Here is a 57,671-nt window from a genome sequence, read left to right as displayed (position 1 = left end):
CTTGTAGGATATGTTGCATAATTAACGCGCCCTGCACAATTTCCTGTGCATACGCTTGCATTAAACTGGCATCACAGCTTATATAGGGCTCACACTCTGCGCCGTTAATAATAAGCGTATGAATAGGCTTATTGGACTTTAGCTTTACGGCGGTAGGAAACGCCGCGCCGCCTAGTCCGACGATACCGGCTTGTGCGGCTTTATTGCGTAACGCCTCGGGAGTTTCGAGTTTATAGTCAAGACATGGAAAGACAGGATTAGCTTCGTCCAATCCATCAGTTTCGATAATAATACAATTATCTGCCAGACCTGAGGGATGCGCGATGATGCGCGGCTCAATTTCTTTGACTATGCCCGAACTTGCAGCATGAATCGGAGTAGCCAAAGGGCTTTGAGGGGTGGCAATGATTTGTCCTTTAAGTACCCGACTTCCTGGCTCGACTATAGGTTGGGCATAGTTGTCCGAGCGTTGTAATAAAGGATAAATTAATTCCGACGGTAGCGTAGATTCACTAATTCCAGTGACCTGTTTGTGGCCTTCCATAACGACACCCCCAGGGAATTGCCACTGCTTAATCATCGGCTGATTTCCATTGCCATAACCCCGGGCTGTTTTCCAGCGGCTGCATAATAATGCAATCAACAGGGCAAGGTGCGATACACAGCTCACAGCCTGTACATTCAGCAGTGATGACTGTGTGCATCTGTTTGGAAGCCCCTAAAATAGCATCAACCGGACAGGGGGGAATACACTTAACGCAGCCGATACAGTCTTGTTCAATAATAAAGGCCACTGCTGGCGCGGCAGGCTTACCAAAGTCAGCGTTTAATGGCTTTGCTACGACACCTAATAGATTGGCTAGAGCGGCGACACCTTCTTCACCTCCAGGTGGGCATTGATTGATATCTGCAACACCACTGGCTACCGCCTCAGCATAGGGCCGGCAACCAGGATATTTGCACTGCCCGCATTGCGTTTGCGGCAATAAGGCATCAATTTGTTCGACCAGTGGGTCGCCTTGCACTTTTAAATATCTAGCTGCAAAGCCTAAGCCTAAACCCAGCAGGGCAAATAAAACACTCAGAACTAACATCAGGCTAATCCAATAAAGCCCATAAAAGCCATCGACATCAAGCCTGCAGTAATTAAACCAATTGATGCCCCCTGAAAAGGAATGGGCACATCAGCGACATCAATACGTTCGCGTAGTGCTGCGAATAGTACTAACACGAGGGTAAAGCCTATCGCCGTTCCTATGCCAAAAAGGATAGATTCTATAAAAGAGTGTTGGGCCTGAATATTTAATAGAGCGACACCTAAAACAGCGCAATTGGTCGTGATTAAAGGTAAATACAGGCCCAATACGCGATGTAAAACCGGACTGAGTTTATGTAAAAGAATTTCTGTGAATTGCACTACCACGGCGATAACAACAATAAAGCTAATGGTGCGTAGATATTGCAGGTCAAGGGGTAATAATAGGTATGTATACAATAAATAACTACTGACCGAGGCAAGCGTTAAGACAAATGTGGTTGCTAGGCCCATACCTATGGCAGACTCTAGCCTTCTGGATACGCCCAGGAAGGGACAAAGCCCCAGGAATTTTACCAGGACAAAATTATTTACCAGAATGGTGCTGAGCAGCAGTAGGAGGTAGTGTTTCATACTGCTGGTGTAGGGCGTGGCTTTAGCCCGCTTTCGTCATATTTTGTTGCTTTTTGCGGGCTAAAGCCGCGCCCTACTAGTGCTGTTAGCAGGGGGGCTAATAAAAGGTTCATAATGTTAACGACAATATTCCAGTAATAATTGGTTGATTTCTCTTCTGCGTAGATAAGCAGGATCAAATTCATCCCCTAGCCATTCAATCATATCTTCATATTCCACATGTTCCGGGTTTTCCATAATTGCTAATAAATCTGTATAACCCCAGATCCCACCACAATCTTCGGGTGGGCAGGCGCGTTTACCAGTGGCGCAATATGGAAGTTTCTTGTCTGGATCAAAAGCTAGTATTTTTTCCAGAATAATTTTATGTGTCCAGCCATCGCCAAAGTCATATTCATAGATTAAGTCGTCTTTTTCGACTTTAAGTAGCTGTGATAGTCGTGTTGCCGTTTCATCCTGTATTTCTAGGTTATCGAATTCAAAGTCATCATCTTTTATGCCATAAAGTTTCCGATCTCTGGAAATAAACTGATGTAAATGCGAATTTGTCCAGCCCATTGTTATTTGCAGGGCTAGGTGAAATACATCTAATTTTATATCACTAGCGACCAATAATCGTCTCCATATAGGTGGCTTGGAACCTTCTAAGGAGATTTTTAACTGATAGGTGGAGCGTAGAGTTATAGCCATAAGTTAACGAGTTGGTAATTCTAGAAACCGTAGTTGAGCAGGGATTTTGTGGAAAATCTGAGTGCGCAAGACAAGGCACCGCTAGCAGGCAATGGCCGTAGCCCTTGGCAATAGATTTCGCGCTCAGATTTATTCACAAAACCGTGAAGCGGAGTCTGTTCACCCTGCAGGTGATAAGTTGTTACGGTCATTATGTTTTATATGCAAATGCTTAGAGTGTTTTTTAGCGTTCAACTGCTGTTTTTAGGTTAATGCAAATGCGAAGCTAACCAGCGTTCTGTCTCTTCTATTGAAAGACCTTTGCGTTGCGCGTAATCTTCCAATTGTTCGGCGGTAATTTTTCCGACGTTAAAATACTGCGCATTAGGATGAGAAAAATACCAGCCACTCACTGCAGCCGTGGGGTACATGGCAAAGCTATCGGTTAATTCAATCGTGGTATTAGCCTGAACGTTTAATAGCTCAAATAATTTTGCTTTTTCAGTGTGGTCCGGGCAGGCAGGGTAACCTGGCGCGGGGCGAATACCTTGGTACATTTCTTTAACGAGTTCTTCATTACTCATTTCTTCATCATCAATATAGCCCCAGTGATTTTTACGCACATCAAGGTGCATATATTCTGCAAAAGCTTCTGCCAGACGATCAGCAAGTGCTTTGAGCATAATAGCGTTGTAATCATCATGCTGACTTTCAAACTCGGCAAGTTTCTTTTCTATACCTATGCCTGCTGTTACGGCAAAGCCACCGATATAATCCGCTAGTCCGCTGCTTTTGGGAGCAACAAAATCAGAAAGGCAATAATTTGGCCGCCCAGGTGCCTTAATATTTTGCTGGCGTAGATGGTGCAGCACGTCAAGCTGTTCGCTGCGTGACTCATCTGTATACACAATAATATCATCGCCTTCGCTATTGGCAGGGAAGAAGCCTATAACGGCTTTAGCCTCAAGCCATTTTTCGCTGATAATTTGCTTTAGCATTACTTGCGCATCTTCGAATAAATCATGCGCGTGTTTGCCGACAACTTCATCTTTAAGAATATCAGGGTAGCGCCCTGCCAGTTCCCAGGTCTGGAAAAAAGGAGTCCAGTCTATATACCAGACCAGCGTTTCTAGCGGGAAGTGATCGATCACTTCGATACCTAATTTCTTAGGCGGCACAGGGCTGTGGTTTCCCCAGATAAACCTATTTGCTCGTGCAGCTTCTAGATTATGTTGCTTGGTTTTAGCTTTACGGCCTTTATGGCGCTCACGGACAGTACTATATTCATCACGAATACCTTGCATATAATCAGGTCCGGCTTCAGGGCTGAGTAATTTTCCGGCAACGCCTACCGCTCGTGAAGCATCCGGAACATAGACCGTAGCACCGCTATAATTTTCTTCGATTTTTACGGCCGTATGCGCACGTGAAGTGGTTGCGCCGCCAATCAGCAGGGGAACGCTGAAGTTCTGACGTTGCATTTCTTTTGCGACATGTACCATTTCTTCCAGAGAGGGGGTAATTAATCCACTTAGGCCAATAATGTCGACCTTTTTTTCTTTAGCAACTTGCAATATTTTAGCAGTAGGTACCATGACACCTAAGTCGATGATTTCGTAATTATTGCATTGTAAAACCACGCCGACGATATTCTTACCAATATCGTGCACGTCGCCTTTAACCGTGGCCATAAGGATCGTGCCATTAGTTTTTATTTTGCCCGACTTTTCTGCTTCCATAAAAGGCAGTAAATGAGCGACCGATTGCTTCATTACCCGGGCTGATTTGACAACCTGGGGTAAAAACATTTTACCGGCACCAAATAGGTCACCCACCACATTCATACCGTCCATTAAGGGCCCTTCAATCACATGCAAAGTCTTTTCAGCTTGCAGGCGCGCTTCTTCGGTATCATCTATAATAAAGTCGGTAATGCCTTTGACTAAAGCATATTCCAGACGCTTATTAACAGGCAGGTTACGCCATTCTAAATCTTCTTTTTTGTTTACTACGGCATCGCCACGATACTTTTCGGCAACTTCCAGAAGTCTGTCGGTTCCGTCTGCATCGCGATTAAGCACGACATCTTCTACAGTATTGCGTAATTCATCTGGAACATCCGCATAAATCGCAAGCTGTCCCGCATTGACAATCCCCATGTCCATGCCCGCTTGTACCGCATGATACAGGAATACAGCATGAATGGCTTCACGTACCAGACTATTGCCGCGAAAGGAAAAAGATACATTCGAAACCCCACCAGAAATCAGCGCATGTGGACAGGTGCGCTTAATTTCGCGAGTGGCCTGAATAAAGTCAACGCCGTAATTGTTATGTTCTTCAATCCCGGTGGCGATAGCAAAGATATTAGGGTCAAAAATAATGTCTTGAGGGGGGAAACCTACTTGCTCGACTAATATTTTATAAGCACGCTGGCAAATTTCTACTTTTCTGGCAAAAGTATCCGCCTGCCCTTGTTCATCAAAGGCCATGACAATGACTGCCGCACCATAGCGGCGCACTAGCCGTGCATGATGAATAAAGGCTTCTTCACCTTCCTTCATGGAAATCGAGTTGACGATTCCTTTACCTTGAATACATTTTAAACCGGCTTCGATTATTTCCCATTTAGACGAATCTATCATAATGGGAACTTTGGATATATCTGGCTCAGAAGCGATCAGGTTTAGAAAATGCACCATCGCTTCTTTGGACTCCAGCATACCTTCATCCATATTGATATCGATGATTTGTGCGCCATTGATGACTTGTTCGCGTGCTACATCTAGTGCGGTGTCATAATCTTCGTCAACAATCAGCCGCTTAAACCGGGCTGAACCTGTGACATTAGTACGCTCGCCAACATTAACAAATAACGAATCAGTGCCGATATAAAAAGGTTCCAGTCCAGCCAGCTGGCAGCGTATTTCTAGTTCAGGTATTTGTCGTGGTGGGTAGGGGCTGACCGCATCAATAATTGCTTTGATATATTCGGGCGAAGTGCCGCAACAGCCGCCTATGATATTTAAATAACCACTTTTCGCCCAGTCAGCAATTTCTGTGGCCATTTCTGCAGGTGTTTCGTCGTATTCACCGAATTCATTGGGTAGGCCTGCATTCGGATGTGCTGAAACGTAAGTGTCAACATGGCTCGCTAGCTCATCAACATATTGACGCATTTCTTGCGCGCCCAAGGCACAGTTAAAGCCTATGGAAATAGGTTGTATATGGCTTAGTGAATTCCAGAAAGCGAGCGCTGTTTGTCCGGATAATGTCCGCCCAGAAGCGTCAGTAATGGTGCCCGAAATCATCACCGGCAACTCTATGTTGTGCTGCTCAAAGTATTGATCTATGGCATAAATGGCTGCTTTAGCATTGAGGGTGTCAAACACTGTTTCGATCAACAGAATATCGGTACCGCCATCTACCAGGCCTTTGACTGCTTCGCTATAAGCTTCTACCAGAGCATCAAAACTGATATTACGAAACGCAGGGGCATTAACATCGGGTGACATCGATGCTGTTCTATTGGTTGGCCCAAGCGTTCCAGCGACAAAGCGAGGTTTTTCGGGTGTCTGTAATGTGGCTTCTTCAGCCGCCTGTTTAGCTAATTTTGCAGATTCAAAATTAATCTCATAAGCCAGCGATTCCATATTGTAATCTGCCATGGCAATCGTGGTAGCATTGAAAGTATTAGTTTCAATAATATCGCAGCCTACATCCAGGTAGGCTTTATGAATGGCTTTAATAATATCCGGCTGAGTCAATGATAATAAATCATTATTGCCCTTTAAGTCAGAATCCCAGTCACTAAAACGCGTGCCTCTATAATCCTGTTCTTCAAGGTGGTAGCCTTGAATCATCGTACCCATTGCACCATCTAAAAATAAAATGCGTTGTGAAAGTTGCTGGATTAAAAGTTCTTTTTTGTTCATGAGGGTCACTTGAGGTTGTCGCTATCGGGTTTGCTTAGTCAGGCCAAAGATGGTTTACTTGATGAGCTTATTGTATTTACTCTAAGATACGGAGGGTTTATGTCCAAGCCAGCACTTAAACAGGTCATTCAAAGCGTGTTAGCAGCAGCTATTGGAGTGCAAAGTAACGCAAATCGCGAAAGAGACTTTGAGCAGGGCTCATTATCTAGCTATCTGATTGTTGGGGCAATTGCGACGGTATTATTCATTTTAACACTGGTCGCTATTGTATCGTTCATAATTTAGCGCTAGTGCTTTAAAAAATCATTATTTTTCTATGTTACAAAGCAAAAAGCCCAGTTAAAAACCGGGCTTTTATTGCGTACCTTGTGGGCGGAAAACTATTCAGATGTTTTGAAGCTATTTTTAATAGCTATAAACACATCAGTAATGCCACTAGTCAGGTTTGAAATTTTAAGGTCCTGTTTCAATATATATTTAGTTCTAACAAAGGCAACACTCAACCAACCCATAAATAGAGGCATAATTTCAAACAGGATACCGAGTACGGTACCAAAAAACCCCTCTTGAATACCGCCACTACCACCACTACTTGTTATTCTATCGCCAATATCGGTTAGATCACGGTCATAGTCACCGCCTACATCATTGCCGAAACCATCAATGATAAATATGTTTATATTGTAAAACAGTACCTGCACTACAATAAACAAAACTGCTGCCCCTGCTGTCCAAAGTAATACGTTTCCAGTTTTTGCCTGGACTGCCGTTCTGAAGGTCCAGATTGCAATCAAAATTGTTAATACACCGCCAAACATTGTTATCCCCTTAATTATTGTTGTTTTTAAAAATTTTATGCCTAGAATTTATTTATACTATGTAATATGCCTACATAGTAATTAAGCAGTAGGCATTATAAACATCTCGGCTTTAATATGGCAATGTATCAGTAAAAAAAGTGAGTATTAAAGCAACTAAAGTGCCATTTAAACTTAAATAGTAGAAAATAAATCAGCTCATGGTTAGTAAGAAGAAGCAAGAAACTCTTGACTTCAATAGGCGATCAAGTATTATATTAAGTTCATTTACTGTCAATATTTTTGACGTAATAACTATAATAAATTACAAGAAGGTAGGACACTCATGGGTGCAATATTAGACGTAGCTGAAATGTTAAAAGAGCCAGCAGGCATGGCCGTTGCTGCAGTAGTTATCGCAGCAGGATATTTCTTCGTGAAATGGGTTACTTCAGAGCCTAGCGACGAAGAATAAGCTTTTAGCTTTATTGGTATTACTTAAAAAACCTGTGATTACCATAAATCACGGGTTTTTTTATGTCTAATTGTTCTTAAAAATCGATATACGACACAGACACAGTATGTTTGCATGCAACATGTAACATAGGCTTATTGAATCACAATCTGTTTTAAATCCATCCCTTGTACTTAGGAACGCGCACGAAATAACTTAAGCAACTGGCTTGTTTTTTTATCCGTCTTCTGCGTTGTAGAAACTGTTACGTAGCTGGCTATGCGCCTGTTTCTACGTCTTGAATACGAATAAAAATCCTGCGCAAGATGCTCAATTTATTCCGTGCGCGTTCCTTAGAGCTTTTTTTGTATTGATATAGTCAGCCTGCAAAATCTAATCTTACTGTTTTAGGAATTTGTACATTCCTGAAAGCCATATTCCATTATAATTTGTAGTATTTTATAATACCCACGAGTATAAAATGCTAAAAATTCTTGCTCAAGTTATTACGCGCTACCATCAACGCACAGCGCCTGCCTTTATTATCGGCCTGTTGCGTATACTTTATGGCTTAGTTGCCTTACAGGAAATTATATTCCTGCTTTATTTTAATCATCTTATTTTCGATCCTGTTCCCTATATAGATGTGGAGTTTCCAATGATTCCGCTTTTCCTGGGCTTGTGGGGAATCGTAGCAGGGTGCATTATCGTTGGCTATCGTAGCCAGAACGCGATTATTGCAAACTATATTTTCTGGATAGTTTTTGTCAATTTCACCCCCATGCAACGAGATTTTGATGGAGGGTTTGATCTATTTATGATCAGTGTAGGGTTTTTTCTAATCTTTATGCCTATAGGGCGATCCCTGTCACTGGATAATTTACGCTATAAGTTGCAATTCAAATACCAGAGCCTACCTTCTTTACCAAAAACTTGTAGTGCCTTGAGCCTGCTATTTCCAGTGTTGGTTTGCCTGGGTTTTTTGTACTTTGATTCTGCCTTGCATAAACTGTTTGCGCCACATTGGATGAATGGACTGGGTGGTTGGCTGCCCTCTTCAATGCCTTATTATATGTCGGCATTAGATTTGTCCTGGATGCTAAATCAGGAAGTTTTACAAAAATGTATTGGATATTTGATCCTGGTATTTCAATTTAGCTTTATCTTTTTATTTTATCGGCGCTGCTTCCGTCCCATTTTTTTATTTGTAGGGGCAGGTTTGCATATAGGGATTACGATTAGTTTAAATATTTATCCCTTTGGTTTGGGAATGTTAGCAGTGTATATCTTAATGGTACCCTTTTCCTGGTGGAGAGGCTTAGCTGACAAGTTTGTATACCAGACACCGCAGTTGGCAGTTTTTTATGATGGTGACTGTCCTTTATGTAATCGTACGGCAACGATTATTAATCATTTTGATTTACTGCAAGGGGTTGCCTTTAAAGATCTGCAAACGCAGGCTGACGCAGCGCCACAGTTACACAAATATGATCAGCAGGTGTTATTGGCTGATCTATATGCAGTTGACCTGCAAGGCCGGGTTTTTTCGGGAGTTGATACATATATTCAGGTGTTCACTAAAATGCGTTATCTGGCAGTCATAGCATGGCTAATGCGTGCCCCCGGAATCTATCACATAGCAAAAGCAATATATCGGCGTATTGCTGATAATCGTGTGCGTAATGTCTGTGATGAAACTTGTATGCCGGAAGTTATAGAAAAGGCTTATCCTGTCGATTTGTATACGCGTATTTTTGAAAATTATGCGCAGCAAAAGCCCAGGCAATTTAGCTTTAAAATGGCTAAGATTTTTATGATATTGGTAATATTGCAGCTGAATAGTACCGTTCATTATGGATTTTTGTATCGCTTTTATGACTTATCCAATGTTACCAACCCGATTGCTAATCAGGCGCGTTTACTGAGTAATTCCTTGTTAATGTTATCTACGAGCTTTTTAGGGATTACCCCGCATGCGCTATATTTGCATGATCATTTTGAGGGGTATGAAGACTTGTTGGCAATTAGCTATATTGATTCAGAAGGGAATGAGCAGTGGTTACCCTTTGTCAATGAACAGGGGCGAATGTTAGCGCCTAACTGGGGAAGAGTGCACTCTATGTGGGCTAATATAGCGGTAACACCTAATATTGATGTGCATAGGCTGAGCAAATTTATTATGAAGGTTACAGCGTTCTGGGGGCATAAAGTGGGGTTAGACTTGAATCACACGCAGTTTATTATCAAGCATAAAAAAATAAACTCTCCTGAGCAGTGGAGTGTAAATTTGCGTAAGCAGAACCTATCGGGTGCCTGGACAGATATCGGTACAGCGACTTGGGAAAATAAGCGCTATAACTTAGAGTTGCAGTCTATTAAGTAGATATAAGTTGTTTTATTTCAGGTTCTTATGGGCTTTAAGGCCGAGATTAATATGGATGGTGTGAAATCTAAAAGGCGATTTTTTCAGCTTAAGAATTTAGTTTTAAAAAAAATGGTGTTGCATCAAAACTATTCCCATGATATAAATTGTCCCGTGCTTTTTAATAGTACGAAACAACAATAATAATTTTTATCCTGAGGAGGATGACATGAAAAAAGTATTATCACTATTAGCTATCTCATTAATGTTAATCGGCGGAACTGGTTGCATGGATGATCCAGATGGTAGCCAGCAAAAAGTTTCTAGTTCTATCTCTTTATAAGAAATTTTTAGAAGAAAGCCCAGATTCCCTTCTGGGCTTTTTTTTAATATATAGCCTTTAGGGCAACAGCTAATTGAATTCTCGATTAGTTTTCTCAGTAGTAACAGCCATTAAACTTCCTTTTCAACTGCAAGAAAAGTCTTTTTAAAATTTGACAATATACTAAATCTGATCACAAGCTATGGCATTTTTGTGCCTGGATTATTCATCTCTGAAAGAATTCAATCATAAAATTCAGATAACCTGATCTGTCTGAAAACAATATGATACTTATTACGGTTCGTAGGATGCTGCTGAGGAACGAAGCGCATCATTCGCGATAGATGCGCTTCGTTCCTCAGCAGCATCCTACCTATTTTAGTCCCACCATATTATCTTTGATGAATTGCTATGCTTTTGATTTTATTAGGTTGGGGTCGGGTGTTCTGAAATTACGCGGTAGTTTAGATCAGCCTATAGAAACATGAGTGGCGAAAAGAAGCTCCTTAGGAACGCACACGAAGTATAGCCAACTTGGAAGCGGGATCTTTAGTCCCGCATGGAAAAGGTGGGACTAACGATCCCGCTTGCATTATTTGTTTCCAGGTGCCTAAGGTGGACTTTGATAGGTAAGGCAGAGTGTAAACGCTTTTGCGTTTGCTGTTTCAGTGTGCTCTAGCAGGCAGCTAACTGTTGATGTAGAGGATGATCCTTGGATCCATTCTTTATAAAATGCATGCATCGTATAAAGAATGGATCCAAGGATTTGTGTTTAGCTTTGCGCTGGTATTTGCTTTTATCTTTGAAAATAATTGCCTTGTTAAAATAATGCGCATGTTTTGCGACTAGGTTATGGGCCGCAGATACGTTGTTTTTCTGCTGCTTTTTTCGTTTTTTCATAGCAGTAACTCCTTAAGGATAGATAAATAAAAAATTTCTTTTGTGCAAAACTCCTGCGAACAAATTAAAATACTTGTTTGAACAATTTTAAGATAAGTCTGTGCAATTTACAAAAGAATTTGATGTTATCGTAATCGGGGGCGGTCATGCGGGTACTGAAGCCGCATTAGCTGCAGCGCGCACAGGTGCGCAAACTTTATTATTAACGCAAAGTATTGAAACACTGGGGCAAATGAGTTGTAACCCAGCGGTAGGCGGTATTGGTAAAGGGCACTTGGTCAAGGAAGTGGATGCGCTGGGTGGTGTGATGGCGCGCGCAATCGATCATGCGGGTATTCATTTTCGTATTTTAAACGCGAGTAAAGGTCCCGCAGTCAGGGCGACCCGAGGCCAGGCTGATCGAGCGCTTTACAAACAATATATTAGAAATGTTCTGGAAAACCAGCCTAATCTGATGCTGTTTCAGCAGGTAGTATCAGATCTGATAGTCGAGGCTGAGACGGTTGTCGGTGTAGAAACTCAAATGGGTTTACAGTTTAAGGCAAAATCTGTCGTGTTGACCGCAGGTACGTTTCTGGGTGGTAGAATTCATATAGGTTTGCAGAATTTCACGGGTGGGCGTGCGGGAGATGCTGCGTCGATTGCTTTGGCTGAGCGCTTGCGTGAACTGCCTTTTAGGGTCGATCGCCTCAAAACGGGTACACCTCCACGGATTGATGGACGTACTATTGATTTTTCACAATTAGAGCAGCAGCATGGTGATACCCCGGTACCGGTTTTTTCCTTTATGGGTAATGCTAGTCAGCATCCGCAACAAGTGCCCTGTTATATCACCCGAACGAATGCATTGACGCATGATATTATTCGTGGCGGGCTGGATCGTTCGCCTATGTATGCGGGCGAGATCGAAGGTGTAGGGCCGCGCTACTGTCCTTCTATAGAAGATAAAGTGGTGCGCTTTGCCGAGCGTGATTCACATCAAATTTTTATCGAGCCAGAAGGTCTGAATACTAATGAATATTACCCAAATGGTATTTCAACCAGTTTACCGTTTGATGTGCAATATCAGTTTGTACGGACGATGCCCGGTTTTGAGCAGGCAGAAATTGTCCGCCCAGGGTATGCGATAGAATATGACTTTTTCGATCCCAGGGATTTGAAAACCTCGCTAGAAACGAAATACATGCCCGGCCTATTTTTTGCCGGACAGATCAATGGTACGACGGGCTATGAAGAAGCAGCAGCACAGGGTTTGATAGCCGGGTTAAATGCCGCGCGCAAGGCACAGGATAAAGATAGCTGGTGTCCTGCAAGAGATGAAGCATATATAGGGGTGATGATAGATGATTTGATCGCCAACGGCACCACTGAGCCTTATCGTATGTTTACTAGCCGTGCCGAGTATCGCTTATTATTACGCGAAGATAACGCAGATTTACGTCTCACGGAAAAAGGGCGGGAATTACAGCTGGTTAATGAACAGCAGTGGCAGTTCTTTAACGCAAAACAGCAAAGCATTGTACGCACTCAGCAAGCATTACAAGCAAAATGGATCAGAAAAGATAGCCCGGAAGCAGCGCGAGTTGCTGAGATATGGGGCAAGCCGTTGACTAAGGAAGCAAATTTAATGGATTTATTACGTCGCCCTGAAGTTGATGTTCAGCAGTTGCTGAGTTTCTCCGATGAGACGGACGTTTCTGAGCAAGTTGCACAACAAGTTGAGGTCCAGGCTAAATATGCGGGTTATATAGAACGGCAGAAGTTGGATATAGATAGGGCAAAGCGCTATGACCATTTAAAAATTCCGCCAGATATGGATTTCAATTTGGTTAAGGGGTTATCCAATGAGGCACGTGAAAAATTTATTAAACAGCGTCCTGAAACACTTGGCTTAGCTTCTAGAATACCCGGCATAACACCGGCCGCTATTTCCTTATTACTTATCTATATGAAAAAGCACAATGGATAGCAGTCGTGAGTTACTGACAACGGGAATTAAACAGCTAGGCGTAGATTCGACAGCAGAGCAAATTGATTCCTTACTGACGTTTGTAGGATTGATTGAGAAGTGGAATAAGGCCTTTAATCTTACTGCGATTCGGGGCCGAGATGAAATGCTGCGCCTGCATATTTTAGATAGCCTGGCGATTTTACCTTTTGTAAACGGTGATAAAATCATTGATGTGGGAACTGGCGCTGGTTTGCCCGGAATTCCTTTGGCTATTTTTATGCCTAGTGTGCAATTTACATTAGTGGATAGTAATTCAAAGAAAACACGATTTGTGCAACAGGCAGTTTTAGAATTAAAATTAAACAACGTCGAAGTAGTGCATGGCCGAGTTGAGAAGCTGGGGCGTGATGCCGAATATGATGCAGTTTTGAGCCGGGCTTTTGCCAGTTTGAGTGATATTATGAGCCTGACAGAATACTTGTTACAGCCTGAAGGTGTTTTAATTGCAATGAAAGGGCAAATCCCGGAACAGGAGCTAGAAAAGATAGCCAGGCCTTACTCGGTTAAATCAATAGTCGTGCCTGGTGTTGAAGCTGAGCGCTGTGTGCTGCGGATAAATAAAATATGACAAAAATAATAGCTGTAACCAATCAAAAAGGCGGGGTAGGTAAAACGACTACCAGTGTCAATTTATCAGCATCCTTAGCGGCAGCTAAGCGTAAAGTGCTATTGATTGATCTTGACCCCCAGGGAAATGCTGCGATGGGTTGTGGAATTGATAAGTCGAATGTTACATATTCCAGTTGTGACTTATTGTTAGAAGATGTGCCGGTTTCCGAAATGGTCATTGCAGAGCCTGAGTTTGGTTTTGATGTGATTGCCGGAAACTCCGATTTGACCATAGCTGAAGTCCAGTTAATGAAAATGACGCAACGCGAACGGCGTCTGGCAAATGCACTGGAGCAAGTGAAGGCTAACTATGATTATATCTTGATAGACTGCCCACCTTCCCTGAATATGCTGACCTTGAATGCGATGGTGGCAGCCAATAGTGTGCTGGTACCTATGCAGTGCGAATATTATGCATTGGAAGGGTTATCTGCCTTAATGGATACTCTGCGCAATATTCAGGAAAAAGCCAACCCATCGTTATATCTGGAAGGCATTTTACGCACAATGTATGACAACCGTAGTCGTTTGACCAGGGATGTTTCAGAGCAATTGCTGGAATATTTTGCCGATAAAGTGTTTCGCACCTGTGTGCCGCGTAATATCAGGCTGGCGGAAGCACCAAGTCATGGTATGCCAGTGTTGCAATATGATAAAAGTTCGCGCGGTGCAGTTGCGTATATTGCCTTAGCAGGCGAACTCATCAGAAAGGAAAATAAATAAGCTTATGGCAGAAAAGAAAAGAGGCTTAGGGAAAGGGCTAGGCGCATTAATGGGAGATATGGGAGCTAAGGAGCAGGTCAAAAACAGTCCTCAAACCTTGCCGGTTGAATATCTACAACGCGGAAAATATCAGCCTAGAAAAGATATAAACCCCGAGCGCTTGCAAGAGCTGGCTGAATCTATAACAGCTCAGGGTATCGTGCAACCGATTGTAGTCAGAGAAGTTGGCTATAATCGTTATGAAATTGTCGCCGGAGAACGTCGCTGGAGAGCCGGACAAATGGCAGGTTTAGCAGATGTGCCGGTGTTAATTAAGGAAATTGATGATCGTACTGCGATGGCGATCTCCTTAATTGAAAATATTCAACGAGAAGATTTAAATCCTCTGGAGGAGTCAGGAGCTTTTCTAAGATTGATAGAAGAGTTTGAACTTACGCATCAACAAGTCGCCGAGGCAGTCGGTAAATCAAGAGTGGCAGTAACAAACCTGTTGCGCCTCAATGACCTGGAAAATGAGGTTAAAACCTTGCTAGCAAAAGGAGCGCTGGGCATGGGGCATGCGCGTGCCTTGCTGAGTCTGGAAGCAGAAAAACAGCTAATGCTCGCAAACAAGGTAGCTGAAGAGGGTTTATCCGTTCGTGTTACAGAAAAACTAGTACAAGATGCACAACAAGAAAAAACGGCAGACAAAACCCATGTTTCCGTGCAGGCGCATGACAGAGTTATAGATAGGGATACTCAGCGCTTGCAAGAAGCGATGACCAGTTTTATTGGGGCTAAAACGACTATTAAGCATAAGCAAAATGGTCAGGGTTCAGTGGTGATAAACTATAACAGCCTGGATGAATTAGACGGTATAGCCTCGCGCTTTGATATTAAAAATGATTTTACTGAGTAATCACTTCAAATAAGCATTTTGCTGATTTTCTAAGAAATTTTGTAACGATTCGGCGTATCTGATAGTTACGAAATTTGATTGTATATTTCCAGCCAGGCACCAGAAAAGCAGGTATTTGATAAAAAATATCATGAAGAACAAGCGTTTTGTAGGATGGGCAAAGGAGGTACGACGTGCCCATCATATTTTCGTTGATGGGCACGGATGAAGCCCTTTGCCCATCCTATTTTAGTTTGACCTTGTTATCTGTGGTGAAATGCTATGCTCCTATTACTACAACACGGATGACGTTTGTGAAATGCGTGCAATGGACACGATGAATGTTCCGTAGTAAGCAGGCAACTGCCTAGTTTTAATGGCTGCGTATGTAGTCCCTTCTTTTTTTCTCTTCCTCCCACCCTATATTTCCTGCTTCACTTTGTTCACTTAATAGCTCGTTCTTTGTGCGGCGTGGAAATGCTCATAAACTAATTTAACCTAGAAAAATCAGTTGCTCAGGTTTTCTAGCACAAGCTCTTGATTCCACCGCACTTGCAAAAAAATGCCCGCTTAACCTATGGGTGAAGCGGACGTTTTTTGAAAGTATTATATTAATTCAATATCTTGCACTATAAATTCGCGCTCAACTGATTTTTCTAGGTTTAAGGGACATAAGGTCATTTGACCTAAGCTTGAGAGGCATGCGAATAATACAAGCAGTTGTTTATTTACAACAAAACACTACAACAACTCCCAATGTTTTATGTTAATTATTAGCAGTTATTCATTAGTTGCTGAAAAGCATGGAAAATAAATAATAAATAATTGTTGTTAAAACTTGTAAGGATTAAAGTTTACTGCTATTATTTTTACCGTGTTACAAAATGTTGTTTAAAAGATACAAATTGTTGTGATAATTATACAAATCTAATAATTACCCTTGGGGGGGACTATGTTTAAAAATACTAAAATAGCTCTAAGCGCTGCAACTGCGCTTTTAGCGTTAACCGGTCTGGCAGTAGCGCCACAAGCTAGTGCTGATGATATGGCTCAACTGCAGGCACGAATTGCCAATTTAGAAAAGCAGGAATCTGAAAGACAAACGATGGGTGGCGGCAATATGGTCTCTTTCCGTGGGGGTTATGCGAGAAATAATAATCCTCGTCAAGGTGATATTTTAACGGATACAGCAGGTATCGCTGGTCAGGTTAATGGTGAGCAAGATGGCTGGTATGTCGGTGCGGGCTTAGATCTGGTTTTAAGCGATGATTTATTCGGCTTCGAAGACAGTATCGAAGTGCTGGGTGAGATCATGTTTGAATATAAAGAATTTGATCAGGCATTTTTAGCTGTTGGGCCATTACCAACTTTGCTTAATAACGTAGCTCCAGGTGCTGTTCCTGCAGGTACTACTGTTAAAGTCAACCAGTTTACTCTAACAGCATCACCAAAAGTTAAATTTATGAAAGGTAGCAAATTCAGACCTTGGATTATTCCAGTAGGTCTGGCTATACACGTTATCAGTCCGCCATCTGATGGTGTAACCGTATTAGAACCAGGTATGCATTTTGCTGCCGGTGCTGATTATAATGTCTGGAAAAACATCTTTGTGGGTGCCGATGTTCGTTATAACCTGACTTTTGGTGATTTAGACGGTGTTGATCTTAATGGGTTCACAACAGGTGCATATGTAGGTTTTGGTTTCTAAGTAATAAGTTAAGCGGTACCTCGTTATATGGGAAGGTTTCACGACCTTCCCTTTTTTTTGCCTAAAAGAAATGCATCAATGAATCTTGTGGTAATATATCATCCCAAAATCCGATGTAGGGCGTGGCTTTAGCCCGCCTGTTTCCGGCACATAAAGGCGGGCTAAAGCCACGCCCTACAGCCTAAATATACGAATACATACACATATGGCCAAAGTCTGGTTTGTTGGTGCAGGGCCAGGTGACCCTGAACTGATCACACTCAAAGCACAAAAACTGATTGCTCAAGCCGATGCCATTTTATATGCCGGTTCTTTAGTCTCGAAAGCCGCCACACAATGGGCAAAACCTGGCTGTAATATTGCAGACTCTAAGGGTATGACCTTAGAGGAAATTACTGGCTGGCTGATCAAGCAATCAACGGCAGATGCCACCGTTATTCGTCTGCAAACAGGTGACCCTAGTTTATATGGTGCATTAATAGAAATGGTGCAGCCTTTAGATAAAGCAGGGATCGGTATTGGTGTTGTGCCCGGTGTGACTTCAGCAATGGCCTCAGCGGCGGCAGCTGTGGAAACTCTAACCTTACCCGAAGTCACACAAACCGTTATTTTCACTCGGGTCGAAGGCAGAACTCCGATGCCACCCGGTGAATCTTTAGTCGAATTAGGGCAGCATCACTGCACTTTATGTTTATATTTATCGATTACCTTACTAAAAAAAGTGCGCGAAGACTTACTTACCGCAGGCTGGCAAGATGACTCTCCTATAGTCGTAGTGCATAAAGCCAGCTGGCCTGATGAACAGAAAATTATTCATGGCACGCTGGCGAATATAAAAGAGCTATGTAAGCAGGCTGGCATAAATTCTCAGTCGATGATTATTGCCAGTCCAACTTTGGGCTCCAGGCAGTGGAGCGAGATTAAAAAATCCAAATTATATGATGCGCAGTTTAGTCATCGTTTTCGTAAAGCAAGCAATACACAGGAATAAGCATGGAATTCAGTATTTTATTAGTCGGGCATGGCTCCAGAGCGGAGCAAGGGAATGTGGAAATTGATGCTTTTGCGAATGAATGGCGGACTCAGCACCCGGAATGGCATATTGATGTTTGCTTTATAGAATTCGCTGATGTCTTACTGGATGCAGGATTTGACTTAGCTGCTAAAAAATCAAAAAAAGTAATAGTTGTACCTTTAATTTTAAATGCTGCGGGCCATGTCAAAATGGAAATTCCGGAGCATTTAGCGCAGGCAAGAATGCGTCACCCCAATGTCGAGTTTATTTATGCCAGGCATCTTGGAGCAAGTGAAGGCATTTTAAGTATTCTCAAGCGCAGCTTGCAAAAGACCCTGGCGACCATAGATATGCCTGATCCAAAAACTACTGGCGTGATTGTACTAGGGAGAGGGTCTTCGGATAAAGTCGCCAATGGCGAAGTTGCAAAAATGGCGCGCTGGCTATGGGAAGAAACCCAGCATGAGCTAGTCGATATCGCCTTTACAGGGATTACCTTTCCACGTCTAGAGTCGGCCGTGCAAAGACAAGTTAAACTGGGTATGACACAAGTGTGTATTTTGCCCTACTACTTATTTACCGGCACATTAATTGAACGTATAGACAAACAATTTGCAAATCTACAAAAGCAATATCCGCAGGTTAATTTTGCTTTAGGTCATTATTTTGGTTTTGAGCCGGAAATATACACTGCGCTTGATGAGCGTGTTTTGGCATTGGTGAATAATAAGCAGCAACAACAAATGATGGAGTGTGATGGCTGTTATTACAGACAAATTGCCCAGGAACACGGACATGGGCACCAACACTAAAGATCCCGCTTCCAAGTGATTAAGTTACTTGGTGTACATTCCGAAGGGTTAAATTACGAGTGAGACAACGTAGTAGAATTAGCCTCGAGCATTTTTAAGTCCAGCCGTAATGCCCAAACAGTGATGCCGTTATCCCATCCACCTGTAACCAGGAAAAATACTTTGTACTCCTGAGCCCATGTCATCATAAAGTTCATGCCTACCTTTGGTAGATGTACATTTGCTAGCTTGTAGTATTGATTTTTAGTCGGATTGTAAACAAACGTAGAGGCACTATTGGTGTCCTTTCCAGGCTTGTCTGCAACAAACAGAAAAACGCCTGCTTGCTGGTCAAACGCTACTGGTGTCGTGGTGAAGGGGGGTGGAGAGTCTCCACCTGGCGCTAATTTTAGCCATTCCACAGGCTCATCAGTTAGTATATCTCTATCTAGCTTCCATATTAGGTTGCTGGGCCTATATGTCCCGAATAGGTATAGATCTTTGTGCCAGCTATCATATGCCATTGAGCTATGCAGGCAGTCTGGGCTGCTGAATATTTTGAGAGCTGTTTGGGTGCCTGACTTAAGACTCCATAGGCCATGACTACAGATCATTAAGGCTTTTCGCGCTGTATCAAAAGCTGTAGCGGCTGCAAAAAAATTGCTTTTTTGTGTTGCGTTAGATTGTAAGGCCTGCCATTTTTGCGTCTCTAATGCATATTTCCAGATGGGGTTGTTCTTCCCGCTCGGAGAGATTGTTTTTCCTATTGGATTATGATCGGGTGCTGCGATTGCAAAGAGTGAGTCTGAGACTGGGTCATATTCTATACCATCATAGGTATGCATTGCCCAGGGTTGAGTATTCTCTATTCCTGAGACAGGAATGCCAGCCGCATCCACTCGATAGCTTGTTTGTGGTGAATTTTCACCATGTTGCACCCATCTACGCTGAGCAGGTGAAAATTCATGTACGGTATTGTCCCAATCCTTTCCGTGAGTGTCTGAACCGAATATAAGCAGACTCCCTCTTTTGCTATCGTATGCCATTCCAGCATGCCCCTTTTTCCACCAATCGCCGTTATCGGCATGATGGTACTTTACCCATTGATTTGCTGGTAATTCTAGTAATTCAAGGATATTTTCAATTTGCTCTTCGGGATCAGGCGGTTGGTTGCAGGATGATATAAATAATATAGCGACAAATAGTTGGATTGCTACAATTCGCCGTGAAGAAAAATGAGTCATAATTATTGGCTATGTCATCGTTAAGTGTTGAAAATTAAATACCCACGTTTTAAGAGCGTGGTTTTCAAACCCTGGAAGGGTGTTTTTAGCGTCGTTGGTGTTCAAAAAATCGGGTGGAGTGCAATAGCTTCAGCTATTGCTGTTTTGGAAAAAGCTAAAACTTTTTACTCCCCCTTTAAGCCCCTTTGAAAGGTTGCCCTAATTTATACCGCTTCTTTTAACACTCTCAGGCAGTGCCGGTTGAGCGCGAATTTATAGTGCAAGATATTGAATTAATATAACACTTTTCAAAAAAATTAGTTTCACCTATAGGTTAAGCGGGTATTTTTTGGAAGAGCTGTGGAATCAAGATCTTGTGCTAGAAACCGTGAGCAACTGATTTTTCTAGGATAAATAGTATCGTTGGAGTATTCTTGCTAATCATATAAAACCTTTCTTACGGCTATCAAAATGAATTTGTTTGGATGGATTGGTCGGCGCTGTATAGAGCTATTCCTCTACATTATTGATTTCACATATTTTTTGCTACACTCACTTAGTGTATGGCAAGTTCACCGCAATGTATTTAACCGAGCCGTTTATTCCAATTTATTAGGCCAGCTTATCTTTACGGGCGTTAACGCTATTACGATGATTTCATTTCTTGCTGTTTTGGTAGGGGTTGGAGTTATTTCGCAATTGGTTTATATTATGCACGCTTTAACGGGTGCCAGCCATTTGACGGATATTCTTTCTCGCCTGGTTGTGAGTGAGCTTGGCCCGGTAATTACCGGCGTGATATTGGTCGGTCGCTCGTGTTCAGCTATTGCAGTTGATCTAGGGAATACAAAGGTGCGTGGCGAAATTGAACCATTAGAATATCTGGGAATTGATGTGAATGATTACTTTGTTGTTCCTGGAATAGTTTCCATGATGATTAGTCAGTTGATCCTTGCGCTTTATTTTTCAATTATCATGATCTTATGCGGAGTGTATTTTAGTGCCTACGTGTATAATTTTTCTGCACAGGAGTTGTTTCTGCAATTGCTAAATACCCTGAATATCGGTGTGGTCATGATCTTTATTGCAAAAAATCTGGTTTTTGGCCTGGTTATCGGTGCATTGGCTTGCTTTCATGGATTGTTAGTCGGAAATTCACCCACTCAAGTGCCGCAGCAAATGCAAAAGGCAGTGGTTAGAGGGTTGGTTTTTTTATTCCTGGCCGACGGCTATTTTTTGCTTTTCACGCTATGAGTACTTTTGCACAACCCGCGACAGTTATTGCCTCTGGCGCTATCCCGGACGCAGGGGAGGGTAACTCGGTAATTCTTCCGCTCGATTGCTTGATACTACCAGATCGTCTGACTTGCCTGGTAGGGCCGCACCGTTCACAATTAAGGTCTTACTTGAAAATGTTGGCAGGCATCAGTAAACCAGTGCAGGGAAAGATAGAAATTTTCGGACAACAAACTTCTCAACTGGAACAGGCTGCTAGTGGGAAGTTGCGTTCAAAAATCGGCTATCTTTCCGGTGTATCCCCGGTTTTATCTACGCAGCATGGGTTGATGAATGTGATGTTACCATTACTTTATCATGGCAAATTATCATTCCGTGAAACAGCTGATAAAGCCAGAGCACTCATGGATGAATTGAATTGTAACTTTGAGCCTACAGCCTTTCCGGCAATGTTAAGCAGTTTTCAACGTTCCCAACTGGCTTTGGCGAGGGCGTTAATTTTAAACCCTGGTTTATTGTTTCTAGATGTTCCATTTAATGACCTGGATGCCAGGCAACGAGAGAAAATGGGAAAGTTACTGGGAAAATATAAGCAGCATCGAGCCGTATGCATGATTGGCGGACTGCAATACACCCACTTTCTAGAACAATATGCGGACCAGATTATTTTTATTTCCGAGCATAAAATTATTATTTTCAACAGTTGGAGAGCACTTATGCAGAGTAAAGAGCAGGAAGTTAAGGCTTTATTAAGCATTCCCCCGAGTTTAGCTTAATGAATAGTGATACTGAAAGGAAAACTGCACCTTATATCCATAAGGCCACCTACAATTATCGTGAGCGAGTTGTCGGGTTGTTTGTTTTTTCTGCTTTCATATTGATTTCGGCCGTCGTGATTATCAGTGGCAAGAATCAACATATCTTCGAAAACCGCGTGACCTATTATATAGATGTGGCGAGTAGTGAAGGAATTAGTCAGGGCAACGTCGTTAAAGCATTAGGCAGTGAAGTCGGGGTCGTCTCAGCGCTTAATTTGACCAGCGACAGTAAGATTCGTGTCACAATTGAAGTTTATCAGGGAAGTCGTGAGTATATAAGAAAAGGAGCAAAGGCAATCGTGAATAGATTAGCCAATATCAGTGAAGCGTTGATTGAAATAAAGTCTGGTTCCTTGCATGCTCCTGTATTAGCAGATGGCTCAGTAATCCCAGTTGAGGAGACGCCTTCTTTAAATGATTTATTATTGGGTCTGGCGAATATTATTCAATCAGCCGATGAGCATGATTTGTTAACCAAATTTGAAACCCTGTTACCAAAATTAGAGCGCACTATAGAAAACGCACATAAAATCATTGCACAAATAGCGACAGGGCATGGTGTGCTTGGGGCTGCGGTATTTGATACCAAAGTAGAAAAGGAGTTAAAATCAGTTGTCGCCTCGGGATCGGAGATTTTACTGGAAGCTGAAGGTACTGTCAGTATTGTAAAGCAGAGGCTAGTTCAGATCGAACCCATATTAACTGAAGCAAAATATATCACAGAAAATTTACGCACGACTTCTGCCTACCTTCCTAACCTGATAATTGAACTGAATGAAATCATTGCCCAGGCCAATACTGCTCTAACTTTGATAAATGCTGAGCTAGAACATATTTCGGGAACCGTCATTAATACCCGCAGAACAATAACCAAGGCGGAACACTTAATAGATAGTGCTCAAGGCACCTGGCCATTATCAAGTGATATTGACAAAGAGCTGCCTAAGCAATTGGTTCCGGCTCACCCAGCTCATGACTAAGCTTTATTTAATTCTGCCTGTATTGATACTTTCAGCTTGCGCAGGAAGTATTGATACCAGGCCCGCTGGCATAATTAATGCAGAAAATTACTCTATTGAGGGTTTACAGGCATTTTCTCAAGCTGACTGGCAAAGGGCGCAATCCCTGTTTACCCAATCATTAATATTTTACCAGGGGATAGATGATCAGCAAGGGGCGTTACTAAGCCATATTAATTTAGCTGAAGTTGCCTTGGTCATGGGCGATTACCCGGCAGTTGAAAAACATTTATTTGCTGCTGGTCTTATTGCACATACTACAGGGCAGCCAGATATCCAATCGCGCATTGCCCTGCTCTATGCTCAAAACGCATTAGCGCAAAATCAGGTGAATGTGGCTAAAAAATTTTTGAAACCGTTACTAGCTGTTGATGAACATTCAGCCAGCCAGGTGCAGATTATTGCGCTTGCCGACCGAACCAAAGCTGCATTTATGGAAAATATCGATAGCGCACTCTGGACGCGTCGTTATGCCCAGACCTTATCTCTGGCGGATGTGAACGATTCTAATCTGGAATCGCGCCTATTACGCTTTCAGGCCGAGTTGTTACGTGAGCAAGGGGATATAGAGGCGGCAGAACGCTGTTTACAGCAAGCGCTTACGGGGTATAAACAGCATCTTAGTCGCCCAGGTATTGCAATAACGTTAAGTGAGCTAGGGCAGTTATATATAAGCCAAGGCCGATGGTATGCTGGCAAGGAATATATTAGCAGGTCATTAGCCGTCTTTCGACATCTTAAAAATACTGAGAAAATTACTCAACTAAACGCAATTCTTGTGGAAATTGATATGCAGTTAAATAAAGTTAAGGCACCTGGAAACAAATAATCATCTAACTTTGCTGGTCTTTTTGTCCGTCATCAGCACGTTTGCATAAGTTCAGACCACCTGAACTACAGGATAATAACTTGATGCCAATACTTGATATGTAGGTTGGCGCTGAGCTTGCGAAGCCCAACAATCACTGTGCAATATCATGTTGGGCTTCGTATACTCAGCGCCAACCTTGTACTTTAGTATCATCTAATTATCTTGTAAAAACGGTAAACTTTTGGTTTCTTTATGTCGAGATCAGGAGTTCTGAGGTTACGTAGCCAGCTACGGCATCTATCGCGAATGATGCGCTTCGTTCCTCAGCAGCATCCTACGAACCGTGAGCAACTTATTTTTCCAGGTTTAAACCCTCTCTTTCTGGAAGGTTGGGTGAGGAGGATGAAATCAAGCATTTATAATCCCCTCATCCCAACCTTCCCCCTCTGGAGAAGGAGTTTATTCTTCAGGCAGCAGCATTGACACAAGGAATGAGCTTCGAACTGTATAGTTAATAATCGGTTAAAATTCAGCTTCAAGCTGCAAATGCATTACTTTTTTTGTGACTGGGTGGGTGAATTCCAGGGATTCAGCGTGCAGATGTAGGCGACTGGCTTTATTTCCATACAGATCATCACCGACTATGGGTGTATTTAAACCACTGATATGCGCCGAATGCACACGCAATTGGTGGGTGCGTCCGGTTATGGGATAAAAATAAACTCTGGTTTGATTGTTGCTGATTGCTATGACTTGCCATTGGGTTTTCGCTGCCCTGCCATGCTCATAACGAATAAGGTTAGATTGTGATCGCGAAGCGAGCCACAATCTGAACCGTTTGTTGGACAAGCCCGGCACGATAGTAGGAATTCATTTAATGCGCTCTATGAAAATAGCTTTTTGTTGATCAGCCCGACTGATGAATCGAACCTCTGTTTTTACCTGTTTAACTGAACTTTGAGCGTTGTCCATTGCAGTCAACTCTCAAAGTCCAAGTATCGGAGCAAAATTCTGCCTTAATCTCCGATTTTAGCCCAAGCAACTCCCTCAGCATTTAATCCGCTGATAGCCTGGGTCGAAGTGTTTAAATTTACATAAGCGCTAGTGATTCCAATTGTTAAGTTGGCAAAGGCTGAAACATTATTTCCACCCTGGGTATTTGCCGACGCCCAACAACCATCGCCCCGCCACAACATTTGCAACTGAATGCCGGCCGTACTTTGAGTGCACGCAATATCTTCGTCGGGTCAAACTTTAGCAGGGAGTGAATCAACTTAATAACACCCTTGCTATTCGGATGTAAAAAGCCATAATTGCGCGCACGACGAAAGCCTTTAGGCAAAACATGTTGCAGCACCAGCCACAGAAATTTAGCCCCCGATACCGTTTTGGTTTGATAGCGTTTGGTTTTGCTGTCTTGATAACGGTAGGTTACTTTGCCATTTTGGCAGGATAAGATATCCTGTTCACGAATCACACCACGATACAGGTATCGACCCAGATATATCAATGCTTTATCGCCTGCACCGACAAACTTACAATCGACCACCCATTTTTCCGGAATAGCTGTGGGAAATGGCAACTTTTCTTCGTTCATACGCGCTAGCATCTTTGCACGAAATACTTTTGCTAGTGCTTTATGATGAAACAGGTATTTGCCTTCCTTAGTGCGCCAGAGCTTCTTGATTTTATCCACGATTGCCGCAGGCATAATGACATGAATATGCGGATGATAATTTAATTCGCGTGAGTGTGTATGTAAGACAGCAATCGCCCCGGCATCGCCTTGCAACTGCTTATCATTTTTACTAAAACTCTGTAAAGTCGCCCAGGCACAGTCAAACATCATACTGTAAAGTAACCGCGGATGCTGCCTGGCTAACGACCTTAACTGCGCAGGTAAGGTAAAGGTATTCATAAAATAATCAGCAGGGACTTGTTTTTGTACCTGTCGTTCAATCCATTGTTGACTCTCATGATGTTGACAATGCGGGCAGTTACGCTGGCCACAGGAATGAGGCACAAAGGTTTGATAGTCACAGTCTGCACAGTTAACCTGCATCACAGGACTCAGCTGTGTCCGACAGCTCTTCATGGCATGTAATGCACTGATCTGATTGGAGCGTAAACGAGATTGATACTCGCTTAAAAAGTCAGACTGAAATTGATCAATCACTGCAGCTAGGGTTATCATGAAATCTGCCCCCAGTGAATAGAAAAGTCATTGACTAACTGATTAATGTGCAGCTCTGCATTCTCATCGGTAATATCGGTCAAATGCGTATAGCGAGCCGTGGTTACTAAACTGGTATGGCCCAGAATCTTCTGCAACTCAACTAAATCAACCCCGGCTTCTAACAGGTGAGTGGCGTAACTGTGGCGCAGCGAGTGGCAGGAAATCTTTTTTTTAGTCCCATTTCTTGCGTCACAAGACGGATTGTCTTCTGGATGCCACCGCGATCAAGGGGGGATTCAGCAAGATGTGCACCTTTTAGACCCCGGGCACGGTTGGGAAATACCAGCACTGGATTTTTATGCACAGCCCAAAACTTACGCAACACCTTCAAGGTATTCACAGGCAAAGGCACAAGCCGATCCTTATTGCCTTTGGCATTGCGAATATGTACCCGCATGCGTGTCGCATCAATATCACCTACTTTCAGGCTTAAGCCCTCGCCCAAACGTAAACCTAGACTGTAAATCGTAAAATAAAAAACTCGATAGCTTAGATTACGGGTCGACATAAACAGTTGTTGTGCTTCAACCACAGTGACAATATCGGGTATACGCGTACATCGTGGTGGTTTAATCATTAGCACATCAACCCACGGCTTTTGTAGCACATGTGTATAGAAAAACTTGAGACCATAGAGATCTAGTTTCACGGCACTCCAGGAAAGGCGGCTTAAAAGAGCATGAAAATAATCCACCAGTTGATCTTGCGTTAAGTTATCCAGATGCCCCTGAAAGTGTTCCCCGATACGGCGAATAGCGCGTGAATAAGCGTCAATGGTTTTGGGTTGCAGTCCCTTAAGCTTTAAATGCTTACAGTGCTGGATATAATAATGGTTGAATTTAAGCTCTATCGATGGTGTCATAACAGTGTAACCTCATTATTGTTAGTTGGATGAGCTTACAAGTTACCTGTTATGCATATAACAGGCAATGAGGTTACACTTTAAATTTAAGGGATGCGCTGTTTTTCTCCGCGATAGCGGCTTCGTCCAACAAACCAGTTGGCGGGGCCGATCATCTAAGTCAACACGTAATGGTAGGTCGATAATGCCCTTTTTTGCTGTTAGTAATCCGTCTAGCAAGGCGACATAACGCTTTTTTACCGTGCGTTGAATAAATTGTTTTTGTAGTTCTTTATGCGCAACTTTGTTTAAGGCAATCACCATTAAACCAGAGGTTGACATATCCAACCGGTGTACGATTAAGGGCCCTGTTGCTTTGGGGTAGCTTTGTTTGATGCGTAAATATACCGAGTCTTGTATATTTTTCCCCGGCACAGATAAAAACTCAGCGGGTTTATTGATGACCAGCAAAACATCGTCCTGATAAACAATCCCAATATGCTTGCCATGTGCGGGGTTGCTCAGTAATGGGTTTTCATCCAGCGTAATTCCGTCTAGCATATGTTCTAAAATCGGCTGACATTTACCTAGACAAGCCGAGTAGAAATTTTGATGTTTACGGATTTCTGATTTAGGAGGCACCCCCCACCAGAATTCAGCCATAGCCAAAGGCTTCATCTGCTTTTGAAAGGCATAATGTAATAATTTTGGTGCCGCGCACTCCCCCGCTCCAGCTGGTGGTGTTAGCTGCTGCGTTGCCTGGAAAATATCCGCCAGGCTTTTGCTAATACCCTGGATATTGAGAAACTGGTATTGGGCAAAGATTTGTTGCTGTAGAGCGTTGGATAGGTTTTTACGCTGATTTTTTAAGGCAGAAATTGCAGATCTTAGAGGGTCAAGACTTGCTTGCGTTGTTTGAATCCTGTCTGCCCAGTAAGTGTTTAAATCTCTAAGCTGAAGTTTTTGTTTAACACTCTGTTTGCTTAATTGCTCTTTAAGGAGCAGGTAGTCAGCGGCGCTTAGCTCAATTTCAGCCGCATGTCGTTGAGCTTTCCTTTGTTGACGTCCTGCAATTATTTTTTCTCTATGTACATTAAGCTGTAGAACAGAAGCATCTGTTTCTGTTTGTAGCAAGTTTTCAAGTTCGTGTAGTCGCGGGTTTTTCTCAAGCTGAATGATCTGCTGGTTAATTAGATTAATCTCACATTGTCTCGGTATAAAAAAACCATCCTCAGCGAGCAGGTCAAAGACCGGAGGAACAAAATTTGGTAGCAGATTCTTGCCCGCTAATTTCCCTGAAAAAGCGCTCAGATAGCCGATTTCATTTTGCTGATTTTGCACCAGTAAAACACCGAACATCTTACCAATGGCAGTTTCTGTATTGCCTGTCATCCCAAAATTGTGCTGCCATTCTTGTTGGGTTGTAAGGTAGTCTTGTAGCTCTTTTGCTGCTAAAACACACAAAGAGTGGGGCTCATAGTAAAAGGGAAAGGTAAATGACTCAGGTAAGGCATAAGAATCTATTGATTCTTTAAAGTAGCTGAAGCAATTATCTTGCAAGGGCATAATTTTTTTATGTTGGTGTAGCTTAGAATTGAAAGAGGTTCAGACCACCTGAACTCTAGGATAATAACTTGCTGCCAATGCTTGATATGTAGGTTGGCGCTGAGCTTGCGAAGCCCAACAATCACTATGCAATATCATGTTGGGCTTCGTATACTCAGCGCCAACCTTGCACTTTAGTATCATCTAATTATCTTGTGAGAACGATAAGCTTTTGATTTCGTTATGCCGAGATCAGGGGTTATGAGGTTGGCAATGAATTCAATCTAGTAAAATACTTGGCGATGCAGAATCGAATGCTGAATGTACGGGCTATCATTGATACTACTATAATCAACTGTAACAGGAAACCTGATTGTATAATCAATTTGAAGCGGAGTCTGTTCTCCCGGTAATTGATGCGTTGTTGCGGTAATTATGTTTACATTCAGGTGTTTAGAGCGTTTTTAGTATTCGGCTGCGGTTTTTACGATAATAGCTAGTTGCATAAAATGTATTTTATCCGACTTAGTCTATAGATCAAGTGGTAATTGGGGTGGAGCTGTTCTATTGTCCAATGCAAGAAAATCCATCCTTGCTTAAATTTGTTTCGGTAGCTATAATTCCACTATTATTTGATCGAGTTTTATGTGAGAAAAATGCAAAAACTCTCAGTTGTAAACAAGATTCTTGCTGGGCAAGCACTGATTATCACGCTTGCTATCGCAAGTTTTTTTATGCTGGGAAATGAGTTTAGTGCAAAATCTGCCTTTTATGGGGGCCTTGTAGCCCTAATTCCCAACTGGTATTTTGCACGAAAAATCAATCAGCACACAGGGCAGGAAGCTAAGAAGATTGTCCGGGCATTTTATGCGGGTGAGTCAGGAAAGTTAATACTCACGGCAATGCTATTCGCTCTGATCTTGCAAGATCAGAAGATAGATATGATTGCAGTATTAACGACTTATATCTCGGCACTAACAGTTTTTTGGTTTGCGTTATTAATACGCAAATATTAATTTTTTTGAAAGCGAGTAAAAATGGCTAGTGAAGAGCACGCGGCGGAAGGCGCAACAGGATATATTGTTCACCATCTAACACCGTTGTCAGTAGGCGAAGGCTTCTGGACGCTACATTTAGATACCTTGTTTATCTCTGCAGTTTTAGGCGTTTTATTTATCTGGGTTTTTAAGAACGCGGCTGAAAAAGCAACGATTGGCGTGCCCAGCTCAGGTCAGGCTTTTGTCGAAATGATGATTGAGTTTGTCGATCAGCAGGTTAAAGATACTTTTCATGGAAAAAGTGCCCTGATTGCGCCTCTGGGATTGACTATTTTTGTCTGGGTGTTTTTGTGGAATGTTATGGATTTATTCCCGGTCGATATTTTACCTGCCGTTGCAGGTATGATGGGCATGGAATATATGCGTGTTGTGCCCAGTACTGATCTTAATGCAACTTTTGCACTTTCTATCAGTGTCTTTTTATTGATTATCTTTTACAGTATCAAAATTAAAGGCGTATTTGGTTTTGCAAAAGAATTAACCTGTACACCTTTTGGCCCATGGATGATGCCGTTTAACCTGCTATTAAAGCTGGTTGAAGAAATTGCCAAGCCAATTTCACTTGCCTTACGACTCTTTGGTAACTTATATGCGGGGGAGTTAATCTTTATTCTGATTGCTCTGCTTCCCTGGTATATACAGCCGCTATTAAGTTTTCCGTGGGCGATATTTCATATTCTGATTATTACTCTTCAGGCGTTTATCTTTATGGTGTTAACAATCGTATACCTAAGTATGGCGCACGAAGATCATTAATTAAGCTAATTACTATTTAACTTTTATTTTAACAATACTTTTGGAGGTATTATGGAACTTGCAGCGTTGATTGCTGATGTACAAGGTATGACTGCTATTGCAGTAGGTCTGGTTTTAGGTATGGGTGCAATGGGAACTGCGATAGGCTTTGGTCTATTGGGTGGTAAGTTCCTTGAGGGTGCGGCTCGTCAACCAGAAATGGTACCTATGCTACAAGTTAAAATGTTCGTTGTTGCGGGTCTATTAGATGCGGTAACTATGATTGGTGTTGGTATGGCGTTATTCTTTACATTCGCTAACCCATTCCTATCGGCTGTTGAAGCGGTTGCAGGATAAGACACTCGTTAGTTATTTTAACCGCAATATGAGGAAGGCTAGTGAGTATTAATGCTACACTAATCGGTCAAATGATAACCTTTACACTTCTGGTATGGTTTACCATGAAGTATATCTGGCCGCCACTAATTGGTGCTATTGAAGAACGTAAAGAAAAAATTGCTGAAGGATTGGCAGCGGCTGAAAAAGGCCATGAAGATATGGAACGCGCAGCAAAAAGAGCTGCAAACGTTTTAAGAGAAGCCAAACAACAATCAGCTGATATTGTAAATCTTGCTCAAAAACGCGCAAATGAGATCGTTGAAGAATCAAAAGGCACCGCCAAGCAGGAAGGTGCGCGGATGATTGAAGCGGCTAAGGCGCAGATTGAACAAGAAATGCAAAAAGCACAGGAACAAATGCGTAAAGAAGTCTCTACACTTGCGTTAAAAGCGGCGGGACAGATTTTACAGCAGGAAATTGACAAAGCTAAGCACAAAGAGCTACTCGGCAAAGTATCTGAGCAATTAGGTCAAGTGTAATGAGTGAACTAGCAACTTTGGCAAGACCGTATGCTGAGGCAGTCTTTAAAAGAGCAAAAGAAACAGAAAGTTCGCAAGAATGGTCTGATACTTTGGCTTTTCTATCTGCCATCATGCAGGATGAGGGCTTAGCTGCAATTGTGAATAACCCACGAGTCGACGAAGATAAATTAACGGCACTATTGCTGGAAATTTGTCAGGATCAGATTACCGGGGAAGCTAATAATTTTCTTAAGCTATTAATAGAAAATGGCAGATTAAAATTAACGCCACAAATTGCGGAATTATTCGAGAAATATAAAGCTGAAGATGAAGGTTATGTCGATGTTGATGTTATAACGGCTTACGCTTTAACTAAGGTAGAAGAGAAAAGCTTTGCAACAGCACTAGCAAAGTCACTCAATAAAAAAGTAAATATCACAGCGAGTATTGATAAAAGCTTAATTGGTGGCTATTTAGTAAAAGCAGGCGACAGTGTGATTGACGGCTCTATCAGTGGTCAACTTCAACAATTAGCTAAAAGGATCTAACAGCTTAGACTGAGAAAAAATATGCAATTAAATCCATCTGAAATAAGTGATCTGATTAAGAAACGGATCGAAAATTTCGACGTCAACGTCGAAGCGCATACGGAAGGTACCGTGGTCAGTGTGACTGACGGTATTATAAGAGTACATGGTTTGTCCGAAGCTATGCAGGGCGAAATGCTGGAATTCCCTGGTGACTCTTTTGGAATGGCCCTGAATCTGGAAAGAGATTCTGTGGGTGTGGTTATGTTAGGTGCATACCAGCATATCACCGAAGGCGATATCGTAAAGTGTACCGGTAAAATTTTGGAAGTCCCTGTCGGTCAAGCATTACTCGGTCGTGTCGTTGATGCGCTAGGTAAACCTATCGACGGTAAAGGCGAGATTGATACAGATTTATCGTCACCGGTTGAGAAAATTGCTCCGGGCGTTATTGCCAGACAATCGGTTGATCAGCCTGTGCAATTAGGGCTGAAGTCGATTGATTCTATGATTCCAGTTGGCCGTGGTCAGCGTGAGTTAATTATTGGTGACCGCCAGACAGGTAAGACTGCGATTGCAATTGATGCGATTATCAACCAGAAAGGCACGGGTATTAAATGTATCTATGTCGCCATTGGTCAAAAACGTTCATCTGTCGCTAACGTAGTTCGTAAATTAGAAGAGCATGGCGCGATGGAACATACCATCATCGTTTCTGCAACCGCTTCTGAATCTGCTGCACTACAATTCATTGCACCTTACACGGGCTGTTCAATGGGTGAGTTCTTTAGAGATAAAGGTGAAGATGCTCTGATTATTTATGATGATCTGACTAAACAAGCCTGGGCTTATCGTCAAATGTCATTATTATTACGTCGTCCACCGGGTCGTGAAGCTTATCCTGGCGATGTTTTCTACATACACTCGCGTTTGCTGGAAAGAGCATCGCGTATTAATGCGAAAGAAGTAGAAAAGCTTACTAATGGTAAAGTAAAAGGTAAGACAGGTTCATTGACAGCCTTACCGATTATTGAAACGCAGGGTGGTGATGTTTCGGCATTCGTACCCACTAACGTTATTTCAATCACTGATGGACAGATTTTCCTAGAGTCAGATTTATTCAACTCAGGTATTCGTCCAGCAGTTAACGCGGGTCTATCTGTCTCTCGAGTGGGTGGTGCAGCGCAAACGAAAATCATCAAGAAGTTAGGCGGTGGTATTCGTCTTGATTTAGCTCAGTATCGTGAATTAGCAGCGTTTGCTCAATTTGCATCTGATCTGGATGAAAGTACACGTAAGCAAATTGAACGTGGACAACGGGTAACTGAATTGATGAAGCAGAATCAATATTCACCGATGTCTGTTGCGCAAATGGCCGTTTCACTCTATGCAGCAAATGAAGGATTCCTGGATGACTTAGAAGTCAATAAGGTTCGTGATTTTGAAAATGCATTACAATCGTACATGGGTTCAGAGCAATCTGATTTAATGGCGAAAATTGATGAGAAAGGCGATTTTAATGATGAAATAAAGCAGGGTATACGCACTGCGATAGAAAGTTTCATTAAAACAAGTAGCTGGTAAAGGGGCCACAAAATGGCTGTTGGTAAAGAAATACGTACCCAGATCTCGAGTATTAAAAATACTCAGAAGATCACCCGCGCAATGGAAATGGTTGCTGCGAGTAAAATGCGTAAGACAAAGGAAAGGATGGAGGCGACACGCCCCTACTCAAGAAAGATTAGTCAGATCATTAAACATCTGGCGCATGCGAATCCTGAGTACAAACACCCTTTTCTTGTTGAGCGTGAAGTAAAGCGGATCGGTGTTATTATTGTTAGTTCTGACAGGGGCTTATGTGGTGGTCTGAATTCAAATTTATTCAGAAAAACCCTTAAGCAACTAACTCAGTGGGATGGCGATAATATCGAAGTTGATATTTGTACGATTGGTGGGAAAAGCGCGAGTTTTTTTAATCGATTAAATACAAATATGGTTGGACAGGCGGCTAAATTAGGTGACACGCCGCATATAGATGATGTTATCGGTGTCATTAAAGTGATGCTGGATGCCTATCATGCTGGCACAATTGATGAACTTTATGTTATGTACAATGAGTTCGTTAACACCATGACGCAAGAGCCAACCGTTAGCCAATTACTTCCTGTCGTAGCAAGCGAGTTAGAAGCAGATCATCTAAAAGGCCACTGGGACTATTTATATGAGCCAGATGCCAAAGAAGTTTTAGATAACCTATTAACACGCTATATCGAATCCATTGTTTATCAAGGTTTGGTTGAGAATAACGCCTGTGAGCAGGCGGCTAGAATGGTCGCGATGAAAAGTGCTTCAGATAACGCGGGTGACCTTATTGATGAATTGCAACTTGTTTATAATAAAGCAAGACAAGCGGCGATTACTCAGGAAATTTCAGAAATTGTTGCTGGTGCTGCTGCGGTTTAAGTTTATGCTTGCAAAGCAAAATAATATTTAAGAGGACGACACAATGAGTTCGGGTAAAATCGTTCAAATTATTGGTGCGGTTGTGGATGTTGAATTTCCACGCGAATCGCTACCAAAAGTTTATGACGCACTAAATGTAGATAGTGCAGGGCTGACTTTAGAAGTTCAGCAACAAATCGGTGATGGCGTAGTTCGCGCGATTGCTATGGGTACAACAGATGGATTAATGCGTGGCCTGGAAGTAAGTAACTCAGGCGAAGCGATTAAAGTACCTGTAGGAAACAAAACTTTAGGACGGATTATGGACGTTCTGGGTAACCCGATTGATGAGAAAGGGCCTATTGGTGAAAAAGAAAAATGGGTTATCCATCGTGAAGCACCTTCTTATGAAGAGCAAGCACCTGCTAACGAGCTTTTAGAAACAGGTATCAAGGTTATCGACCTGATTTGCCCGTTTGCTAAAGGGGGTAAAGTTGGATTGTTTGGTGGTGCCGGTGTGGGCAAAACCGTTAATATGATGGAATTAATCCGTAATATTGCGATTGAGCACAGTGGGTACTCGGTATTTGCGGGGGTTGGAGAGCGTACTCGTGAGGGTAATGACTTCTACCACGAAATGACTGATTCAAACGTAATCGACAAAGTATCATTGGTTTACGGGCAGATGAATGAGCCTCCAGGAAACAGACTACGTGTTGCGCTAACGGGTTTGACTATGGCGGAGTACTTCCGTGAAGAAGGTAATGATGTACTATTCTTCGTGGATAATATTTATCGTTATACACTGGCAGGAACAGAGGTATCAGCGCTATTAGGTCGTATGCCATCAGCGGTAGGGTATCAGCCTACACTCGCTGAAGAAATGGGTGTACTGCAAGAGCGTATTACTTCGACAAAAACAGGTTCAATTACATCAATTCAGGCGGTTTATGTACCGGCGGATGATTTAACCGATCCTTCGCCTGCAACAACGTTTGCGCATTTAGATGCGACTGTTGTATTGTCGCGTCAGATTGCCGAACTAGGTATTTATCCTGCGATTGATCCACTGGATTCCAGTAGTCGTCAGTTAGATCCTCTGGTGATTGGTCAAGAGCATTATGATATAGCGCGTGGTGTACAAGGTATCCTGCAACGTTATAAAGAGTTGCGTGATATTATTGCGATTCTTGGCATGGACGAGTTATCAGAAGAAGATAAGCAGACTGTCACCAGAGCACGTAAAGTACAGCGTTTCTTATCACAGCCTTTCTTTGTTGCGGAGGTCTTTACTGGATCGCCAGGTAAATATGTAAGCCTAAAAGATACGATTGCGGGTTTTAAAGGTATTATTGACGGTGAATACGACGAGCTTCCTGAGCAGGCTTTCTATATGGTAGGAACCATAGACGAAGCGATTGAGAAAGCGAAAGGAATGTAATTACTGATTGAGGTAATATTATGGTCATGACAATACACGTTGATATTGTAAGTGCAGAGAAAGAAATTTTCTCTGGGCTAGCAGAAATGGTTTTTGCACCAGCGGAACTGGGTGAAGTGGGTATAACACCACGTCATGCGCCATTAATATCTAAATTAAACCCTGGAGAAGTTCGCGTCAAAGTGAGCGAAAAAGAAACTCAGGAGTTTTTTGTTTCGGGTGGATTATTAGAAGTACAGCCACATTTAGTGACTGTACTGGCCGATACCGCCATCAGAGCAAAAGATATTGATGAAGCAGCCGCACTAGAAGCAAAAGCTAAAGCAGAAGAAGCCTTAGATGATAGGTCTGGTAAGATTGATTATGCAACCGCTCAGGCTCAATTAGCCGAAGCGATGATGCAATTAAGAGCACTGGACAGACTCAGAAAACGTGCTTCGTAAGTAGCTCGAACGTTTTAGAAATAGAAAAGCCCAATAACGGAAACGTTATTGGGCTTTTTTGTTTTAGACGGGGGGGGGGGCTTTCAATCGAGCCTCAGACCACCTGAACGCTAGGATAATAACTTGATACCAATGATTGGCATGTAGGTTGGCGGTGAGCTTGCGAAGCCCAATAATCACAGTGCAATATTATGTTGGGCTTCGCAAGCTCACCGCCAACCTTGCGCTTTTAGTATCATCTTAATTTCTTGTGAAAACAAGCAAGCTTTTGATTTCAATATGCCGAGATCAGGTGTTCTGAGCCTACATCATTAGCACTGAATCGTGTATGATATAATCATACCATTATAGAGCTAGGAGAGCTAAAATGCCAATGCAACGAAAAACGATAACGGTCACCGAACAACAGGACGCCTGGATTAAGTCTCAAATTGATTCTGGAAAATATGGCAATGATAGTGAGTATCTACGAGAATTAATTCGCCTTGACCAGGAACATAAACAAAAAATAGCAGTGCTTCGTGCTGCTCTTCTTGAAGGTGAAAAAAGCGGAGTCTGCAAACGTAGTATGGTTGATATTCTTGAGGATGCTAAAAAAAGACAGGGTTTAAATGTATAGCCTCTCAATTGAGGCTAGTAATGATTTAGATTCAATTCTTGATTATTCGTTTATGCACTTTGGCGCTGCTGGTATGATCAAGTACCATAAATCACTTGAAAAATGCCTTGAGACTCTTGATGATAATCCTGACTTAGGAACAGAAGTTGGGCATATTCGATCAGACTATTTATGTTTCCAGCATCGCTCACATTTAATCTTTTATAAAAAAAGAAAAGAGGGTATTTTAATTGTACGTCTGTTGCATTCAAACATGGATGCTCCACGACATTTCAATTGAATAAAGGAAGTAACAAAGAGAACAATGGCGACGCTACAGTTTGATTATGCTCCAGCTAAAAATCCAGTGGGCTTTTAGCTTCTTTAAGTGTCAAACTAGGCACTGTTTGCAAATAAATCATAGTCGATTTAACATCAGAATGCCCCATCAAAACCTGAATAGTACGAATATCATAATTTGCCTGCAACAGATGACTCGCAAAGCTATGTCGAAAGGTGTGAGCGGTCACTCTCTTCAATAGTTTACTCCCTTTTACAGCCGCCTTAATTCCTTTCTGTAATTGTGTATCATGTAAATGATAACGCTTATACTCTTTGCTTGCAGAAAGAAAAGTTAAGGTTTTTGCCGGAAAAAACCATTGCCAGCTAAACTCTGTAGCCGCATTCTTATATTTCTCCCCTAAACTATCTGGTAGAAACACTCCCGCGTAACCAGTCGCCATATCCGCATCAAACAAGGCTGACACTACGGCCACTTGTTGCTGAATTTCTGGCATAATTGATTGTGGCAAAGGAACAACACGGCCTTTCTGACCTTTGCCATTACGCACAGTTAATAAGCCCTCATTCAGATTAAAATCCTGTAGGCGTATATTTAAACATTCCGAAATTCGCAAACCACAGCCATATAAAAGTTTTGTGGGTAACATAAAAGGCTCACGCAAATGGCTAAATACCTTATCCACCTCAGTGCGAGTTAATACCACGGGCACATAAGACGTACGCTTTGCCCTAGGTACATCCTTAATTTCTCCAAATTCTAATTTTAGTACATGCCTAAAAAGAAATAGCAAAGCATTAAATGCCTGGTTTTGGGTAGAAGCTGCAACTTTTTTATCGACAGCCAGGTGAGTTAAAAACGCCTTTACATCTTGCTGAGTAAGCAAGCTGCTATCTTTGCTTTTTAAAAAATTCTGAAATTTTCGTACCCAGCCACGATAAGAGATGAGAGTTTTAGGCGAATAATTGCGTAATTTAATTTCTGCATTCAAATTATCATAAACAAGTATCCAATTAGCCCCTGTATGATTTAAATCAATAGAAGGTGCTGACTGCGGTGCAGCTATATTAATAGGAACACTATTAATCTTCTCTCTTGGTTGATCCAGGGATTGTTTATTGAAAGCATGCAGAACAGGCTTAATACTCTCGGATTCGTTATTTACTACGGCAGAATAAGGCTTAGCTGCTTCGCTAACTGCTTGAGAAACAGGAGCAGGCTGAGTATTCCGATTTTGTAATGGAGTCGTTCCAGAGCTTAATGAGTAATAGAGTAAAACAGATTGTTTAGCTTGTTCACAGAGTACCTCAGGCTGGTGTTTACTACGTAACTTATCAAGAAAGGCAGGTAGACTCAAGGGTTGCTTGGTATCAAAGTGGTATTTATTACAAAAGTCCCAATAGTAGCGTAACCATTTTTTATAAAAGGTGCGATGTTGTGAAGGCACTTTATTCTGCACCAATAATGCATCATAGGCGGTGTTAATTTCTTGAGGAATGCTAAACATAAAAATACCTGATTTTCGTATAACATGATAATAAGTATATTATACAGATAGAATAATGCTAAATTAAGTAATAAATTTACAAAATTGTCTGGCTGGTTTATGCTATAAAGAAATGAGTGAATTACTTGTTATTTGCTCGCATAATCATTAGAAATCATGCTGCTAAAGTCAATATGACTGGAAGCACCCGCCAACAAAAATAAACTGTAATCATTCCAGCCACCTTACGCAACCATCAGTATCACACTTTGCGTGAACATGTCCATTACTTTGTACCGCGAAATTAAGTGAGTTAAAACACTTGCATATGGGGCAATATATAACCCCTGAAACCGATAACTGTTCTTTTGTGTGCTCCATGATTGCAACTCTTGCTAACAATATCTCTTCCATTGGACACCCCTTCTTTTAAAATTAAAATAACCAAAAAATCAACCAGATAAACTGGTTATTTTGGCGTTACCGGGCGCGCCGCAAGGCGCGCCCGGTAACGCGAAGCTCAGTAGAACTGTCCAAAACTACCGATTATCGAAAATCCGATAACCAGAAGTTCCAGACAGATATTTTTGAGATGATAAAGCTATCTCAAAAATACTCCTGAGCTTCGCGTTATAGCCTTCTGCGAAGGCAAACAGTGGAAAAGAAACTCATTGTAGAAAGAGCAAAAGTGAGTGCTGTGAAGCTAGTTTTTACTGGAAAAAATATAGGCTGGACGCGGAGAACATAAGCTTGCGAAAAAAGCAGAAAAATCAAAAGCAGGTTTTTGATGTTTGCAAGGATAAGTGCGGAGAAGGGAAACTCGGACAACTACCACACAATTATAAAGAAAGAGCAAAAGCGGGTTTTGATGTTTGCAAAGTTTAACGTGGAAATAATAAGCGTGACAGCCTGCCAGGCTCTTGAAAAGAAAGAGCAATAAGGAGAGGAACCTGATAATTTTAATAACAAGACTGTTCCACCTGACAGCAGGTCGATACTGCGCAAGAAACCTTGGGGTCAGGTCTTTGATTTATGATTCTTAACAATATCACTGCCTGAGGTGTAGTCATAAACAAAAGACCTGAACATCCCTCTGGAATTTTCAAGTTTTATTTAAGAATTAGCCAATATATTTGACGTAATTCTCTCCCTCTCTAGTCAAACCAGAGAAAAAATCAGGAGCTGAATACTAGTGCTCCTATTATTTTGACAGATCGTAGTTTGCCACCATTTCATAAACTTCAATAAAAATGAGTAGCTCTTATCGTTAAGCAGCTTTTTTTAATTGTACTGGAATCGGCTCTATATAGTCTCGCTCATGATTCAGCATGGACCAAATAACTCTCGATATATGGCGTCCTAAAGCGCGAATGGCCTTATTATGCGTCTTGCCTTCGGAACTCTTTTTATCATAGTAAGCGCGAGATTCGGGTACACAAGTCATGTGACGACAAACTGCAGTCATCATCGCTTTGCGAGCCCGGGTATTGACGTGCTTCGGTGATTTCGTGCCTTGATAAGCGCCTGACTGATTATCAAGAGGAGCCATGCCGATATAGATTGAGAAGCTGCTTTGTTTCGGAAAACGCTCCAGAGTGCCGATTTCGCCAGCTAGTTCAGCACTGCATACCAAGCCAAAGCCAGGAATCGAATTAATATGTTGAGCATAGTCGGAGTCTTGAATTTGTTGGTCAATTCTGGCATCCATTGCTTTAATCGAAGCCATTAAGGCTAATAGGCGGCGTGCATCTTCTTGAATCATCGGGCCCACTTCCTCGATCTCATCAGAAAATTCTGCTTGTTTTTGCCAATCGCAAATGAGGTTGAGGTAACCCCTGTCAACACCTTGAATGGCAATCAGGCTTTTGGATTGTAGTCGCGCTAGTTTCACCAAGTCATCACGACACGTTAGAAAGTGTAGAAACCACAGATTATCAACACTTCCGGTAATATCCAGCAGAGCTGGGCAGGTCGCTTGTAGGTCGGGCTGTATACGGTTTTGCAAGGCAACCTTTTCGTTGGTCAACTGGCGGCGCCGTCGAGTGAGGCGTTTTAACCGTCGATTGGCATCGGGTACGGGCAACACGGCCTGTAGAACACCTTTGGCGAGTGGCAAATGATCCTGAAGCTGAAACAACTCTAGGATTTTGTGAGCATCGATCGGATCGGATTTTGCGGGTGCGGGAAAGATTTCTTTAAAGCGAGCGAGCTTGAGGTTATTGACATTGTAAAGTTGGTATCCGTGCCTCTGGACCTGGCAGGCAGATCAAGGGGTCGGCAGATCAAGGGGTCAGCCAGCTTGAAATATGGAAATAGAGGACAAATAAAAACAACAAATCAAGTTGGCTGACCCCTTGATTTCCTGTGATTGTTTCCTTTGCTTCGACTATAGGTGCTACCCTGGCGTTCTTGGCAGCACGGTTTTTATTCCGGGATAGCGTTGCTGCTAAATTTGACGATTCCCTGAAAGCCATTGATGAAGGGGTGGAGCGTGAAGGAAGTTGGTATTTATTTACGTTACGCTTAGTACCCTTGTTTCCTTTTTTTATGATTAACCTGTTAATGGGGTTAACTAAAATGAAAACCTTGACCTTCTACCTAGTAAGCCAGATAGGGATGCTGGCTGGTACTGTGGTTTATGTTAATGCGGGCATCGAGTTGGGTAAAATTAAATCACTAGCCGGTATTTTATCGCCTACATTACTTGGCTCATTCATATTGTTAGGGCTATTCCCTTTGCTAAAACCAAAAGAAAACCAAAAGGAACCAAAAGCAACCAAAAGGGTGTGCGGCCGAGCAAGGTCGATAATTCCAGCGGGTGAAAGTCCCGCTCTGGCAAGGTAGGTCAACCACCAGATAGTAAACATCGGGCAGGCGGAGGTAACTCCAAATGTTAAGCACGATGGGCGCAAGCCAGCAGGCCGTAAGCGCAAGTTGAAGTGATTTAGCCTCGAAATGGTTTTACGTAAGCAGGACGACAGAGTACCCTTTCTGGAAGTCCCTATTCTATGACGCGCATGACAAGTATCATAGAACTGCTTCGGGGTTGTAAAGCATGGCATGTTGGACATTGGGAATAATCGGCAACTCGGGAGATCCTGAGTCGTCTTTCAAAGAAGAGAGTAGGTTGAACAAGTGATAATAAAACAAGAACAACCGAAGCGGTTCAGGAAGTCGGATGGTGGCATAGTACCGATGAAAGTGTGTAATGCATCTGGAGGGAAGGCCATCACGACAACAACAGCGGAGCAGGGACACATGTATCATGCACAGTAATGTAGAAAGCGTGCCAACAAAACTGCAACGAAGCCTGAGAAAGCCAGCACAGACAAGGACTGTCAATTCACCAGTTTGTATCATCTGATGAATAAAGAGTTACTGCTGGAATGCTTTACGCAGCTCAAAGGAAAAGCCGCGTCAGGCATAGATAATATCACCAAAGATCACTACGCTATTCATTTAGACGCAAACCTAGACAATCTAGTCGAACGACTGCATAAAATGGCGTATAAACCACAGCCTGTCTTAAGGATTTACATTCCCAAAGCAGGCAGTCAACGGAAACGACCACTGGGTATCCCGACGCTAGAAGATAAATTGGTACAGGCTGGCTTAGTCAAAATCCTGCAAGCAATCTATGAGCAAGATTTTCTTAACGACTCCTATGGGTTTAGACCCCTAAGAAGTTGCCATGACGCGTTACGTGCATTAAGTCAAACAGTCGAAGGCCAGCCCGTTCATTATATAGTTGAAGCCGATATAAAAGGCTTCTTTGATAATGTAGACCAAGAGCAACTGATATGCTTTATCAGTCATCGAATAGCGGACAAACGGATACTTAGACTCATCAAACGGTTTCTAAAAGCAGGGATACAAGAAGACGGACAGCACAAAGCCAGTGAAACAGGCACACCGCAAGGTGGAGTCATATCACCACTGCTGGCCAATATATACCTGCACTACACACTCGACCTCTGGTTTGAAAAGTGTATAAAGCAGAAATGTAAAGGCTATGCACGGCTCATCCGCTATGCGGATGACTACGTTGTTTGTTTTCAAATAGAAGCTGAAGCTAAGCACTTCAAGGAAGCCATGGAAACACGGCTAAAGCAATTTAACCTTGAAGTTGCCCCCGAGAAAACCAAACAGTTTGAGTTTGGCGTATTTGCACAAACAAAAGCAAAAGCCAGAGGAGAAAGAGCAGCTACGTTTGACTTTCTAGGGTTCACGCACTACAACTCACGTAGTTGTGATGGCAAGCGTTATCGGATGAAAAGGAAAACGGTCAGCAAACGATTTACCGCCAAGATTGTTGGATATAAAGAATGGTTAAAGGCAAGCAGAACGCTGCCTACCAAACAAATTATGAAAACGACTGCGGCAAAATTGCGCGGACATTTTGCCTATTACGGTGTGACCGATAATAGTAAAAGTCTGCAAAGCTTTGCCTATTGGGTCACTAAAACGTTGTATAAATGGTTAAATCGTCGTGGAAAACGGGGTTGCTACACATGGGAAAAGTTTACTAAACTTCTCAAATTGTACCCATTACCGAATCCACGAATTACGGTGAATTTATTATCTATTTCAAGGTAAAGCGTGTTGTCGAGGAGCCGTGTGCGTAAATAGCGCCAGCACGGTTCTGTGAGGGGCGTGGTAACAACTGATGAGAATCAGCAATGGTTAGAAATCACACAGTAGCTGCGTGCAGCGAAGTGTACAATAAAAGTATTATCGACTCATTGACTAACTTGTCGGAAGAACCCGTCTACTCGACCAGACTCGATTGAAAGTGAAATTTATTACTGTCTGCTTATGGCTGCTATGCAGAGTATAAAACTATGCAGAGGGAGTAAATGTTCGATGATGGCGAGAGTCTAAACCTCTTGCATATTCGCACCCATCATGAACACCTATTCTTATGCATCGTGAACGCTGATTCTTATCGAACGGGAACACCCATTCGCACCGGAACATGAACACTTTTGGTGTTGCATGCGAATGGATGTTCACGATCAATAATTCCCTTATTTACGCATTGATTTTTTGAAAACTGTTACCGTTCTTATTTATTAAAAATAAGAGATGGTGATGCCAACAAAGAGAATATCAATGCGAAAATTACGCGACGTATTACGGCTTCGATTTCATGCTGAGCTGAGTTACCATCCAAAAAAGGTACAAAAAACAAAGCCTCATAAGAAAATCAAGGAAACGGATGCAATTTTTGAACAAGTTCATTCAGTCAATGGAATGGCAGATATCAACCCAAAAGAGATTCGTATATCAATTGATGCCAAAGCAAGAATGAATATAGGAAATTTTTCACGGGGAGGACGAAATCGGGTTTTAACAAAAGCAGAGGATCATGATTTAGATGTTAAGGAAAAGTTAACTCCTTTTGGTTTTTATCTGCCTGAACATGATGATTTTTTCCTTTTCTTTACAGCAGGCTATGCCAGCAGTGATTTCATCGTTGACCGATTGGAAGAAATTTGGCCAGAAATTCAAGAAAAATATGGAGTAGATATTCTGACAATTAACGCTGACAATGGTATGGAGAACAGTAGCTCCAGAACTCAGTTTATAAAAAGGCTTGTGGAGTTTGCTGAAAAAAGCAACATAAAGATAAAACTGGCCTACTACCCTCCTTATCATAGTAAATATAACCCAATTGAACGAGTATGGGGAGCCTATGAAAATCATATTAGTGGCGACATAATGGATACAGTTGAAACAACTTTAAAATTTGCCAAAAGTATGACCTACAATGGCAAAGCACCTCTTGTTAAATTAACAGAAAAAATATATGAAACAGGAGTAAAGGTAGGTAAAAAAGCAATGAAGACGTATTATCAGTTTGTTGACCGAATGCCATCGTTGGAGAAATGGTTTTTGACCATTTCTCCTGGTTGTTCTGGATGATTATTTCTTTCCATCTCCCTTATGAAAATGAACTAAAAACCATCAAGGAAAAACTAAGCCAAACGCCCAAACACATTACCTGGCAAGAGTTGAGAGACGAAGATAAGTTCGAACAGCTTCTGCCAGGGAAAAAGCGGCTGATAGATACTGTCAACATGATCGCTTATCGGGCAGAAACAGCAATGGCCGCTCTGCTAACCTCACCTCACCGACAATCGACTTTCCGATGGCAAGGCAACTATTACAAACGCTGTTTGTGACAGAAGCCGATATATTACCCGATAAAGTAAAAAAACAACTTCGGATACGTGTGCATAGTACTTCCCGGCCTGCAAGTAATAAAGTAATAGAAAAGTTATTTGAACAACTCAATCAAACGGAACTCAACTATCCAGGAACCGATCTGCGCTTAATTTATGAGCTGACTTCATCCGCAAAAAATTAGGAAATGGTCTCAAATTAGTTTCGTCTGAATCAAGATGTCTGATATTGGCACATGATAGTTAGTGCTTGAACGGAAATAACTAAATTCCCTTTAAAATCAGATAACTATGCTATAATAACAGCTAATAAAACGATTGAAGATTAAAAAATCGCCATTTTAGTATTTTTCATACAAAACACATAAGTCACTGTTTTTAAATAGGTCTTTTTACCCAGAAAGTGCATTGGCAAATACCGAACCTTTAATTCCAGCCCTCTATTAGCAAAACTTCGCCGCAAAAAAAACCATGAGAAATGTCATATCATCACAACTGGAAATAGGACAAGTCGATATTGCCAACATCGTCATTGATGTCACATCACGCGATGATATTCCACTCATCCTGCTGGGCTTGCAACACATCTATACAACTGGCCCTTTAAAAGAAGCTGTTTTCAAAATTCTTCAAGAAGTCATCCCGCGCAAGAACAAAAAAGGCAGTGATGAAACAGCTGCCGTCTCATCAAATAAAGGTCGTCCCGGCATGGAACAGTGGCGTATTCTGGTATTAGGCACCTTACGGGTAGCACTCGGTGCTGACTTCGATCGTATCCAGGAACTCGCCAACGAACATCGAACGCTCAGAATGATGCTAGGGCACGGTACTTTTGATGACAAAAACTATCGCTTACAAACCCTAAGAGATAATCTAAAGTTATTTACACCTGAGATCATGGATCGCATTAATACTGAAGTCATTCGCTCGGGTTATCAGTTGCTTAATTTAGAGTCCACTGCATCCATTCAGGGGCGTTGCGATTCATTTGTCTTAAAAACCGATGTTCACTTTCCAACCGACATTAACTTGCTTTACGATGTGATGAGGGTCTTATTCCGTCAGTGTGTTTACTGGTGCCAGGAACACGACCTTCCCGATTGGCGGCAGCATAAACATAACCTCACTGAATTCAAACGACAATATAGACGGATTCAAAAGCTGCGTCATTCCACCTCGAAGGACGAAAAGAAAAAACGGGCTCAGGCCGATTTGATTTGTAACGCACATCAGGTTTATATTGATTTAGCTCAAAAGTACCTGAACCGAGTCACTCAAAGTTATGCGTTATTAATAAGCACCTATAAGGTTCCAGAAGTCCTATTGCTTAAGATGCAAACCTTTCTCCAGCATGGCGATCGACAAGTCGATCAGATCAGACGACGCGTGATTGAGGGAGAAACCATCCCTCATGATGAAAAAGTATTTTCCCTGTTTCAGCCACATACCGAATGGATTAGCAAAGGCAAGGCAGGGGTTCCCGTTGAATTAGGTATACGCGTCTGTATAGTTGAAGACTACCACGGATTCATACTGCATCATAAGGTCATGCAAAAAGAAACGGATGATAAAATAGCCATAGGTATGGTTGAAGCGACACAAGCGAAATTTCCAGCGTTCAATGCGTGTAGTTTTGACAAAGGCTTTCATAGCAAGAGCAATCAAAGTGGGCTGAAAGAGATACTTGATGAAGTGACTTTGCCGAAAAAAGGGAAATTATCGGTCAAGGACAAGGAACGTGAATATGCCGATCAATTTAAACAGGCCAAAAAGAAACACTCAGCTGTTGAGTCGGCCATTAATGCATTGCAGGTTCATGGATTGAGTCAATGTCGGGACCATGGAATTGATGGTTTTGAACGCTATACCGCACTGGCTGTATTATCAAGGAACATACAAAAAGTGGGCGCAATTAAACGAGATATGGAACGACAACGATTGGCCAAAGAAAAAAAGAAAGCCGCTTAAGTTTTTAAAGAAAGTGGCCTTACTGAGGGATTAGTATGTCTGAAAAGTGGCACAATAGCATTGTGCTGAGCAAATTCGTAATAATGGGTGGATTGTTATCTCAACTAAGCCAAATCGGAAAATATTATGGTAGATTGGGTGTGATGTTTTTTTAAAAAACTGACTTTTCGTTCAGGCACTAGTTATGCAAAAAGTGATGCTGGGTGCAGCAGTCAAAGGACATAAAAAAACCGCTAAGATAGCGGCTTTAATGAGGTTGTAAAATGGTATGGAATGGTGTGCTACATTACTCTATATTCTGTACTTGTTCACGCATTTGTTCTATAAGAACTTTAAGTTCAATTGAAATTGCGGTCATTTCTTTATCTGCTGACTTAGAGCCCAGTGTATTGGCTTCCCTGTTCATCTCCTGCATTAAAAAATCCAGGCGACGGCCAATAGGTTCCTGTTGTTCTAACACACGTAAGACTTCTATGATATGCGTTTCCAACCGGTCAAGTTCTTCATCGACATCCAGTTTCTGGGTTAATAAAACCATCTCCTGTTCTACCCGATCGTGGTTTGGGTCAGTGACGAGTTCTGCGATATGTTTTTTAAATTTACTGCGTAAATGCTCTAAAATCACAGGCATACGCTCTTGTGCCTGACGCACCAGGTGCTGCATTTTTACACAGCGACCGGAAATTAACTGACTTAGTTGTGTACCCTCGCGTTGTCGTGCCAGCAATAAATGATCGATAGCAGTGGCTAATAATTGTTTTAAAGTAGCTAATAAAGCGGTTTTGTCGCTTTGCTTCTCAATTTGTATTCCAGGAAATGCGAGTACTTCCAGAGCCGAAAAGGGCGAGGCTGATCCATGAGCTGGGCTATGGACCCGGTTGTTGATAATAAGGCACTTACAGCATCGATATCAATACTTAGCTTTTGCTGTGCCTGACTATGTTTTTTAAAGCTTAGGTTGCATTCTATTTTGCCACGTTTTAATTTATCGCTGATAGCGTGTCGAATATCCGCTTCTGCATAGCGAAATCGTTCGGGTAATTTCAGTGTGATATCACAATATCGGTGGTTAACCGAACGTAACTCGCAATTAATGGTCAGATTTTCAAAATCCATTTCACTGTTGGCAAAAGCCGTCATGCTGTTGGTCATCTTTTAAGTCCTATGAAGATGTGTGGGTTAGAAAGTGTTGTAATAATTGCTCAGTGCCAGCCATCCCCTGTTCCAGATTGATAAGGATTTCGGGCATAGTGATTTCGCCAGCTGATTTGCCCGCTGCCCAATTAGCAATGACTGCACAGCAAGCATAGGGAATTTTAAGTTCTCTAGCAAGCGCTGCTTCAGGCATGCCGGTCATGCCGACCAGGTCGCAACCATCTCGTTGCATACGTAGAATTTCAGCAGCGGTTTCCAGACGGGGCCCTTGAGTACATCCATAAACCCCTTTAGCCTGAATATTAATATTAAGAGATTCTGCGCTGTGAATCAATTGCTCGCGCAGGCTTTGGTGATAAGGAAAACTAAAGTCGATATGGTCAACGGGAGCTGACTCACTGGCTAAATAAGTGTGTTCACGACCATAGCTATAGTCAATAATTTGCTCGGGTATGGCAATGCGGGCAGGATACATTTCGGGAGTAATGCCGCCGACGGCAGCAACCGCTATAATTTGTTCGGCACCGGCTTCTTTTAAAGCCCAAAGATTGGCACGATAGTTTATTTTATGCGGGGCAATCGTGTGTGGATTGCCATGACGAGCGAGAAATATTATTGTTTGCCCAGAAAATTCACCGATAGTACAGGCCGATGAGGGGGCTCCATAAGGTGTCTGGAAATGCTTCTGGTCTATGATATTAATTGATTCTATTTGTGTCAGGCCAGAGCCACCGATAATTGCAGTTGTTTTCATTTTTGCTGGTAGAGGAAGTCGTCTTTATTTGCCTGGAGTGCGTTAGCAGAAAAAAGCTAAAGATTTTTTACGCCTGTCTTGTAGTTTTTCTTACAAATCAGCACAGGCATATATCCCGGCAGCGTTGCGTAAATAGCCTTTATAATCCATACCATAACCATATAAATAGTGATTGGCAACTAATAAACCTACAAAGTCTGCCTGAATCGGTTTACGTTTATTAAGTTGTTTATCGACTAGTACCGCGCTATAAATTTGGCTTGCCCCTTGTTCCTGACAGTATTGGTAAATTGCCTGTAGAGTGATGCCTTCGTCCAGAATATCATCAACAATCAATACAGCTCTATCCTGCAGAGAGGTTGTAGGTTTCTGTCGCCAATTCAATTCTCTACCGCTGGTTTGATCACCATAGCGGCTGACATTAATTGCATCCAGTGTTAAGGGGAAATTAAGCCGGGTCATTAACTTGCCAGTAACCACGATGCCGCCATTCAAAACGCAGAGTATGATAGGGTTAACGTGCGCAAGTTGCGCACTAATATTTTCTGCCATCTTATCTATGGCGCTTTCTATCTCATCAGCCGAATGTAATAGGCGAGCGGTTTTTTGTACCTGTTTAATTTCACTCAGCATAAGAATTTGCTAGCTCGATTAGCTGTTGGCTCACTGATTGCCATCTGTCGCTGTTTTTAAGCGCCTGAGTTGTTAGTTCAGTCTTGCCTTGCATGGCTAGCAAACGTTGTTCACGGGTTGGATTATGCTTAATCGGAGTTGATTCCAGTACCTGTTCCGCTGCAGGTTCATTATTACAAACCAGTATCATATCGCAGCCCGCTTCACGTGCAAGTCTGGCGCGCTCGGTAAAGTCGCCAACACAGGCCGCTCCTTCCATGCTTAGGTCATCACTGAATACAGCGCCATTAAAACCCAGTTGTGTACGTAAAATCTCGTTTATCCAGATAGCAGAAAATCCGGCAGGTAGCTCGTCTATTTCTGGATAAACGACATGTGCTGGCATAATGGCCTCTAGTCCTTCTTTAATTAAGTGTTTAAAAGGCAGAATGTCTTTACTATAAATGCTCTTAAAGTCTCGCTTATCAATCGGTAATGTCAGGTGGGAATCCAGCGCTACCGCACCATGCCCAGGGAAGTGCTTACCGGTCGCAGCCATTCCGGCGCTACGCATTCCTCGTCTAAAGGAGCTCGCGAGCTGGCAGGCAAGCTCAGGATCTTGTGAAAATGAACGATTACCAATAATCTGACTAACGCCGCAGTCTATATCCAGTACCGGGGCAAAGCTGAAATCTACACCTAATACCAGTAATTCGGCCGCCATTAACCAGCCCGCTTCTGCGCATAATTCTTGGTTTTCTGCATAAGCGGCAACCGGCGGAAGGCGAGTGAATCCATTTTGAAAACGTTGTACCCGCCCGCCTTCCTGATCAACCGCAATGAGAATAGGACCATTCCGGCTTGCTTTAATTTGCTGGCATAGCTCAGCTACTTGCTCTGGGTCGGCATAATTCCGGGCAAATAAAATAATGGCACCGGAATTAGGATGGGCAATTTTTTCTTTATCATATTGACTGAGTGTAGTGCCACTAATATCAATCATGATAGGGCCGATGGGCAGCTGTTTATTCATCGAGTTATTTTAGGTGTGGGTGGAACTAAATTAGAGACCGTATTCCGCAAGCTTAATACTGGCTATATTATTATAATTGGAACACAAACCTCAAGATATTATTAAGCCCTTGGAGTTTAGGTAGCAATGGGTAGATAACTGTTAAGGGGCGAGGATTTAATAATATCGGAAAGTATGACGTAGAATTTTGGCTTCACAGTAGTGTCAGAAACACAGGCGCATAGCTGGCTACGTAACTGTTTTTCTGGCGCGGCTGTGGAGTCAAAAGGCAAGTCAGACTCGGTATTATTGAATTCTCGCCCCTAAACATTATAAACAATCTTTGCTATTATCAGCAGTGTAAGATAAAAATGTTCTAGTGTTAGATTGATTTTTCAACAAAAAAAGATAAACATGTCCAGACTAATTCACACATTACTATTAATTACGTTTTCTGCTTGCATACTGACTAGTTGTAGTGAAACTGACCCAGTAATGAATGATATACGCAGGCAGGGAAAGTTAATAGTGCTGACACTGAACTCCCCCACAACGTATTACCTGGGGGCGGATGATACCCCTACCGGATTTGAGTATGATTTGACCAAAGCACTGGCTGATTCTTTGAATGTCGATGTGGAATATAAGATAGTGGATAATATAGAAGCGATGCTGAATGCCATCAACGAAGGTGAGGGTCATGTTGCAGCGGCTGGATTAACCCGTACCGATGTGCGTGAGCAGAAGTATCTGTTTGGACCTGACTATAGAACCGTGCAACAGCAGGTAGTCTGTCATAGAAAATCGAGACTGCCTAAAGACGTAACGGATTTAATCAGACGATCAATATTGGTAATAGCTGAGAGCAGTTATGTAGAAGCATTGCAAGAGCAACAAAAAAACTATCCCGAACTAAAGTGGGAAACCACCAGTGAATTATCCACGGAGCAAGTGCTGGAAAAGTTGGTAAAGAGAGAAGTTGATTGTACCGTGGTAGATTCAAATGTATTTTCCTTGAATCATCCATATTATCCCAGCTTAAAAGAAGCTTTTCCATTTTCAGAGAAGCAGAGCCTGGCATGGGTGCTGCCTTCAGATTCTGAAATTTTTAAGCAAACGGTCACAGACTGGTTTGAAAAAATAGAAAGCAATTCTATGCTAAATATCATCAACGAACGCTATTATGGTTATGTTGATATTTTTGATTTCTATAATAACCACATCTATTTGAAGAGGATTAAATCACGCTTACCCAGATATGAAACTGCCTTTAGAGAAGTCGCAGAACAATACCAGATCCCCTGGACTTTACTTGCAGCGCAGTCTTATCAGGAATCTCACTGGAATGCAGGAGCGCGTAGCCATACAGGTGTTAGAGGGTTGATGATGCTGACCCAGACGACTGCCAAGGCAATGGGGATTAAAAAACGTACAGACCCTCGGCAAAGCATTAAAGGCGGTGCAAAATACCTAAGCCAGCTGATCAAAAGAGTGCCTGAGGATGTTGTTGCCGATGACCGTATCTGGTTTGCGCTGGCCGCATACAATGTAGGCTTTGGTCACTTGCTGGATGCTAGGAAATTAGCCAGAGATTTAGGTAAAAGCCCCAGCACTTGGCATGATCTAAAAGAAGTTTTGCCTTTATTAAGCCAGAAGAAATATTATAAGAAGCTAAAATATGGCTATGCCCGAGGCGCTGAACCCGTCAAATATATAGATAGAATTCGTTATTATCAAGATGTGCTGGTTAATGCTTTGAGCGAATAATTTAGTATATACTTCGCGGAGTCACGGATGCGCATCCGTGACCGCGCGAAGTATAGTTGCCTCTTGCCTGGAAAGCTTATAAAAATGTTCCTGATAACCCATAACCCTCAGCTATACGTTGTCTTCCTGCATGCTACCCAGTCAAGCGTGGGCACAAGCTTAAGCAGGAATCTAGCCGGAGAAGCATAGATTCCCGATAAAAGGACTTCGGGAATGACGAGGTTTTTAACATACTGGTGTTTCAAACTTTATTCTACTATGGCTGAGAGTTGTACGTAATCAGGAAAATGTCTTTCTTTAACGCGGATGCAGCCAGCCTGGTAAAAAACTGTAAGGGTCAGAATCAATCGAGTCATTGCGTGGGATCTGCAAGTCGTCTAGCCGACTCAATAAACTGCCATCCTTACAGCCATCAAATAAATCAGTACAACCGCCGAGAAATTTACCCTGAATAAAAATCTGCGGGAAAGTATTCCAGGCTGTTTTATTACGTAGCGCTGTGCGCATTTTAGTGCCCCGATTATCCTCTTGAAAGGCAACGGAATCCAGGTCGACAGAGTGGTAAGGAATTTCATATTTATCCAGCACTTTGCGCACAGACCAGCAGAATTCGCACCATTCCAGAGCAAACATAATGATAGGCTTATCAAGGTCATTGACTAAAGCTTCAACATATTTAACGGCATGCTCGTCTAGTTCATCTGTATCGTCTATTGGGCAGGGTGGTGCACTTAAATCAAAGCGAAAGCCTGGCGTAGAGCGTGATATTGCTTGTTCTTCGGTGGTCATTTCGCTAGCCACATCATCAAATAAAGGCGTAGAAAGATAGCGCTCTCCTGTATCGGGTAGCATGCAGAGAATATTAGAACCCTCGGGGACGGATTCCGCTAACGTTAATGCCCCTGCTAAGGTAGCGCCAGCGGAAATACCGACAAAAATACCTTCCTTCTGTGCCAGGTCTTTTGCGCATTGCAGCGAAAAGTTTCCGTCTATTGGGATATACCCATCTATATGTGCGCAGTTCAGTGCTTGTTCTGCTAGTTGTGGAATAAAGTCGGGAGACCAGCCCTGCATTAGATGTGGGCGGAAATTAGGGTGACTTGCACTATGCGAACCATCTGCATTGCGTAATTGAGCTATGCCGCTAGCCAGAATTTGCGAGTTATCTGGTTCACAAACCATAATTTTAGTAAAAGGGCTTTCAGCTTTTAATACCCGGGAGACGCCATTAAGTGTCCCGCCGGTTCCAAAACCACTGACCCAGTAATCCAGAGAAATATCAGCAAAGTCACGCAATATTTCTACTGCGGTGGTTTTCGCGTGGGTATCTGCATTGGCTGGATTTTCAAATTGTTTCGGCTGCCACCAGCCATTTGCCTCAGCTAGTTCAGCCGCTTTAGCGACCATACCAGATCCTTTATCGGAAGCGGGAGTCAATATGACCTGGGCGCCTAAAAAACGTATCATTTTACGCCTTTCTACACTGAAGTTTTCTGCCATGCAGATAACCAGTGGGTAGCCTTTTTGCGCGCAAACCATGGCCAGGCCTATGCCGGTATTGCCACTGGTCGCTTCCACGATGGTTTGCCCAGGCTGTAGTTCGCCACGGCGTTCAGCATCTTCAATGACTCCGAGGGCTAAGCGGTCTTTGACTGAGCCCATGGGGTTAAAGGATTCTACTTTTACAAAAATATTGACGTCTTTAGGCCCCAATTTATTAATACGTACTACGGGTGTGTTACCTATGGTTTCGAGAATGCTAGCGTAACGATTGCTCATGATCTTATCCTCTAGCTAAATGTATATTGTTTGTGGTTATTTGTTAGCAACTGTTGCCCTGCGCTAAGGACATCCTCTATCAATTCTCTGGCATGTTGCTCATTGGTTCTGGCCCCGACAAAACAGGGACGAATCACCAGTGTGTCATTGATGATTGTAGTGCTGGGAATGCTACGCCCTTGCTGCACTAATAGGCGATGAATCTGTTTGTTAAAATCATTAAGATTGGGCACTTGATTACAGATATAACGAAAGCAACAAATGGACAGCGTAGGCTCCTGTACCACTTCCAGGTTAGGGTGACTATGCGCCAATTCTGCGACCAGTCGCGCCATATCATTATGTCGGCAAATACGTTCCTGCATGCCTGTTTTACCTATTTCTTGAATAAGCGCCCAGACCACTGCGCCACGAGAAGGTGCCGATAATTCAACGCCAAAATCATGATAGGGAACCCCCATACTGAGCATGGAGTTTTCAATATTGTCATCATGACATGCACCCTCTAGGTAATCCGCAGGCCCCTGGCTAAAGGCGCGATTTAAAATACTGCGATCACGCACATAAGTGGCACCTATCCCTACCGGCGCACCTAGCCATTTATGCGGGTCGACTATGACCGAGTCGGCCAGTGCTAATCCCTGGTAAAGAGGTCGTATGCGCGGGTCGAGTATGCCCGGCAGCCCATACGCGCCGTCCACATGAAACCAGATATTGAAGGCTTGCGCAATTTCTCCAATTTCAGCTAGCGGGTCTATAGCCCCTGTATTTGTGGTTCCGGCATTGGCAACCACAGCCACGGAAACAAAGCCGCTCTCAGCATCAGCCTGTAATTGCTGACGTAATGCCGCCGGACACATGCGCCCGTTGTTGTCAGTAGCAATTGAAACTACTGCAGATCGGCCCATGCCTAGTACAGCCGCAGCGCGGTGTATAGTGCGATGGCAAGCGCTGCTGGCATACAATCGGCAGGGTTTTTGTATACCTTCTTCAGCGGTATTGACGCCCAGTTTTTCAAATGCCCATTGTCTAGCCGCTCCCAGAGCAACCAGGTTGGCAACTGAGCCGCCACTGCTATAGACACCTTTCATCGTTGTTGGCAATTCAAACATCTCGGCCATCCATTGCAGTGAGACTTCCTCAAGATAGTTAAATGCGGTAAGGCCCACTCGCTGAGGTGCTGCAACGGCACCGCTCAGAGTGGCAATGATACCCATTGAAGTGGCGCCGGTCGTAATAAAAGAAGTGCAGCCGGGTTTAGGAACTTGTGAACCATTAGGAATAAGATGTTGCCTGATGATATCCATCAATTGCTCACTGCCTGTGCCCTGCTCAGGTAAAGCCCCCCCTAGCATAGCCTTCCAGCTAGCTTCGTTGCACATGGCATCGGGGTGTTCGAACTGAAGATACGACTCCAGATACTTGCCTAATTGCTGTAATAATTCAGGCAGATTGCCACACTCTGCGCGCTCTTGATACATGCTGCTATCCTCTTTTTATTCGGTTTTTCTAGGTTTAAGCTAAAACTTTTGCACCACTGGCTAAAAAGGCCATGGTTTTTGGCGCACCGGCAATTTCTACACCTGTAATCAAGTCATCTTGCGTGATTCCTTTAACTTTTGCACAAACCGGGCAAAGCCATATCTTGCCACCATTTTGCACAAACTGCTGAATTAAGTCAGCAATGGGTTCCAGGCCTTCAGAGGTCAGACCATCAGCGCCGCCTTTGAGACAAAGCTGAGAAGCATCTGAGGTGATAAAAACAGCTGCTTCACTGGTTTTAGATGCAGTAACAGCCAGTATAAATGAAATGGTGGCACGTTCCATGTGGTTAGCGCCTTCCTGACAGTTGATTAGATATTTTTCAGTAGTCGTTGTCATGAGTATTTCCTTTTAAAGTTAATGTTCTGTGGTTTATTAAATCCACGGTTAATATTATAGATATCAAGTTCTGCAAGTGCTTGTAGGTACTCTGGTTTAATTCTGGAGAAAAGCTGAAGATTGGTATAATGTGGGTATTACTCGATATAAACTTGGGAGCACACCGTTTGATGCTAAAAATTGATTATGATTTATCGCTTTAATGAATTCATGCTGGACACGGACTGCTTTGAGCTGAGCAAGGGTGGTGTAGCACAAGCTATAGAGCCTCAGGTTATCGAGCTGATCACTTTATTAATTGTCAATCGCGAGCGCATGGTTTCAAAGCAAGAGATTAATGAACAAGTGTGGAGGGGGCGAATTGTGTCGGAGGCTGCCTTAAGCAGTCGAATTAAAACAGCGCGCCAGGTTCTGGGGGATAGTGGTCGCACCCAGCAAGTTATTCGTACGATTCATAAGAAAGGCTTTCGCTTTGTCGCAGAAGTAGAGGCGGATCAGGGGCGGGTAGGTATTATAAATGCAGACGAGGGGTTTGACTCGCAAGCGCTCAGGAATCAAAACCTGTCAAATAATAGCAAGCCAGCCATTGCAGTTTTGCCATTTGCAAATTTATCCAGTGAGCCTGATCACGAATATTTCAGCGATGGAGTTAGTGCAGATATTATCACCTTTTTATCCAGGCATCGCTGGCTGGATGTGACTGCCCGCAATACGACTTTTGGCTATAAAGGCAAAGCAGTTGATATCCGACAATTGGGTATAGAGCTCGCAGTAGATTATGTCGTTGAGGGCAGTGTACAGCGCGTTGCTAATAGGGTACGAGTTTCTGCAAATTTAATTGATGCTGCCAGCGGTCACCAAAAATGGGGTGAACGTTATGATCGTGAAATAGCGGATATTTTCTCGCTGCAGGATGAAATCACTGAAATGATAGTTGCCCGTCTGGAGCCAGAAATTGGCTCCGCCGAACGTAATAAAGTCATTCATGCCCGGCCTGCAAATTTACAGGCCTGGGATTGCTATCACTTAGGTATCTACCATTTTTTTAAATTTACCGGTGCTGATAATCAGCATGCTCAAGATCTATTATTACAAAGCCAACAGCTAGATGAAAATTTTGGTGAAGCCTTTGCCTGGTGGGCTTATGCGCTAATTTTGGGCATGATTTACTGGCAAACCAAGCCAACTCAGGCATTGTTGGATAGAGCGTTGCAGGCTTGTGATAAGGCGTTATCTCTGGATGCTCAGAATGCCACGTTTTATGCGCTCAAGGCTAGGGTATTATTAGCAAGACGGGAATATGATCGGGCCATTGCAGAAAATAAAAAAGCCATCAGTTTGAATTCTTCATTTGCAGCAGCGCATTGTGGTCTAGGCGATTCACTGGCTTATGAAGGGCGTTATGAAGAAGCTATCAAATGTTTTGATAAGGCGATTGCATTAAGTCCCAATGATCCGCAATTATGGGCTTTTTATACTTACGGTGCATTAGTGCTAATCTTTAAACAAGATTATGCAAAGGCTGTGCAATGGGCTGAAAGCGCGAGCATTATCCCCAATTGCCAATACTGGGCGGCGGCGCATAAAGTTGTCGCTCTAGCTTATTTACAACATCAAGAGTTGGCAACAGCTAAAGCGCAGTTATTAAAGGAATTGCCAGAGTTTAGTTGTGCCTTTGCACGCGAAAAATTATTTTATTTAAAAAGGCAGGAGCAGATTGATTTGTATATTCATGGACTAGAAATGGCAGGAATTCCGGAAAGCTGATTTATTTATTATCTAAATCATTGAGTGATTTATACAAACTTTCATAAACAATATCTTCAACACCTTCAATTTAATAAATTTATATACCAGCAGTTTTTAACTACAACTTAGATCATTTTCCTAGAATAATAAGCAATTGTTACATAAGTTCCGTGGCATATGATTCTACATAAAAATAACTGAGAAGGTCTGTTCGAGGTAGATAGACATTAATTCCTCAATGCAAACTCTACTCTAGTCTTAATGCTTGTACTTACAAGCAACTCACTATAAAATTTGCGAAGTCACGGCGCGAAGTATCAATAGATTAAGAAATTGCTGCTACATAA

The 57,671-nt window shown here is 42.5% G+C and carries 53 protein-coding genes and 2 pseudogenes (1 of these 55 only partly in view); 33 read left to right on the top strand and 22 right to left on the bottom strand.

Translation table 11 applies throughout. The annotated features are described in order from the left end of the window. From rsxC to metH, 5 genes are all read right to left on the bottom strand, one after another. A protein-coding gene (gene rsxC / locus ACQY3F_RS20600) for an electron transport complex subunit RsxC (RefSeq protein WP_428356950.1) crosses the window boundary here: on the bottom strand, window positions 1–643 show its beginning. 881 nt of this gene lie to the left of the window's left edge; 643 of the gene's 1,524 nt are visible here — the first part of the coding sequence; it begins with the start codon at window positions 641–643; its stop codon lies beyond the left edge, outside the window. After that, on the bottom strand, window positions 573–1,094 hold the full coding sequence (gene rsxB / locus ACQY3F_RS20595; protein WP_428356949.1) for an electron transport complex subunit RsxB: 522 nt from the start codon (window positions 1,092–1,094) through the stop codon (window positions 573–575). Before rsxB ends, rsxC begins: the two co-directional genes overlap by 71 nt. Continuing rightward, complete coding sequence (rsxA, locus tag ACQY3F_RS20590; protein WP_428356947.1) at window positions 1,094–1,669, bottom strand: electron transport complex subunit RsxA; 576 nt, start codon at window positions 1,667–1,669, stop codon at window positions 1,094–1,096. The genes rsxB and rsxA overlap by 1 nt, the downstream gene beginning before the upstream one ends. A gap of 117 nt (window positions 1,670–1,786) precedes the next feature. Then, complete coding sequence (locus ACQY3F_RS20585; RefSeq protein WP_428356946.1) at window positions 1,787–2,359, bottom strand: plasmid pRiA4b ORF-3 family protein; 573 nt, start codon at window positions 2,357–2,359, stop codon at window positions 1,787–1,789. A gap of 248 nt (window positions 2,360–2,607) precedes the next feature. Next, complete coding sequence (metH, locus tag ACQY3F_RS20580; protein WP_428356945.1) at window positions 2,608–6,273, bottom strand: methionine synthase; 3,666 nt, start codon at window positions 6,271–6,273, stop codon at window positions 2,608–2,610. Window positions 6,274–6,303: 30 nt separating this feature from the next. On the opposite strand from metH, the gene ACQY3F_RS20575 reads away from it, so the two are divergent. Then, window positions 6,304–6,558 (top strand): DUF2970 domain-containing protein, encoded by a 255-nt coding sequence (locus ACQY3F_RS20575; protein WP_428356943.1) that lies wholly within the window; start codon window positions 6,304–6,306, stop codon window positions 6,556–6,558. Window positions 6,559–6,653: 95 nt separating this feature from the next. On the opposite strand, the gene ACQY3F_RS20570 is transcribed toward ACQY3F_RS20575, so the two are convergent. Continuing rightward, window positions 6,654–7,091: a hypothetical protein gene (locus ACQY3F_RS20570; protein ID WP_428356942.1), complete on the bottom strand. Its 438-nt coding sequence runs from the start codon at window positions 7,089–7,091 to the stop codon at window positions 6,654–6,656. A 325-nt stretch (window positions 7,092–7,416) separates the two neighbouring features. Between ACQY3F_RS20570 and ACQY3F_RS20565 the strand changes: the two genes are divergently transcribed. After that, window positions 7,417–7,545: a hypothetical protein gene (locus ACQY3F_RS20565; protein WP_428356940.1), complete on the top strand. Its 129-nt coding sequence runs from the start codon at window positions 7,417–7,419 to the stop codon at window positions 7,543–7,545. 460 nt (window positions 7,546–8,005) lie between these two features. Beyond that, window positions 8,006–9,907, top strand: a complete 1,902-nt coding sequence (locus ACQY3F_RS20560) for a DCC1-like thiol-disulfide oxidoreductase family protein (RefSeq protein ID WP_428356939.1) — start codon at window positions 8,006–8,008, stop codon at window positions 9,905–9,907. Window positions 9,908–10,883: 976 nt separating this feature from the next. Here the strand turns inward: ACQY3F_RS20560 and ACQY3F_RS20555 are convergent. Then, window positions 10,884–11,108 carry a DUF7230 family protein gene (locus tag ACQY3F_RS20555; RefSeq protein ID WP_428356938.1) on the bottom strand — a complete coding sequence of 75 codons (225 nt, stop codon included), beginning with the start codon at window positions 11,106–11,108 and terminating at the stop codon, window positions 10,884–10,886. Window positions 11,109–11,208: 100 nt separating this feature from the next. Between ACQY3F_RS20555 and mnmG the strand changes: the two genes are divergently transcribed. The 7 genes from mnmG (at window position 11,209) to ACQY3F_RS20520 (ending at window position 18,863) form a co-directional block, all read left to right on the top strand. After that, window positions 11,209–13,077, top strand: a complete 1,869-nt coding sequence (gene mnmG, locus ACQY3F_RS20550; RefSeq protein ID WP_428356936.1) for a tRNA uridine-5-carboxymethylaminomethyl(34) synthesis enzyme MnmG — start codon at window positions 11,209–11,211, stop codon at window positions 13,075–13,077. Then, window positions 13,070–13,687, top strand: a complete 618-nt coding sequence (gene rsmG / locus ACQY3F_RS20545) for a 16S rRNA (guanine(527)-N(7))-methyltransferase RsmG (RefSeq protein ID WP_428356934.1) — start codon at window positions 13,070–13,072, stop codon at window positions 13,685–13,687. The genes mnmG and rsmG overlap by 8 nt, the downstream gene beginning before the upstream one ends. Then, a complete protein-coding gene (locus ACQY3F_RS20540) occupies window positions 13,684–14,451 on the top strand; it encodes a ParA family protein (protein ID WP_428356933.1) in 768 nt (255 codons plus the stop codon). The genes rsmG and ACQY3F_RS20540 overlap by 4 nt, the downstream gene beginning before the upstream one ends. 4 nt (window positions 14,452–14,455) lie before the next feature. Beyond that, the gene (locus tag ACQY3F_RS20535) at window positions 14,456–15,349 is read left to right on the top strand and encodes a ParB/RepB/Spo0J family partition protein (protein WP_428356931.1); all 894 of its coding nucleotides are present in this window, start codon (window positions 14,456–14,458) and stop codon (window positions 15,347–15,349) included. 931 nt (window positions 15,350–16,280) lie between these two features. Beyond that, a complete protein-coding gene (locus tag ACQY3F_RS20530; RefSeq protein WP_428356930.1) occupies window positions 16,281–17,036 on the top strand; it encodes a porin family protein in 756 nt (251 codons plus the stop codon). Window positions 17,037–17,241: 205 nt separating this feature from the next. Next, window positions 17,242–18,027: a precorrin-4 C(11)-methyltransferase gene (cobM, locus tag ACQY3F_RS20525; RefSeq protein ID WP_428356929.1), complete on the top strand. Its 786-nt coding sequence runs from the start codon at window positions 17,242–17,244 to the stop codon at window positions 18,025–18,027. 2 nt (window positions 18,028–18,029) lie between these two features. Further along, window positions 18,030–18,863: a sirohydrochlorin chelatase gene (locus tag ACQY3F_RS20520; protein ID WP_428356928.1), complete on the top strand. Its 834-nt coding sequence runs from the start codon at window positions 18,030–18,032 to the stop codon at window positions 18,861–18,863. A gap of 53 nt (window positions 18,864–18,916) precedes the next feature. On the opposite strand, the gene ACQY3F_RS20515 is transcribed toward ACQY3F_RS20520, so the two are convergent. Next, entirely contained in the window at window positions 18,917–20,086 is a 1,170-nt protein-coding gene (locus ACQY3F_RS20515) for a hypothetical protein (RefSeq protein ID WP_428356926.1), read from the bottom strand. Window positions 20,087–20,536: 450 nt separating this feature from the next. Between ACQY3F_RS20515 and ACQY3F_RS20510 the strand changes: the two genes are divergently transcribed. From ACQY3F_RS20510 to ACQY3F_RS20495, 4 genes are all read left to right on the top strand, one after another. Beyond that, window positions 20,537–21,319 (top strand): MlaE family ABC transporter permease, encoded by a 783-nt coding sequence (locus ACQY3F_RS20510; RefSeq protein WP_428356924.1) that lies wholly within the window; start codon window positions 20,537–20,539, stop codon window positions 21,317–21,319. Window positions 21,320–21,477: 158 nt separating this feature from the next. Continuing rightward, complete coding sequence (locus ACQY3F_RS20505; RefSeq protein ID WP_428357759.1) at window positions 21,478–22,077, top strand: ATP-binding cassette domain-containing protein; 600 nt, start codon at window positions 21,478–21,480, stop codon at window positions 22,075–22,077. Further along, window positions 22,077–23,099 carry an MlaD family protein gene (locus tag ACQY3F_RS20500; protein ID WP_428356923.1) on the top strand — a complete coding sequence of 341 codons (1,023 nt, stop codon included), beginning with the start codon at window positions 22,077–22,079 and terminating at the stop codon, window positions 23,097–23,099. The genes ACQY3F_RS20505 and ACQY3F_RS20500 overlap by 1 nt, the downstream gene beginning before the upstream one ends. Continuing rightward, on the top strand, window positions 23,092–23,967 hold the full coding sequence (locus tag ACQY3F_RS20495) for a hypothetical protein (RefSeq protein WP_428356922.1): 876 nt from the start codon (window positions 23,092–23,094) through the stop codon (window positions 23,965–23,967). Before ACQY3F_RS20500 ends, ACQY3F_RS20495 begins: the two co-directional genes overlap by 8 nt. 504 nt (window positions 23,968–24,471) lie before the next feature. On the opposite strand, the gene ACQY3F_RS20490 is transcribed toward ACQY3F_RS20495, so the two are convergent. The 4 genes and pseudogenes from ACQY3F_RS20490 to ACQY3F_RS20475 form a co-directional block, all read right to left on the bottom strand. Next, window positions 24,472–24,807, bottom strand: a complete 336-nt coding sequence (locus tag ACQY3F_RS20490; RefSeq protein WP_428356921.1) for a pseudouridine synthase — start codon at window positions 24,805–24,807, stop codon at window positions 24,472–24,474. Window positions 24,808–25,066: 259 nt separating this feature from the next. Then, window positions 25,067–26,143, bottom strand: coding sequence for an IS91 family transposase (locus ACQY3F_RS20485; protein ID WP_428352924.1), 1,077 nt, complete (start codon window positions 26,141–26,143; stop codon window positions 25,067–25,069). Continuing rightward, window positions 26,140–27,047, bottom strand: a pseudogene (locus ACQY3F_RS20480) (tyrosine-type recombinase/integrase). The gene ACQY3F_RS20485 and the pseudogene ACQY3F_RS20480 overlap by 4 nt, the downstream one beginning before the upstream one ends. A 42-nt stretch (window positions 27,048–27,089) precedes the next feature. Further along, window positions 27,090–28,592 carry a pseudouridine synthase gene (locus ACQY3F_RS20475; protein ID WP_428356919.1) on the bottom strand — a complete coding sequence of 501 codons (1,503 nt, stop codon included), beginning with the start codon at window positions 28,590–28,592 and terminating at the stop codon, window positions 27,090–27,092. Between the two features lie 635 nt (window positions 28,593–29,227). On the opposite strand from ACQY3F_RS20475, the gene ACQY3F_RS20470 reads away from it, so the two are divergent. The 11 genes from ACQY3F_RS20470 (at window position 29,228) to ACQY3F_RS20420 (ending at window position 36,976) form a co-directional block, all read left to right on the top strand. Next, window positions 29,228–29,587, top strand: a complete 360-nt coding sequence (locus ACQY3F_RS20470) for an ATP synthase subunit I (RefSeq protein ID WP_428356917.1) — start codon at window positions 29,228–29,230, stop codon at window positions 29,585–29,587. A 21-nt stretch (window positions 29,588–29,608) separates the two neighbouring features. Beyond that, a complete protein-coding gene (gene atpB, locus ACQY3F_RS20465; RefSeq protein WP_428356916.1) occupies window positions 29,609–30,385 on the top strand; it encodes a F0F1 ATP synthase subunit A in 777 nt (258 codons plus the stop codon). 51 nt (window positions 30,386–30,436) lie between these two features. After that, the gene (atpE, locus tag ACQY3F_RS20460; RefSeq protein WP_147635930.1) at window positions 30,437–30,721 is read left to right on the top strand and encodes a F0F1 ATP synthase subunit C; all 285 of its coding nucleotides are present in this window, start codon (window positions 30,437–30,439) and stop codon (window positions 30,719–30,721) included. A gap of 41 nt (window positions 30,722–30,762) precedes the next feature. Beyond that, entirely contained in the window at window positions 30,763–31,242 is a 480-nt protein-coding gene (locus ACQY3F_RS20455; protein WP_428356914.1) for a F0F1 ATP synthase subunit B, read from the top strand. After that, window positions 31,242–31,772, top strand: a complete 531-nt coding sequence (locus tag ACQY3F_RS20450; protein WP_428356913.1) for a F0F1 ATP synthase subunit delta — start codon at window positions 31,242–31,244, stop codon at window positions 31,770–31,772. Before ACQY3F_RS20455 ends, ACQY3F_RS20450 begins: the two co-directional genes overlap by 1 nt. Before the next feature lie 21 nt (window positions 31,773–31,793). Continuing rightward, the gene (atpA, locus tag ACQY3F_RS20445) at window positions 31,794–33,335 is read left to right on the top strand and encodes a F0F1 ATP synthase subunit alpha (protein ID WP_428356911.1); all 1,542 of its coding nucleotides are present in this window, start codon (window positions 31,794–31,796) and stop codon (window positions 33,333–33,335) included. Between the two features lie 12 nt (window positions 33,336–33,347). Continuing rightward, window positions 33,348–34,214: a F0F1 ATP synthase subunit gamma gene (gene atpG, locus ACQY3F_RS20440; protein WP_428356910.1), complete on the top strand. Its 867-nt coding sequence runs from the start codon at window positions 33,348–33,350 to the stop codon at window positions 34,212–34,214. 43 nt (window positions 34,215–34,257) lie between these two features. Then, the gene (atpD, locus tag ACQY3F_RS20435) at window positions 34,258–35,634 is read left to right on the top strand and encodes a F0F1 ATP synthase subunit beta (RefSeq protein ID WP_428356909.1); all 1,377 of its coding nucleotides are present in this window, start codon (window positions 34,258–34,260) and stop codon (window positions 35,632–35,634) included. Between the two features lie 20 nt (window positions 35,635–35,654). After that, a complete protein-coding gene (locus ACQY3F_RS20430) occupies window positions 35,655–36,077 on the top strand; it encodes a F0F1 ATP synthase subunit epsilon (protein ID WP_428356908.1) in 423 nt (140 codons plus the stop codon). 373 nt (window positions 36,078–36,450) lie between these two features. Next, on the top strand, window positions 36,451–36,696 hold the full coding sequence (locus ACQY3F_RS20425; protein ID WP_428356906.1) for a type II toxin-antitoxin system ParD family antitoxin: 246 nt from the start codon (window positions 36,451–36,453) through the stop codon (window positions 36,694–36,696). After that, window positions 36,689–36,976 carry a type II toxin-antitoxin system RelE/ParE family toxin gene (locus ACQY3F_RS20420; protein ID WP_428356904.1) on the top strand — a complete coding sequence of 96 codons (288 nt, stop codon included), beginning with the start codon at window positions 36,689–36,691 and terminating at the stop codon, window positions 36,974–36,976. Before ACQY3F_RS20425 ends, ACQY3F_RS20420 begins: the two co-directional genes overlap by 8 nt. Window positions 36,977–37,031: 55 nt before the next feature. Here ACQY3F_RS20420 and ACQY3F_RS20415 read toward each other — a convergent pair whose 3' ends face one another. Together ACQY3F_RS20415 and ACQY3F_RS20410 are read right to left on the bottom strand one after the other, a co-directional pair. Next, a complete protein-coding gene (locus tag ACQY3F_RS20415; protein WP_428356902.1) occupies window positions 37,032–38,483 on the bottom strand; it encodes an integron integrase in 1,452 nt (483 codons plus the stop codon). A gap of 1,246 nt (window positions 38,484–39,729) precedes the next feature. After that, window positions 39,730–40,707 (bottom strand): annotated as a pseudogene (locus ACQY3F_RS20410) (IS110 family transposase); the annotation flags it as partial. Window positions 40,708–40,826: 119 nt separating this feature from the next. Here ACQY3F_RS20410 and ACQY3F_RS20405 point away from each other — a divergent pair. From ACQY3F_RS20405 to ACQY3F_RS20380, 6 genes are all read left to right on the top strand, one after another. Further along, a complete protein-coding gene (locus tag ACQY3F_RS20405; RefSeq protein ID WP_428356901.1) occupies window positions 40,827–41,306 on the top strand; it encodes a TVP38/TMEM64 family protein in 480 nt (159 codons plus the stop codon). 519 nt (window positions 41,307–41,825) lie between these two features. Continuing rightward, the gene (gene ltrA / locus ACQY3F_RS20400; RefSeq protein WP_428356900.1) at window positions 41,826–43,058 is read left to right on the top strand and encodes a group II intron reverse transcriptase/maturase; all 1,233 of its coding nucleotides are present in this window, start codon (window positions 41,826–41,828) and stop codon (window positions 43,056–43,058) included. Between the two features lie 516 nt (window positions 43,059–43,574). Further along, window positions 43,575–44,387, top strand: a complete 813-nt coding sequence (locus ACQY3F_RS20395) for an ISAzo13-like element transposase-related protein (protein WP_428356898.1) — start codon at window positions 43,575–43,577, stop codon at window positions 44,385–44,387. Beyond that, complete coding sequence (locus ACQY3F_RS20390) at window positions 44,384–44,647, top strand: putative transposase (protein WP_428356896.1); 264 nt, start codon at window positions 44,384–44,386, stop codon at window positions 44,645–44,647. The genes ACQY3F_RS20395 and ACQY3F_RS20390 overlap by 4 nt, the downstream gene beginning before the upstream one ends. Then, on the top strand, window positions 44,614–44,832 hold the full coding sequence (locus ACQY3F_RS20385; RefSeq protein WP_428356895.1) for a putative transposase: 219 nt from the start codon (window positions 44,614–44,616) through the stop codon (window positions 44,830–44,832). The genes ACQY3F_RS20390 and ACQY3F_RS20385 overlap by 34 nt, the downstream gene beginning before the upstream one ends. 286 nt (window positions 44,833–45,118) lie before the next feature. Then, the gene (locus ACQY3F_RS20380) at window positions 45,119–46,615 is read left to right on the top strand and encodes an ISNCY family transposase (RefSeq protein ID WP_428354718.1); all 1,497 of its coding nucleotides are present in this window, start codon (window positions 45,119–45,121) and stop codon (window positions 46,613–46,615) included. A gap of 286 nt (window positions 46,616–46,901) precedes the next feature. Here ACQY3F_RS20380 and ACQY3F_RS20375 read toward each other — a convergent pair whose 3' ends face one another. From ACQY3F_RS20375 to nagZ, 5 genes are all read right to left on the bottom strand, one after another. Further along, window positions 46,902–47,417: a YicC family protein gene (locus ACQY3F_RS20375; protein ID WP_428357757.1), complete on the bottom strand. Its 516-nt coding sequence runs from the start codon at window positions 47,415–47,417 to the stop codon at window positions 46,902–46,904. Next, window positions 47,384–47,767, bottom strand: coding sequence for a YicC/YloC family endoribonuclease (locus ACQY3F_RS20370; protein ID WP_428356894.1), 384 nt, complete (start codon window positions 47,765–47,767; stop codon window positions 47,384–47,386). The genes ACQY3F_RS20375 and ACQY3F_RS20370 overlap by 34 nt, the downstream gene beginning before the upstream one ends. Window positions 47,768–47,777: 10 nt before the next feature. Further along, window positions 47,778–48,524 carry an S-methyl-5'-thioinosine phosphorylase gene (locus tag ACQY3F_RS20365; protein ID WP_428356893.1) on the bottom strand — a complete coding sequence of 249 codons (747 nt, stop codon included), beginning with the start codon at window positions 48,522–48,524 and terminating at the stop codon, window positions 47,778–47,780. Window positions 48,525–48,614: 90 nt separating this feature from the next. Beyond that, window positions 48,615–49,157: a hypoxanthine-guanine phosphoribosyltransferase gene (locus tag ACQY3F_RS20360; RefSeq protein WP_428356892.1), complete on the bottom strand. Its 543-nt coding sequence runs from the start codon at window positions 49,155–49,157 to the stop codon at window positions 48,615–48,617. Then, window positions 49,147–50,169 (bottom strand): beta-N-acetylhexosaminidase, encoded by a 1,023-nt coding sequence (gene nagZ / locus ACQY3F_RS20355; protein ID WP_428356891.1) that lies wholly within the window; start codon window positions 50,167–50,169, stop codon window positions 49,147–49,149. Before nagZ ends, ACQY3F_RS20360 begins: the two co-directional genes overlap by 11 nt. 393 nt (window positions 50,170–50,562) lie before the next feature. Here nagZ and mltF point away from each other — a divergent pair, with 393 nt between their 5' ends. Further along, window positions 50,563–51,915, top strand: a complete 1,353-nt coding sequence (mltF, locus tag ACQY3F_RS20350) for a membrane-bound lytic murein transglycosylase MltF (RefSeq protein WP_428356889.1) — start codon at window positions 50,563–50,565, stop codon at window positions 51,913–51,915. A gap of 297 nt (window positions 51,916–52,212) precedes the next feature. Here mltF and ACQY3F_RS20345 read toward each other — a convergent pair whose 3' ends face one another. The 3 genes from ACQY3F_RS20345 to ACQY3F_RS20335 are packed head-to-tail and all read right to left on the bottom strand — an operon-like array spanning window position 52,213 to window position 55,575. Further along, window positions 52,213–53,694 (bottom strand): pyridoxal-phosphate dependent enzyme, encoded by a 1,482-nt coding sequence (locus ACQY3F_RS20345; RefSeq protein WP_428356888.1) that lies wholly within the window; start codon window positions 53,692–53,694, stop codon window positions 52,213–52,215. 11 nt (window positions 53,695–53,705) lie between these two features. Continuing rightward, window positions 53,706–55,175 carry a pyridoxal phosphate-dependent decarboxylase family protein gene (locus tag ACQY3F_RS20340; protein WP_428356886.1) on the bottom strand — a complete coding sequence of 490 codons (1,470 nt, stop codon included), beginning with the start codon at window positions 55,173–55,175 and terminating at the stop codon, window positions 53,706–53,708. 34 nt (window positions 55,176–55,209) lie between these two features. Further along, window positions 55,210–55,575: a DsrE family protein gene (locus ACQY3F_RS20335; RefSeq protein WP_428356884.1), complete on the bottom strand. Its 366-nt coding sequence runs from the start codon at window positions 55,573–55,575 to the stop codon at window positions 55,210–55,212. A gap of 186 nt (window positions 55,576–55,761) precedes the next feature. On the opposite strand from ACQY3F_RS20335, the gene ACQY3F_RS20330 reads away from it, so the two are divergent. Next, the gene (locus ACQY3F_RS20330) at window positions 55,762–57,342 is read left to right on the top strand and encodes a winged helix-turn-helix domain-containing tetratricopeptide repeat protein (protein WP_428356882.1); all 1,581 of its coding nucleotides are present in this window, start codon (window positions 55,762–55,764) and stop codon (window positions 57,340–57,342) included. Window positions 57,343–57,671 lie beyond the last annotated feature (329 nt).

The organism is Methyloprofundus sp. (assembly GCF_965251085.1).
In the GTDB taxonomy this organism is placed as follows: domain Bacteria; phylum Pseudomonadota; class Gammaproteobacteria; order Methylococcales; family Methylomonadaceae; genus Methyloprofundus.
Note: the sequence above shows the minus strand (reverse complement) of the source record. Positions and strands in the feature narration are given on the sequence as shown.

What these genes read in the sequence shown, in the direction of transcription:
- ACQY3F_RS20485 (WP_428352924.1), bottom strand. Translation starts at nt 26,143, where the DNA reads ATGATAACCCTAGCTGCAGTGATTGATCAATTTCAGTCTGACTTTTTA.
- ACQY3F_RS20570 (WP_428356942.1), bottom strand. Translation starts at nt 7,091, where the DNA reads ATGTTTGGCGGTGTATTAACAATTTTGATTGCAATCTGGACCTTCAGA.
- cobM (WP_428356929.1), top strand. Translation starts at nt 17,242, where the DNA reads ATGGCCAAAGTCTGGTTTGTTGGTGCAGGGCCAGGTGACCCTGAACTG.
- atpB (WP_428356916.1), top strand. Translation starts at nt 29,609, where the DNA reads ATGGCTAGTGAAGAGCACGCGGCGGAAGGCGCAACAGGATATATTGTT.
- ACQY3F_RS20585 (WP_428356946.1), bottom strand. Translation starts at nt 2,359, where the DNA reads ATGGCTATAACTCTACGCTCCACCTATCAGTTAAAAATCTCCTTAGAA.
- ACQY3F_RS20515 (WP_428356926.1), bottom strand. Translation starts at nt 20,086, where the DNA reads ATGACTCATTTTTCTTCACGGCGAATTGTAGCAATCCAACTATTTGTC.
- ACQY3F_RS20500 (WP_428356923.1), top strand. Translation starts at nt 22,077, where the DNA reads ATGAATAGTGATACTGAAAGGAAAACTGCACCTTATATCCATAAGGCC.
- nagZ (WP_428356891.1), bottom strand. Translation starts at nt 50,169, where the DNA reads ATGAATAAACAGCTGCCCATCGGCCCTATCATGATTGATATTAGTGGC.
- ACQY3F_RS20335 (WP_428356884.1), bottom strand. Translation starts at nt 55,575, where the DNA reads ATGACAACGACTACTGAAAAATATCTAATCAACTGTCAGGAAGGCGCT.
- atpE (WP_147635930.1), top strand. Translation starts at nt 30,437, where the DNA reads ATGGAACTTGCAGCGTTGATTGCTGATGTACAAGGTATGACTGCTATT.
- rsmG (WP_428356934.1), top strand. Translation starts at nt 13,070, where the DNA reads ATGGATAGCAGTCGTGAGTTACTGACAACGGGAATTAAACAGCTAGGC.
- mltF (WP_428356889.1), top strand. Translation starts at nt 50,563, where the DNA reads ATGTCCAGACTAATTCACACATTACTATTAATTACGTTTTCTGCTTGC.
- ACQY3F_RS20385 (WP_428356895.1), top strand. Translation starts at nt 44,614, where the DNA reads ATGGCAAGGCAACTATTACAAACGCTGTTTGTGACAGAAGCCGATATA.
- ACQY3F_RS20345 (WP_428356888.1), bottom strand. Translation starts at nt 53,694, where the DNA reads ATGAGCAATCGTTACGCTAGCATTCTCGAAACCATAGGTAACACACCC.
- atpA (WP_428356911.1), top strand. Translation starts at nt 31,794, where the DNA reads ATGCAATTAAATCCATCTGAAATAAGTGATCTGATTAAGAAACGGATC.
- metH (WP_428356945.1), bottom strand. Translation starts at nt 6,273, where the DNA reads ATGAACAAAAAAGAACTTTTAATCCAGCAACTTTCACAACGCATTTTA.
- ACQY3F_RS20340 (WP_428356886.1), bottom strand. Translation starts at nt 55,175, where the DNA reads ATGTATCAAGAGCGCGCAGAGTGTGGCAATCTGCCTGAATTATTACAG.
- ACQY3F_RS20430 (WP_428356908.1), top strand. Translation starts at nt 35,655, where the DNA reads ATGGTCATGACAATACACGTTGATATTGTAAGTGCAGAGAAAGAAATT.
- atpG (WP_428356910.1), top strand. Translation starts at nt 33,348, where the DNA reads ATGGCTGTTGGTAAAGAAATACGTACCCAGATCTCGAGTATTAAAAAT.
- ACQY3F_RS20535 (WP_428356931.1), top strand. Translation starts at nt 14,456, where the DNA reads ATGGCAGAAAAGAAAAGAGGCTTAGGGAAAGGGCTAGGCGCATTAATG.
- atpD (WP_428356909.1), top strand. Translation starts at nt 34,258, where the DNA reads ATGAGTTCGGGTAAAATCGTTCAAATTATTGGTGCGGTTGTGGATGTT.
- ACQY3F_RS20420 (WP_428356904.1), top strand. Translation starts at nt 36,689, where the DNA reads ATGTATAGCCTCTCAATTGAGGCTAGTAATGATTTAGATTCAATTCTT.
- ACQY3F_RS20470 (WP_428356917.1), top strand. Translation starts at nt 29,228, where the DNA reads ATGCAAAAACTCTCAGTTGTAAACAAGATTCTTGCTGGGCAAGCACTG.
- rsxA (WP_428356947.1), bottom strand. Translation starts at nt 1,669, where the DNA reads ATGAAACACTACCTCCTACTGCTGCTCAGCACCATTCTGGTAAATAAT.
- ACQY3F_RS20555 (WP_428356938.1), bottom strand. Translation starts at nt 11,108, where the DNA reads ATGAAAAAACGAAAAAAGCAGCAGAAAAACAACGTATCTGCGGCCCAT.
- ACQY3F_RS20425 (WP_428356906.1), top strand. Translation starts at nt 36,451, where the DNA reads ATGCAACGAAAAACGATAACGGTCACCGAACAACAGGACGCCTGGATT.
- ACQY3F_RS20395 (WP_428356898.1), top strand. Translation starts at nt 43,575, where the DNA reads ATGCGAAAATTACGCGACGTATTACGGCTTCGATTTCATGCTGAGCTG.
- ACQY3F_RS20475 (WP_428356919.1), bottom strand. Translation starts at nt 28,592, where the DNA reads ATGCCCTTGCAAGATAATTGCTTCAGCTACTTTAAAGAATCAATAGAT.
- ACQY3F_RS20330 (WP_428356882.1), top strand. Translation starts at nt 55,762, where the DNA reads ATGATTTATCGCTTTAATGAATTCATGCTGGACACGGACTGCTTTGAG.
- ACQY3F_RS20520 (WP_428356928.1), top strand. Translation starts at nt 18,030, where the DNA reads ATGGAATTCAGTATTTTATTAGTCGGGCATGGCTCCAGAGCGGAGCAA.
- ACQY3F_RS20560 (WP_428356939.1), top strand. Translation starts at nt 8,006, where the DNA reads ATGCTAAAAATTCTTGCTCAAGTTATTACGCGCTACCATCAACGCACA.
- ACQY3F_RS20365 (WP_428356893.1), bottom strand. Translation starts at nt 48,524, where the DNA reads ATGAAAACAACTGCAATTATCGGTGGCTCTGGCCTGACACAAATAGAA.
- ACQY3F_RS20530 (WP_428356930.1), top strand. Translation starts at nt 16,281, where the DNA reads ATGTTTAAAAATACTAAAATAGCTCTAAGCGCTGCAACTGCGCTTTTA.
- ACQY3F_RS20540 (WP_428356933.1), top strand. Translation starts at nt 13,684, where the DNA reads ATGACAAAAATAATAGCTGTAACCAATCAAAAAGGCGGGGTAGGTAAA.
- ltrA (WP_428356900.1), top strand. Translation starts at nt 41,826, where the DNA reads ATGAATAAAGAGTTACTGCTGGAATGCTTTACGCAGCTCAAAGGAAAA.
- ACQY3F_RS20360 (WP_428356892.1), bottom strand. Translation starts at nt 49,157, where the DNA reads ATGCTGAGTGAAATTAAACAGGTACAAAAAACCGCTCGCCTATTACAT.
- ACQY3F_RS20370 (WP_428356894.1), bottom strand. Translation starts at nt 47,767, where the DNA reads ATGACCAACAGCATGACGGCTTTTGCCAACAGTGAAATGGATTTTGAA.
- ACQY3F_RS20565 (WP_428356940.1), top strand. Translation starts at nt 7,417, where the DNA reads ATGGGTGCAATATTAGACGTAGCTGAAATGTTAAAAGAGCCAGCAGGC.
- ACQY3F_RS20380 (WP_428354718.1), top strand. Translation starts at nt 45,119, where the DNA reads ATGAGAAATGTCATATCATCACAACTGGAAATAGGACAAGTCGATATT.
- rsxB (WP_428356949.1), bottom strand. Translation starts at nt 1,094, where the DNA reads ATGTTAGTTCTGAGTGTTTTATTTGCCCTGCTGGGTTTAGGCTTAGGC.
- ACQY3F_RS20415 (WP_428356902.1), bottom strand. Translation starts at nt 38,483, where the DNA reads ATGTTTAGCATTCCTCAAGAAATTAACACCGCCTATGATGCATTATTG.
- ACQY3F_RS20495 (WP_428356922.1), top strand. Translation starts at nt 23,092, where the DNA reads ATGACTAAGCTTTATTTAATTCTGCCTGTATTGATACTTTCAGCTTGC.
- ACQY3F_RS20505 (WP_428357759.1), top strand. Translation starts at nt 21,478, where the DNA reads ATGTTGGCAGGCATCAGTAAACCAGTGCAGGGAAAGATAGAAATTTTC.
- ACQY3F_RS20390 (WP_428356896.1), top strand. Translation starts at nt 44,384, where the DNA reads ATGATTATTTCTTTCCATCTCCCTTATGAAAATGAACTAAAAACCATC.
- ACQY3F_RS20450 (WP_428356913.1), top strand. Translation starts at nt 31,242, where the DNA reads ATGAGTGAACTAGCAACTTTGGCAAGACCGTATGCTGAGGCAGTCTTT.
- ACQY3F_RS20510 (WP_428356924.1), top strand. Translation starts at nt 20,537, where the DNA reads ATGAATTTGTTTGGATGGATTGGTCGGCGCTGTATAGAGCTATTCCTC.